52 protein-coding genes (1 of these 52 running past the window's edge) are annotated in these 57,671 nt (G+C 72.6%); 13 read left to right on the top strand and 39 right to left on the bottom strand.

The genetic code is table 11. The features are described 5' to 3' along the window. The 3 genes from ABD979_RS05365 to ABD979_RS05355 form a co-directional block, all read left to right on the top strand. Positions 1-901, top strand: partial view of a sensor histidine kinase gene (locus tag ABD979_RS05365; protein WP_345506418.1) — the 3' portion only. The gene continues 614 nt to the left of window position 1, outside the view; 901 of the gene's 1,515 nt are visible here — the last part of the coding sequence; the start codon falls outside the window, past its left edge; it ends in the stop codon at positions 899-901. Between the two features lie 69 nt (positions 902-970). Then, entirely contained in the window at positions 971-2,281 is a 1,311-nt protein-coding gene (locus ABD979_RS05360) for a S1C family serine protease (protein WP_345506417.1), read from the top strand. Positions 2,282-2,405: 124 nt separating this feature from the next. After that, entirely contained in the window at positions 2,406-3,926 is a 1,521-nt protein-coding gene (locus ABD979_RS05355; protein ID WP_345506416.1) for an SDR family NAD(P)-dependent oxidoreductase, read from the top strand. A gap of 70 nt (positions 3,927-3,996) precedes the next feature. Here ABD979_RS05355 and ABD979_RS05350 read toward each other — a convergent pair whose 3' ends face one another. From ABD979_RS05350 to ABD979_RS05285, 14 genes are all read right to left on the bottom strand, one after another. Then, positions 3,997-4,530 carry a GNAT family N-acetyltransferase gene (locus tag ABD979_RS05350; RefSeq protein ID WP_345506415.1) on the bottom strand — a complete coding sequence of 178 codons (534 nt, stop codon included), beginning with the start codon at positions 4,528-4,530 and terminating at the stop codon, positions 3,997-3,999. Beyond that, positions 4,527-5,384, bottom strand: coding sequence for a hypothetical protein (locus tag ABD979_RS05345; protein WP_345506414.1), 858 nt, complete (start codon positions 5,382-5,384; stop codon positions 4,527-4,529). The genes ABD979_RS05350 and ABD979_RS05345 overlap by 4 nt, the downstream gene beginning before the upstream one ends. 3 nt (positions 5,385-5,387) lie before the next feature. Beyond that, positions 5,388-7,886, bottom strand: coding sequence for an aminopeptidase N (gene pepN, locus ABD979_RS05340; protein ID WP_345506413.1), 2,499 nt, complete (start codon positions 7,884-7,886; stop codon positions 5,388-5,390). A gap of 105 nt (positions 7,887-7,991) precedes the next feature. Next, positions 7,992-8,864, bottom strand: coding sequence for a zinc metalloprotease HtpX (gene htpX, locus ABD979_RS05335; protein ID WP_345506412.1), 873 nt, complete (start codon positions 8,862-8,864; stop codon positions 7,992-7,994). Between the two features lie 195 nt (positions 8,865-9,059). Continuing rightward, a complete protein-coding gene (locus ABD979_RS05330) occupies positions 9,060-10,652 on the bottom strand; it encodes an NADH-quinone oxidoreductase subunit N (protein ID WP_345506411.1) in 1,593 nt (530 codons plus the stop codon). Beyond that, positions 10,649-12,154 carry a complex I subunit 4 family protein gene (locus tag ABD979_RS05325; RefSeq protein WP_345506410.1) on the bottom strand — a complete coding sequence of 502 codons (1,506 nt, stop codon included), beginning with the start codon at positions 12,152-12,154 and terminating at the stop codon, positions 10,649-10,651. Before ABD979_RS05325 ends, ABD979_RS05330 begins: the two co-directional genes overlap by 4 nt. Then, a complete protein-coding gene (locus ABD979_RS05320; RefSeq protein ID WP_345506409.1) occupies positions 12,145-14,070 on the bottom strand; it encodes an NADH-quinone oxidoreductase subunit 5 family protein in 1,926 nt (641 codons plus the stop codon). Before ABD979_RS05320 ends, ABD979_RS05325 begins: the two co-directional genes overlap by 10 nt. After that, the gene (gene nuoK, locus ABD979_RS05315; RefSeq protein WP_345506408.1) at positions 14,067-14,426 is read right to left on the bottom strand and encodes an NADH-quinone oxidoreductase subunit NuoK; all 360 of its coding nucleotides are present in this window, start codon (positions 14,424-14,426) and stop codon (positions 14,067-14,069) included. Before nuoK (ABD979_RS05315) ends, ABD979_RS05320 begins: the two co-directional genes overlap by 4 nt. Further along, positions 14,423-15,067 carry an NADH-quinone oxidoreductase subunit J family protein gene (locus tag ABD979_RS05310; RefSeq protein ID WP_345506407.1) on the bottom strand — a complete coding sequence of 215 codons (645 nt, stop codon included), beginning with the start codon at positions 15,065-15,067 and terminating at the stop codon, positions 14,423-14,425. The genes nuoK (ABD979_RS05315) and ABD979_RS05310 overlap by 4 nt, the downstream gene beginning before the upstream one ends. After that, entirely contained in the window at positions 15,064-15,687 is a 624-nt protein-coding gene (locus tag ABD979_RS05305) for a NuoI/complex I 23 kDa subunit family protein (protein ID WP_345506406.1), read from the bottom strand. The genes ABD979_RS05310 and ABD979_RS05305 overlap by 4 nt, the downstream gene beginning before the upstream one ends. A gap of 272 nt (positions 15,688-15,959) precedes the next feature. Then, the gene (gene nuoH / locus ABD979_RS05300; protein WP_345506405.1) at positions 15,960-16,931 is read right to left on the bottom strand and encodes an NADH-quinone oxidoreductase subunit NuoH; all 972 of its coding nucleotides are present in this window, start codon (positions 16,929-16,931) and stop codon (positions 15,960-15,962) included. Beyond that, positions 16,928-17,464: an NADH-quinone oxidoreductase subunit C gene (locus tag ABD979_RS05295; RefSeq protein ID WP_425583915.1), complete on the bottom strand. Its 537-nt coding sequence runs from the start codon at positions 17,462-17,464 to the stop codon at positions 16,928-16,930. The genes nuoH (ABD979_RS05300) and ABD979_RS05295 overlap by 4 nt, the downstream gene beginning before the upstream one ends. Continuing rightward, positions 17,461-18,078, bottom strand: a complete 618-nt coding sequence (locus tag ABD979_RS05290) for an NADH-quinone oxidoreductase subunit B (RefSeq protein ID WP_345506403.1) — start codon at positions 18,076-18,078, stop codon at positions 17,461-17,463. The genes ABD979_RS05295 and ABD979_RS05290 overlap by 4 nt, the downstream gene beginning before the upstream one ends. Then, positions 18,078-18,437 carry an NADH-quinone oxidoreductase subunit A gene (locus ABD979_RS05285; protein ID WP_345506402.1) on the bottom strand — a complete coding sequence of 120 codons (360 nt, stop codon included), beginning with the start codon at positions 18,435-18,437 and terminating at the stop codon, positions 18,078-18,080. The genes ABD979_RS05290 and ABD979_RS05285 overlap by 1 nt, the downstream gene beginning before the upstream one ends. A gap of 165 nt (positions 18,438-18,602) precedes the next feature. Here ABD979_RS05285 and ABD979_RS05280 point away from each other — a divergent pair, with 165 nt between their 5' ends. The 6 genes from ABD979_RS05280 (at position 18,603) to ABD979_RS05255 (ending at position 26,076) form a co-directional block, all read left to right on the top strand. Next, complete coding sequence (locus ABD979_RS05280) at positions 18,603-20,495, top strand: 2-oxoacid:acceptor oxidoreductase subunit alpha (protein ID WP_345506401.1); 1,893 nt, start codon at positions 18,603-18,605, stop codon at positions 20,493-20,495. An 8-nt stretch (positions 20,496-20,503) separates the two neighbouring features. Then, positions 20,504-21,583 (top strand): 2-oxoacid:ferredoxin oxidoreductase subunit beta, encoded by a 1,080-nt coding sequence (locus tag ABD979_RS05275; protein ID WP_345506726.1) that lies wholly within the window; start codon positions 20,504-20,506, stop codon positions 21,581-21,583. Then, positions 21,580-22,563, top strand: coding sequence for an EamA family transporter RarD (gene rarD / locus ABD979_RS05270; RefSeq protein WP_345506400.1), 984 nt, complete (start codon positions 21,580-21,582; stop codon positions 22,561-22,563). The genes ABD979_RS05275 and rarD overlap by 4 nt, the downstream gene beginning before the upstream one ends. A 38-nt stretch (positions 22,564-22,601) precedes the next feature. Further along, positions 22,602-24,155 carry an MFS transporter gene (locus tag ABD979_RS05265; protein WP_345506399.1) on the top strand — a complete coding sequence of 518 codons (1,554 nt, stop codon included), beginning with the start codon at positions 22,602-22,604 and terminating at the stop codon, positions 24,153-24,155. A gap of 14 nt (positions 24,156-24,169) precedes the next feature. Beyond that, positions 24,170-25,582, top strand: coding sequence for a class II fumarate hydratase (locus tag ABD979_RS05260; protein ID WP_345506398.1), 1,413 nt, complete (start codon positions 24,170-24,172; stop codon positions 25,580-25,582). Between the two features lie 179 nt (positions 25,583-25,761). Beyond that, positions 25,762-26,076 carry a hypothetical protein gene (locus ABD979_RS05255; RefSeq protein WP_345506397.1) on the top strand — a complete coding sequence of 105 codons (315 nt, stop codon included), beginning with the start codon at positions 25,762-25,764 and terminating at the stop codon, positions 26,074-26,076. Positions 26,077-26,101: 25 nt separating this feature from the next. Here ABD979_RS05255 and ABD979_RS05250 read toward each other — a convergent pair whose 3' ends face one another. From ABD979_RS05250 to ABD979_RS05160, 19 genes are all read right to left on the bottom strand, one after another. Beyond that, positions 26,102-27,409 (bottom strand): D-arabinono-1,4-lactone oxidase, encoded by a 1,308-nt coding sequence (locus ABD979_RS05250; RefSeq protein ID WP_425583925.1) that lies wholly within the window; start codon positions 27,407-27,409, stop codon positions 26,102-26,104. 76 nt (positions 27,410-27,485) lie between these two features. Further along, positions 27,486-28,682, bottom strand: coding sequence for an alanine racemase (locus ABD979_RS05245; protein WP_345506395.1), 1,197 nt, complete (start codon positions 28,680-28,682; stop codon positions 27,486-27,488). Positions 28,683-28,760: 78 nt separating this feature from the next. Beyond that, positions 28,761-29,777 (bottom strand): polyprenyl synthetase family protein, encoded by a 1,017-nt coding sequence (locus tag ABD979_RS05240; protein ID WP_345506394.1) that lies wholly within the window; start codon positions 29,775-29,777, stop codon positions 28,761-28,763. A gap of 34 nt (positions 29,778-29,811) precedes the next feature. Continuing rightward, on the bottom strand, positions 29,812-31,425 hold the full coding sequence (gene nuoN, locus ABD979_RS05235; protein WP_345506393.1) for an NADH-quinone oxidoreductase subunit NuoN: 1,614 nt from the start codon (positions 31,423-31,425) through the stop codon (positions 29,812-29,814). Beyond that, complete coding sequence (locus ABD979_RS05230) at positions 31,422-33,023, bottom strand: NADH-quinone oxidoreductase subunit M (protein ID WP_345506725.1); 1,602 nt, start codon at positions 33,021-33,023, stop codon at positions 31,422-31,424. Before ABD979_RS05230 ends, nuoN begins: the two co-directional genes overlap by 4 nt. Before the next feature lie 8 nt (positions 33,024-33,031). Continuing rightward, positions 33,032-35,014 (bottom strand): NADH-quinone oxidoreductase subunit L, encoded by a 1,983-nt coding sequence (nuoL, locus tag ABD979_RS05225; protein ID WP_345506392.1) that lies wholly within the window; start codon positions 35,012-35,014, stop codon positions 33,032-33,034. 16 nt (positions 35,015-35,030) lie between these two features. Next, a complete protein-coding gene (gene nuoK / locus ABD979_RS05220) occupies positions 35,031-35,321 on the bottom strand; it encodes an NADH-quinone oxidoreductase subunit NuoK (protein ID WP_371860843.1) in 291 nt (96 codons plus the stop codon). Positions 35,322-35,326: 5 nt separating this feature from the next. Next, positions 35,327-36,115: an NADH-quinone oxidoreductase subunit J gene (locus ABD979_RS05215; protein ID WP_345506391.1), complete on the bottom strand. Its 789-nt coding sequence runs from the start codon at positions 36,113-36,115 to the stop codon at positions 35,327-35,329. Next, the gene (nuoI, locus tag ABD979_RS05210) at positions 36,112-36,924 is read right to left on the bottom strand and encodes an NADH-quinone oxidoreductase subunit NuoI (protein ID WP_345506390.1); all 813 of its coding nucleotides are present in this window, start codon (positions 36,922-36,924) and stop codon (positions 36,112-36,114) included. The genes ABD979_RS05215 and nuoI overlap by 4 nt, the downstream gene beginning before the upstream one ends. Beyond that, on the bottom strand, positions 36,917-38,329 hold the full coding sequence (gene nuoH / locus ABD979_RS05205) for an NADH-quinone oxidoreductase subunit NuoH (RefSeq protein WP_345506389.1): 1,413 nt from the start codon (positions 38,327-38,329) through the stop codon (positions 36,917-36,919). The genes nuoI and nuoH (ABD979_RS05205) overlap by 8 nt, the downstream gene beginning before the upstream one ends. After that, on the bottom strand, positions 38,326-40,800 hold the full coding sequence (locus ABD979_RS05200) for an NADH-quinone oxidoreductase subunit G (RefSeq protein ID WP_345506388.1): 2,475 nt from the start codon (positions 40,798-40,800) through the stop codon (positions 38,326-38,328). Before ABD979_RS05200 ends, nuoH (ABD979_RS05205) begins: the two co-directional genes overlap by 4 nt. Continuing rightward, the gene (gene nuoF / locus ABD979_RS05195; RefSeq protein ID WP_345506387.1) at positions 40,797-42,140 is read right to left on the bottom strand and encodes an NADH-quinone oxidoreductase subunit NuoF; all 1,344 of its coding nucleotides are present in this window, start codon (positions 42,138-42,140) and stop codon (positions 40,797-40,799) included. Before nuoF ends, ABD979_RS05200 begins: the two co-directional genes overlap by 4 nt. Next, positions 42,137-42,889, bottom strand: a complete 753-nt coding sequence (nuoE, locus tag ABD979_RS05190; RefSeq protein WP_345506386.1) for an NADH-quinone oxidoreductase subunit NuoE — start codon at positions 42,887-42,889, stop codon at positions 42,137-42,139. Before nuoE ends, nuoF begins: the two co-directional genes overlap by 4 nt. Then, a complete protein-coding gene (locus tag ABD979_RS05185; protein ID WP_345506385.1) occupies positions 42,886-44,274 on the bottom strand; it encodes an NADH-quinone oxidoreductase subunit D in 1,389 nt (462 codons plus the stop codon). The genes nuoE and ABD979_RS05185 overlap by 4 nt, the downstream gene beginning before the upstream one ends. Continuing rightward, positions 44,274-45,062, bottom strand: a complete 789-nt coding sequence (locus tag ABD979_RS05180; protein WP_425583914.1) for an NADH-quinone oxidoreductase subunit C — start codon at positions 45,060-45,062, stop codon at positions 44,274-44,276. The genes ABD979_RS05185 and ABD979_RS05180 overlap by 1 nt, the downstream gene beginning before the upstream one ends. Further along, positions 45,059-45,613, bottom strand: coding sequence for a NuoB/complex I 20 kDa subunit family protein (locus tag ABD979_RS05175; protein WP_345506384.1), 555 nt, complete (start codon positions 45,611-45,613; stop codon positions 45,059-45,061). Before ABD979_RS05175 ends, ABD979_RS05180 begins: the two co-directional genes overlap by 4 nt. 62 nt (positions 45,614-45,675) lie before the next feature. Next, positions 45,676-46,035, bottom strand: coding sequence for an NADH-quinone oxidoreductase subunit A (locus ABD979_RS05170; RefSeq protein ID WP_020145018.1), 360 nt, complete (start codon positions 46,033-46,035; stop codon positions 45,676-45,678). A gap of 145 nt (positions 46,036-46,180) precedes the next feature. After that, positions 46,181-47,500, bottom strand: a complete 1,320-nt coding sequence (locus ABD979_RS05165; protein ID WP_345506383.1) for a geranylgeranyl reductase family protein — start codon at positions 47,498-47,500, stop codon at positions 46,181-46,183. A 208-nt stretch (positions 47,501-47,708) separates the two neighbouring features. Continuing rightward, on the bottom strand, positions 47,709-48,401 hold the full coding sequence (locus tag ABD979_RS05160) for a demethylmenaquinone methyltransferase (RefSeq protein ID WP_345506382.1): 693 nt from the start codon (positions 48,399-48,401) through the stop codon (positions 47,709-47,711). 85 nt (positions 48,402-48,486) lie between these two features. Between ABD979_RS05160 and ABD979_RS05155 the strand changes: the two genes are divergently transcribed. Continuing rightward, positions 48,487-49,782, top strand: coding sequence for an isochorismate synthase (locus ABD979_RS05155; protein ID WP_345506381.1), 1,296 nt, complete (start codon positions 48,487-48,489; stop codon positions 49,780-49,782). A gap of 13 nt (positions 49,783-49,795) precedes the next feature. After that, positions 49,796-51,622, top strand: coding sequence for a 2-succinyl-5-enolpyruvyl-6-hydroxy-3-cyclohexene-1-carboxylate synthase (gene menD, locus ABD979_RS05150; RefSeq protein WP_345506380.1), 1,827 nt, complete (start codon positions 49,796-49,798; stop codon positions 51,620-51,622). A gap of 92 nt (positions 51,623-51,714) precedes the next feature. On the opposite strand, the gene ABD979_RS05145 is transcribed toward menD, so the two are convergent. The 4 genes from ABD979_RS05145 to ABD979_RS05130 form a co-directional block, all read right to left on the bottom strand. Further along, complete coding sequence (locus tag ABD979_RS05145) at positions 51,715-52,434, bottom strand: 3-keto-5-aminohexanoate cleavage protein (protein ID WP_345506379.1); 720 nt, start codon at positions 52,432-52,434, stop codon at positions 51,715-51,717. Further along, complete coding sequence (locus tag ABD979_RS05140) at positions 52,434-53,438, bottom strand: o-succinylbenzoate synthase (RefSeq protein ID WP_345506378.1); 1,005 nt, start codon at positions 53,436-53,438, stop codon at positions 52,434-52,436. The genes ABD979_RS05145 and ABD979_RS05140 overlap by 1 nt, the downstream gene beginning before the upstream one ends. Before the next feature lie 36 nt (positions 53,439-53,474). Then, the gene (locus tag ABD979_RS05135) at positions 53,475-53,717 is read right to left on the bottom strand and encodes a hypothetical protein (protein WP_345506376.1); all 243 of its coding nucleotides are present in this window, start codon (positions 53,715-53,717) and stop codon (positions 53,475-53,477) included. A 134-nt stretch (positions 53,718-53,851) separates the two neighbouring features. Then, the gene (locus ABD979_RS05130; protein WP_345506375.1) at positions 53,852-54,370 is read right to left on the bottom strand and encodes an NUDIX hydrolase; all 519 of its coding nucleotides are present in this window, start codon (positions 54,368-54,370) and stop codon (positions 53,852-53,854) included. 35 nt (positions 54,371-54,405) lie between these two features. On the opposite strand from ABD979_RS05130, the gene ABD979_RS05125 reads away from it, so the two are divergent. Continuing rightward, positions 54,406-55,365: a 1,4-dihydroxy-2-naphthoyl-CoA synthase gene (locus tag ABD979_RS05125; protein ID WP_345506374.1), complete on the top strand. Its 960-nt coding sequence runs from the start codon at positions 54,406-54,408 to the stop codon at positions 55,363-55,365. 27 nt (positions 55,366-55,392) lie between these two features. Here ABD979_RS05125 and ABD979_RS05120 read toward each other — a convergent pair whose 3' ends face one another. Next, on the bottom strand, positions 55,393-56,487 hold the full coding sequence (locus ABD979_RS05120) for a tyrosine-type recombinase/integrase (RefSeq protein ID WP_345506373.1): 1,095 nt from the start codon (positions 56,485-56,487) through the stop codon (positions 55,393-55,395). Between the two features lie 4 nt (positions 56,488-56,491). After that, the gene (locus ABD979_RS05115) at positions 56,492-57,130 is read right to left on the bottom strand and encodes a hypothetical protein (protein ID WP_345506372.1); all 639 of its coding nucleotides are present in this window, start codon (positions 57,128-57,130) and stop codon (positions 56,492-56,494) included. 123 nt (positions 57,131-57,253) lie between these two features. Between ABD979_RS05115 and ABD979_RS05110 the strand changes: the two genes are divergently transcribed. After that, the gene (locus ABD979_RS05110; RefSeq protein ID WP_345506371.1) at positions 57,254-57,496 is read left to right on the top strand and encodes a helix-turn-helix transcriptional regulator; all 243 of its coding nucleotides are present in this window, start codon (positions 57,254-57,256) and stop codon (positions 57,494-57,496) included. Positions 57,497-57,671: the final 175 nt, after the last annotated feature.

The raw sequence follows: 57,671 nt of genomic DNA, 5'->3' as shown, positions 1-57,671 counted from the left end.
GATCGAGGACACGGCGGCCCAGATCGCCGTCGGCGACCTCACCCAGCGCGTCGAGGTGCCCGACACCGACGACGAGGTGGCGTCGCTGTCGCGCTCGCTCAACTCGATGCTGGCCCGCATCGAGCAGAGCTTCGCCGTGCGCGAGGCCAACGAGGAGAAGATGCGGCGCTTTATCGCCGACGCCTCGCACGAGCTGCGCACCCCGCTCGCGGCCGTCGGCGGCTACGCCGAGCTCTACCGCCAGGGGGCGCTGACCAACCCGGACGCCGTCACCGGCGCTATGGGCCGCATCGAGTCCGAGGCGCACCGGATGAGCGGGCTCGTCGAGGACCTGCTGACGCTCGCGCGCCTCGACGGGGAGCGGCCGCTCGAGCTGCAGACCGTCGACCTCGCCGTGCTCGCCGCCGACGCGGCGCAGGACGCGCGGACCATCGCGCCGGATCGGCACATCGTCGCGACCGGCATCCACGGGCCCATCGAACCGACCGAGCTCGAGGCCGACGAGCAGCAGCTGCGCCAGGTCGTGACGAACCTCGTGACGAACGCGCGGGTGCACACGCCCGAGGGCACGCCGATCGAGATCCTCGTCGGCCCGCTCGACCACGGCCACGTCGCCCTGCACGTGCGCGACCACGGCCCGGGCGTGCCGGAGAAGGACCGCGACGAGGTCTTCGAGCGCTTCTACCGGGCCGACTGGTCGCGCAGCCGGGGCAAGGGCGGGGGCAACGGGCTCGGCCTCGCCATCGTGCACGCCATCGTCGGCGCGCACCGGGGGCGCGTGCGGGTGGCGGAGACCCCCGGCGGCGGGGCGACCTTCGCCGTCGAGCTGCCGAGGCGCTCGCCGGGCGGCGGCGGGCGGCCCGCGTCGGCCACCCGGCACCAAGCCACAGCCGATTCCTAGGAACGGCACAACCGCGACCAAAGCTGCCTCGGTGGAATGGGGACCAAGAGACCACATCGAGGAGGAGCCATGACCTTGGCACCCGAGGACCGCACGCAGCAGATCCCGCAGCAGATCCCGACGCAGGGCGACTACTACAGCCAGTCCGCCCCGGCCGGTCCCCCCACGCCGCCCGCGCCGCCGACGCCGCCGCTCGGCGAGGGCTCGCGCCCGACGCCGAAGCGCGACCGGCGCGTCGGCCAGACCGCCGTCACGGCCCTGCTCGCGGCCGTCCTCGCGAGCGGCGGCACGTATGCCGTCACCTCGCTCAACGGCTCCGGCACCTCCACGACGACGACGCCGGCCTCCACGTCGACGACGCAGCAGAACCAGACCACGTCGCCGACCGTCGTGCAGGGCAACGCCTCCAGCCCCGACTGGAGGGCCGTCGCGGCCGCCGTGGCGCCCAGCGTCGTCAGCATCGACGTCACGACCCAGCAGGGGTCGGGCGCCGGGTCCGGCGTGGTCTTCGACCGGAGCGGACACATCCTGACGAACAACCACGTCGTCGGTGACGCCACCGGCAACGGCGCGATCACCGTCACGCTGAGCGACGGGCGCACCTACGGCGCGACGATCGTCGGCACCGACCCGTCGACCGACCTCGCCGTCATCAAGCTGACGGACGGCCCCTCCGACCTGACGCCGATCAGCCTCGGCGACTCCGACGCGCTCAAGGTCGGCGACCCCGCCATGGCCGTCGGCAACCCGCTCGGGCTCTCGGGCACCGTGACGACGGGCATCGTCTCGGCCCTCGACCGCCCGGTCAGCACCGGCACGTCGAGCGAGTCGCCCTTCGGCCAGCAGCAGTCCTCGGGCGACGAGGTCGTGACGAACGCGATCCAGACGTCCGCGGCGATCAACCCCGGCAACTCCGGCGGGGCGCTCGTCAACGGCAAGGGCGAGCTCATCGGCATCAACAGCTCGATCGCCTCGCTGGGCCAGAGCTCGAGCAGCCAGAGCGGCAACATCGGCATCGGCTTCGCCATCCCGGTCAAGGAGGCCAAGTCGATCGCCGACCAGCTCATCAAGAGCGGCAAGGCCGAGCACGCCTTCCTCGGGGTCAGCACCCGCGACACCGTCGTCACCGACGGGGCGGCCAAGCGCGCAGGCGCCCAGGTCGTCTCGGTGAGCAGCGGCACCCCCGCCGCGAACGCCGGTATCAGGAACGGCGACGTCGTCATCGCGGTCGACGGCCAGCGCGTCGACTCCGCCACCGCCCTCGTCGCGCAGATCCGCGAGATGACGGCCGGCGACAAGACGACGCTCACGGTGATCCGGGGCGGCAGCCGCCAGGACGTCCAGGTCACCCTCGCGGTCAAGCCCGCCACGTCGAACTGACGTCCCAGAACTTCGCGCCGGGTCACGGACGGGGACGACACCCCGGACGTGACCCGGGCGAGGCCAACCCCGCGCGGGGCGCGCGGATTGGGGGCGGTGGGGACCGCACGCGTACCCTTGCGCGGTGAGTGAGACCGAGAACGAGCTGGACCCCGCCGCCGTCGTGCGCCTGCCCCCCGAGGACGTCGCGACCGCCGTGCGGGTGCTGGCCCTGGCCCCCTCGCTCGAGATCGACGACCCGGACTTCGAGACCCTCAAGCGGGCCGCGTCGCTGATGTACAAGCGGCTCAAGAAGGACCGCCGCAACGCCAAGACGTGGGCCGAGCGCAAGGCCGACCGGCAGGTCATCGAGTCGACGGCCACCGGCTCACCGATGCGGATCGACGACGAGACCAAGGGAATCCCCTTGGTGTCCAACGCGACCGGCGCCTACGCGGGCGAGCTCGTCAACCCGCGTGGCTGCTACATCTGCAAGCGCGACTACACCCTCGTCGACGCGTTCTACCACTGGCTCTGCCCCGACTGCGCGCGGACGAGCCACGCCAAGCGCGACCAGCGCACCGACCTCAGCGGCAAGCGGGCCCTCCTCACCGGCGGCCGCGCCAAGATCGGCATGTACATCGCGCTGCGGCTGCTGCGCGACGGCGCCCACACGACGATCACGACGCGCTTCCCCAAGGACGCGATGCGCCGGTTCGCGTCGATGGAGGACAGCGCCGACTGGATCGACCGGCTCAAGATCGTCGGCATCGACCTGCGCGACCCGACCCAGGTCGTCGCGCTCGCCGACGAGGTCACCGCGGCCGGGCCGCTGGACATCCTCGTCAACAACGCCGCGCAGACGGTGCGCCGCTCCCCCGGCGCCTACAGCAACCTCGTCGAGCTCGAGTCGGCGCCGCTGCCCGACGGCGTGCGGCTGCCCGAGATGGTGACCTTCGACCGCATCAGCGAGGCGCACCCCGCCTCGATCGCCGGTGCGCTCGGCTCGCACGCGGTCGCCCACCACGACGGGGAGTCGGTCGAGCACGCCATCGCCGCCCAGACCGCCGCCTCGATGACGGCCCTCGCGCTGTCGGCCGGCAATGCGAGCCTCGAGGCGCACCGCGCCGGCACGGCCGTCGACGCCGGGGGCCTGCTGCCCGACCTCCAGCGCACCAACTCGTGGACCCAGAAGGTCGAGGAGGTCGACCCGCTCGAGCTGCTCGAGGTGCAGCTGTGCAACTCGACGGCGCCCTTCATCCTCGTCTCGCGGCTGCGCCCGGCCATGCGGGCCGCCGTCGCCGCCGGTGCGCGACGGGCCTACGTCGTCAACGTCTCGGCGATGGAGGGCCAGTTCTCCCGCCGCTACAAGGGCCCCGGCCACCCGCACACGAACATGGCCAAGGCGGCGCTCAACATGATGACGCGCACCAGCGCGGGCGAGATGTTCGAGACCGACCGCATCCTCATGACCGCCGTCGACACCGGCTGGATCACCGACGAGCGGCCGCACGACGAGAAGCTGCGCATCGCGGCCGAGGGGTGGCACGCCCCGCTCGACCTCGTCGACGGCGCCGCCCGCGTCTACGACCCCATCGTGCGCGGCGAGGCCGGCGAGGACCTCTACGGCTGCTTCGTCAAGGACTACGAGCCCAGTCCCTGGTGACCGCGGTGCCGACGGTGGAGCTCTGTCGGCGCCAGGTGCCGGAGAACCTCCAGCGATGCGCACGGAGCGGTCAGTCGAGGCTCTTGGCGTACCAGACCTCGGCGTAGAAGGCGTCCGAGAAGGCCGGCACCTCCGACCACCCGTGGCTCGCGTAGAGCGCCCGCGCCTCGGTCAGGTCGCGGCGCGTGTCGAGGCGGACCGTGCCGACGCCCCATACCCGGGCGACCTCCTCCGCCGTCGCGAGCAGGCTGCCCCCGAGCCCGGCCTCGCGCAGGCCCGGTCGCACGAAGAGCCGCCGGACCTCCGCGACCCGGGCGCCGTCGGCGTCGCGGAGCCGGCGCACCCCGACGCAGCCGCCGAGCACCTCCGGGTCGTCGAGGTCACGGGCGACGACGAAGGCGCCCGTCGGCGGGGCGAGGTCGTCGCTGCGCATCTGCGGGAAGCCCGTCGCGATCTCCTCGGGCGTCGAGTCCCGGCCCTCGCGCAGTCGGTACCACCGGTCGCTCACCTCGACGTAGTAGTCGCGCAGCAGCGCCTCGCAGGCCGGGCTGCGCACGTCGGCGAGCTCGACGACCCAGCCGCTCGCACCGATGGCGCGGCTCACGTGCCCGACCCGTGCTCGGGCTCGGGCTCGGGCTCGGGCTCGGGCTCGGGCGACGCGAGCCCGTCGGCGACGACCTGCGTCATGAACGCGATGAGGTCACGTCGACGACGGGCCGGGTCACCGGCATACGTCGTCGGGTCGTCGGGGCGCTCGCGCACCCGCAGCGCCTCCTCGACGATCTCGCGGTGCGCGGGGTAGGCGGTGAGGGCCCAGCGGCCGGCGCCCGACTTCGACGTCTGCGTGCCGGTGACGAGGAGGTGGACGAGCCGTGGTGCGCCGAGGGCGCCCCACTCGGCAGCCTGCGGCAGCGACGCCTCGCGCGGGTGGTGCTCCACCGCCTCGAGCTGCGCGCGCCAGTAGGTGCGCAGGTTGTGGCGGGTCGCCTCACGCAGCGCCCCGTCGTCGCTCCAGACCTGCAGGTCACGAAGCTCCGTGCCGCACACCGTGACCCCGTGGTCACGCAGCTCGCGCCAGGTGATGTGCACGACGTCGGCGTGGTGGCCGACGTCGAACCAGCCGTGCAGCACGCCCGGCACGTCGGGCACGACGTCCGGCGGGCCCGCGAGGTCGTCGGCCACGACGTAGAAGCCGTCGTATGCCGGCTCGGGCCACCGCCGCTCGAGCTCGGTGTGGACGCGGCGCAGCACCTCGACCTCGGCCGCCGTCGGCCGGTGCTGCACGACGGCGACGAAGTCGATGTCGCTGCGCCCCCAGAACTCGCCGTCGAAGCCGATCGAGCCGTGCAGGTGCAGCCCCTCGAGCAGGCCGGGGCACCGCGCGCCGAGCAGCGCGACGTGCGCGTCCGTCACCTCACGGACGACCGACGGCAGCTCGGCGCGGGTCGGGGTCGCCACGGCTCAGACGGCGGCGCCGAAGGCTGCCCGGGACGCGAGCGCCTCGCGCAGCTCCGCATCGGCGTCGACGAGCGAGCGGTGGACCGCCGGCGTCAGGTCGTCGCGCGCGATCGTCTCGGCGCTGAGGCGGGCCGTCTCGTCGGTGAAGACGCGCGGGTAGGCCACGAGGACGACGCGCGAGAGCGCGTCCTCCCCCACCCAGCCCGACATGGCCGGCACGTCGGTGAAGTAGCGGGACACGTAGTCGGCGACGAGCGCGTCGTCGGGGGCGGCCCAGAAGCCGCGCGCGAGGTGGACCATCTCGTAGTTCGACCGGCCCTCCTGCCCCGTCAGCTGCTGCCACGCCCACGCCTTGGCCTCGGGGTCCGGCAGGCTGGCCCGGCACATCAGGGCGTTGAGGCCGCCCTGGAGCGTGTCGTCCTTGGCCCGGAAGGCGTCGATGTCACCGGCGTCGACGAGCCCGCGGGAGGCGAGGTTGCGCACGACGATCCAGCGGAAGTCGCCGTCGTCCTCGAGGCCTGCGGGCAGGCCCTGGCCGTCGGCCCAGGACTGCAGCAGCGCCTCGTCGTCGCTCGTGCCCGCGACGAGGCGGGCGGCCGCGAGCGACTCGGTGGTGCCCGGCGTGGCGCGCTCGAGCAGCGCCGTGCCGGCGCGGTTGAGCCGGGCGAGCGCGTCGGCCTGCTCCGCGCGCGGCACGAAGAAGGGCACGACGCGGTGCTCGGCGTAGGAGGCGACGCGGGTGAGGATCGAGGAGTTCGTCTCCAGCGGCCAAGCCGCGTCGAACACGTCGAGGAAGTCGCGGGGGTCGACCGTCGCGCCGTGCACGCCGTCGACGAGCGCGGACCACACGACGGCCCGGGCCTGCTCGTCCGGCACCTGCGCCAGCTGCTCGCGCAGCCCCGCGACGGTGGCGTCGTCGAGGCGCACCCGGGCCCACGTCAGGTCGCTCGCGTTGGGCAGCAGCAGCGCCGGCACGGGCCCGCCCTCGAGCTCGGCGAGCACCGTCTCGTCGGCGCTGACCGTCGTGCGCACGCGAGCGACCTCGCGGCCGTCGGTCCAGCCCGCCACGTCGAAGGCGTGCGGCCGGTCGGCCGGGCGGTCGGCCGGCGACTCGCGGTGCACGACCGCGGACCCGACGACGCCGCCCTGCTCCTGCACCTCGACCGAGAGCGTGTCGCGGTCGGCCGTCAGCAGCCACGCGCGCGACCAGGACGTCAGGTCCTTGCCGCTCGCGGTCTCGATGGCCGCGAGGAAGTCGGCGAGCGTGCCGTTGCCGTAGGACTTGTCGGTCAGGTAGGCCCGCACCCCCGCGATGAACTGGTCGTCACCGACGTACGCGATGAGCTGGCGCAGCGTGGCCGCGCCCTTGGCGTACGAGATGCCGTCGAAGTTCTGCAGGGCGCTCTGGGCGTCGAGCGCCTCGACGCCGGCGACGGGGTGGGTCGACGGTGAGCGCTCGGCGCCGTAGCCCCACACCTTGCGCACGATCGAGGAGTCGACCCACGCGTCGGTGAACTCGGTGGCGTCGACGAGGCACCGGTGGCTCATGTACTCGGCGAAGCTCTCGTTGAGCCAGAGGTCGTCCCACCACTTCATCGTGACGATGTCGCCGAACCACATGTGCGACATCTCGTGGCTGACCGTGTTGGCGCGCGTCAGCAGCTCGTCGCGCGTCGCGGCGCCGCGGTAGAGGTACTGGTCGCGGAAGGTGACGCAGCCCGGGTTCTCCATGGCGCCGGCGTTGAACTCCGGCACGAAGACCTGGTGGTACTCCCCGAACGGGTAGCGGATGCCGAAGAGGCCGTGGAAGTAGTCGAACGAGCGCTTCGTCACGTCGAACAGCTCGGCGGCGTGCCGCTCCAGCGGCTCGCGGAGGGAGGCACGGGCGTGCACCCCGAGCGGGATGCCGTCGTGCTCGTCGCGCACGGAGACGTAGGGACCCGCGCAGACGGTCATGAAGTAGGTCGCGAGGGGCTTGGTCGTCTCGAGGTGCCACGTGCCGGCCCCGGACTGCGTGGCGGCTCCGTTGCCGAGCACGATCCAGTCGAGGGGCGCCCGCACCGTCACGTCGTAGGGCGCCTTGAGGTCGGGCTGGTCGAAGCACGCGTAGACGCTCGGTGCGGCGTCGAGGAAGAGGTGCCCGTAGACGTAGTCGCGGTCGTCGGCGGGGTCGGTCGCGCGGTGCAGGCCCTGCCCGTCGTGGCTGTAGGCCATGGTCGCGGCGACGACGAGCTCGTTGTCGGCGGCGAGGTCACGCAGCGGCAGCCGCCCGTCGACGACGTCGGCGGGGTCGAGCGAGCGGCCGTTGAGCGAGATGGTCTCGACCGAGCGCGCCTTGAGGTCCACCCACGAGTCGGCGCCCGGCTGCGCGCACGTGAAGCGGACGCTCGTGCGCGAGCCGAAGACCTCCGCACCCTGGTCGAGATCGAGGTCGACGGCATACGAGGTGACGGTGAGCAGCGAGGATCGCTCGCGGGCTTCGGCCAGTGTGAGACTGCGCATGGGCCCGAGCCTGCCAGATGGAGCGCCCCGCCGTCGCTCGGGTGGCCTGCCGGCCTGCGCGCCGCCACGTGGGCGTCGCGCGGCTCGGGCCGTGGGGTGCCGGCCTCAGCCGCGGTGCGGGCCGCCGGCCATCGTCTCGAGGCGGGCGATGCGCTGCTCCATCGGCGGGTGCGTGGAGAGGAACCGGGTCACGTCCTGGGCGCGGAACGGGCTCGCGATCATCATGTGGCTCGCGTTGACGATGTCCTGCTGCGGCGCGAGCGGGGCGCGCGCGACGCCCTGCTCGAGCTTGCGCAGCGCCGAGGCGAGGGCGAGCGGGTCACCGGTCAGCCTGGCGCCGTCCTCGTCGGCGTCGTACTCGCGGGTGCGGCTGATGGCCATCTGGATCATCATCGCGGCCATCGGCGCGAGCAGGCTCATGGCGAGCAGCGCGAGGGGGTTGGGGCGGTCCTCGTCGGAGCTACCGCCGAACATGCTCGTGAACATCAGCATCTGGCCGATCGAGGTGATGACACCGGCGATGGCCGCGGCCACGGAGCTCGTGAGGATGTCGCGGTTGTAGACGTGCATCAGCTCGTGGCCGAGCACGCCGCGCAGCTCGCGCTCGTCGAGCAGCCCGAGGATGCCCTCGGTGCAGCAGACGGCGGCGTTCTGCGGGTTGCGGCCGGTGGCGAAGGCGTTCGGCGCCTGGGTGGGGCTGATGTAGAGCCGGGGCATGGGCTTGCCTGCGGCCGTGGAGAGCTCGCGGACGATGCGATACATCGCCGGCGCCTGCGCCTCGGAGACCGGGTAGGCGTGCATGGCCTTGATGGCCAGCTTGTCGCTGTTCCAGTAGCCGTAGAACGTCGTGGCCACGCCGATGAGCGCGAAGAGCCAGATGAAGCGTCCGTTGCCGATGAGGGCGCCGAGCCCGAGCAACAGGGCCCAGATGCCGCCGAAGAGCGCGGCCGTCTTGAGCCCGTTGAAGTGGTTGTGCATGCCGGGAGAACGAGCAGCCCGCACCGCGTGTTCCCGCTGGGAGCCTCCTGTGAGTCCGCTGGACGCGCGGTGGCTCCACCGGGACCGATGACGCAGCTTCCGCGCCGGGCGGGACGCATCGAGCACCGGCCGGGACCGGGCGTGCGCGACGGTGCGTCATCCGTCCCCGACCCGGCGCCCGAGGTCGGGGGCCGGTCAGCCGAGGAGGCGCAGGAGCAGGTCGGGCTGCACGCTGACGACGACGAGCACCGCCGCGCTCAGCACGAGGGCCAGCACGACCGCCGGCCGGGTGACGGCTCGGGCCGTGCCCGGTGCCGTGCTGGAAGCCGCGTCGGGCACTGCGCCGGCTGCGGGCTCGGGCGCCGTGATGATCCCGCGGACCCAGCGGAGGTAGACGGCGACGCCGAGCACCGCGTTGACCGCGGCGATGACGGCGAGCCAGACCCACCCCTGCGCGACCACGGGGCGCAGGGCCGTCACCTTGCCGACGAGGCCGATGACGCCGGGCGGCAGGCCGGCGAGGGAGGTGAGCGCGAGCACGAGCGCCCCGGCGCGCCACGGCGCGCGCTGCCACAGCCCGTCGTAGGCGGTGAGCCGGCGGCCGTCGCGCGGGCGCTCGCCCACCGTCACGGCCACGGCCCCGAACGCCACGAGCGTGGCGACGACGTAGGTGAGCAGGTAGGTCGCGCTCGCCGTGACGCCGAGCGTCGAGATGCTGACGAGCGGCAGCACGACCCAGCCGGCCTGTGCGACCGTCGACCAGGCCAGCAGGCGCACGACGTCGTGCTGGCGCAGGGCCATGACGTTGCCGAGCGTCATGCTGAGGGCGGCCAGCACCGCCATCGCGACGAGGGCCGGGGTGCCGAGCGCTGCCACGGCCCGGAGCACGACGAGCAGCGCGGCGAGCGCGGCCACCTTCGAGACCGTGGCGAGGAACGTCGCGACGGCGATCGACGAGCCGGAGTAGGCCGTCGGCGTCCAGGCGTGGAACGGCACGAGGGAGAGCTTGAAGCCGACCCCGGCCACGACGAGCACCGTGGCGAGCGAGAGCACCCCGCCGGAGACCGACGCCCAGGCCACGCTCGTGCCACCGGCGCCCCCCGGCCCCGCGGAACCGACCGACCCGACCGAGCCGAGCACGGCGTCGGGGGTGAGGAACGGGCTGCCCGTCGCGGCGAACCACAGGGCGATGCCGAGCACGAGCAGGGCGAAGGAGACGAGCGAGGTGACGAGCAGCTGCGTGGCCCCGGCCACCGCGGACCGCCGTCCGGAGAGGGCGACGAGCACGATGACGGGCAGGGTGGCGAGCTCGAGCGCGACGAGCCAGGTGCCGACGTCGCGGCTCGCGGCCACGACGACGGTGCCCGCCAGGGCCGCGAGCAGCAGCACCGCCTCGACCGGCTCGCTCGTCGTGCCGGCCGGGCGGCGCCGGCTGCGGCGGGGCCAGGCGAGCGCCACGCACACGGCGGCCGACAGGGCCGCGGCGAGCTGGAGGGTGGCCCCGAGGGCGTCGGCCTGCCAGAAGCACGGCCCGACCAGCCCGTCGACGGCCGGGACGCCGGACGGGTCGCCCGCCGGGGCCAGGCACACCGTCGACCGCGTCGAGCCGCTCCCGAGACCGAGCCCCGGCACCGTCGCGGAAGCCGACCCGAGGGCGGCGAGCCCGGCGACGGCATACGGCAGCCGCCGCAGGCGGGGCGCGACGAGGTCGGCGACGAGCACGGCGACGATGCCCACGAGCGGCACGAGCGCGGGCAGGAGGACGGCGTAGTCGATCGCGAGGCTCACGGCACGACCCCCGCTCCCGAGAGCAGCCCCGCGGAGGCGGCGTCGGAGAGGCGCAGCAGCAGGTGCGGCAGCAGCCCGAGCGCCACGACCGCGACGACGAGCGCGAGGGCGACGGCCCACCGGGCCCCGCGGGCGTCGGCGACCGGCTCGGCGGCAGGTCCCGTGGCCTCCTCGCTGCCCTCACCCGCCCAGACGATGCGGGCGACCCGCAGCGCGTAGGCCGCGGCGAGCGCGAGGCCCACCGCACCGAGCGCGACGCAGACCCGGAAGAGCGCGACCGGCCGGCCCGGGGCCGGCGACCACGCGGCGTAGAGCGCCAGGAACTCGCCCCAGAAGCTGACGAGGCCCGGCAGTCCGAGCGCCGCAGCCAGCCCCACGACGAGCGCGAGCCCGAAGCGGGGTGCCTTGTCGCGCAAGGCGGCCCGCGCGACCCTGAGGTCGGCCGAGCCCCACTGCTCCTTGAGGTCGCCGACGACGAAGAAGAGCAGGGCCGCGACGACCCCGTGGGCGATGTTGCCGAAGAGCGCGGCCTGCAGGCCCGTCTCGTTGCCGGCGGCGAGCGCGAGCGCGACGAAGCCCATGTGGGCGACGGAGCTGTAGGCGATGAGCCGCTTGAGGTCGCGCTCGACGAGGCAGGCGAGGCCTCCCCAGAGGATGCCCGTGACGCCGAGCAGGGCGAGCACGGGGCTGAGCGCGGCCACGCCCTGCGGCACGGTGGCGACGGCGAGGCGCACGATGCCGTAGGTGCCCATCTTGAGCAGCACCGCCGCGAGCAGCACCGAGCCGGCCGTGGGCGCGACGGTGTGCGCCGAGGGCAGCCAGGTGTGCACGGGCCACAACGGCACCTTGATGCCGAGGCCGAGCAGCAGCAGGGCGGCGATGGCGACCTGCAACGAGTGCGAGAGCCCCTCGCCGTGCCGCTCGGCGAGCAGGGTGAGGTCGCTCGTGCCCTGGTGGTGCACGAGCAGCAGGATGCCGACGAGCATGAGCGTCGAGCCGAGCACCGTGAAGAGCACGAACCGTCCGGCCGCGTCGGCCCGCGTCTCGTCGGGCACGTGGTCGTCGCCGAAGCGCCGAACGAGCACCCACATCGGCACGAGCACCACCTCGAAGGCGATGAAGAAGAGCACGGCGTCGCGTGCCATGAAGGTCGCGAGCGCGCCCGTCTCGACGAGCAGGATGCAGCCGAGGAAGGTCGACCCGGTGCCGCCGCGCGGGATCGGGCCGGCGAGGGCGTGAGCGACGACGGCGACGGTGAGCAGCGCGGTGAGCAGCACGAGGGCCGCCGAGATGCCGTCGATGCCGAAGTGCCAGCGCACGCCGAGCGCGCGGATCCACGGCGCGTCCACCTCCGAGCGGCTCCACACCGTGACGACGGCGAGCACGGCCGTGACGACCGTCGACCCGAGCGCGATGCCGCGTTCCACCCGGGACTCGCCGGGGATCGCGACGAGGGCGATGGCCGCGAGCAGCGGCACGAGGAGGGTGAGCGTCAGCGCCACGCCGTCACCCCCAGCACCGCGACGAGCCCGACGCCCACGAGCAGCGCGAGCACCGACAGCGACGGGACGGCCCGGTGCGCGCGCTCGCCGCCGCGACCCGCGGCCCGCGCGAGCACGGCGGTCGCGCGCGGGTAGGCGTCGACGACGTCGCGGTCGAGGCTGACGACGAGGCGGGCGAGCGCCGTGACCCCGCGCCCCACGCGCACGTATGCCATGTCGGCGCCGAAGCCGCGCAGCGCGCGGTCGCGCACGTCGTCGGGAAGGCGGTCGGCGACGTCGACGGCGCCGCGCCCGGACAGGGACCACACGGCATACGCCCCCCCGGCGACGAGGAGCACCGAGGACGCCGCACCGAGGACGCCGACGTGCACCCCGCCGCGCAGGCTCGTGAGGAAGAGGGTGCCGACGACGGTGAGCGCGGCGAGGACGGAGACGACGAGCGCGGCCGACACGGTGATCTCGCGGTGGCCGTGGGCGTGCACCCGCTCGACCTCGGCGTCGTCGGCGCTGTCGGCGACCGTCACGACGGGCACCTCCGACGCGGGCACGACGGCCGGCTCGGCGTCGGGCTCCGGGGACCCCACGGCGAGGGGCCTGTCGAGCAGCAGCCAGGCGCGCGTGCAGTAGGCGGCGGTGAGCACGACGGTGACGAGGAGGGCCACGACGACGAGCCAGGCCCGCAGGCCGGCTCCCCCGGTCGCGCCCTCGAAGGCGGCGTCGATGACGGTGTCCTTGGTGAAGAAGCCGATGAGGGGCGGCACGCCCGCGAGGGCGGCCAGGCCGATGCCCATCGACCAGCGCAGGGCCCCGGTCGGGCGCAGCCGTCCGCGCAGCGCGGCGAGCGCGGTGGCACCGGCGAGCACCGAGAGCCAGCCCGCCCCGAGGAAGAGCAGTGCCTTGAAGAAGGCGTGGCCGATGAGGTGCGAGATGGCCGGGGCGGGCCCCAGCTCGGGCGGTGCGGCGGCGAGCGCCGACAGCATGATCGCCACCTGGCTCAGCGTGGAGTAGGCGAGCAGGCGCTTGAGGTCGGTCTGGACGAGGGCGAGGAGGGCGGCGTGGACCATCGTCACCGCGGCGAGGACCGCGAGCAGCGTGCGGGCGGCGTCGTCCTGGACGTAGAGGGTGAAGAGGCGGGCCACGACGTAGCTGCCGGCGGCCACCATCGTCGCCGCGTGGATGAGCGCGGACGCCGGCGTCGGGCCCTCCATCGCGTCGGGCAGCCAGTCGTGGAACGGGACGAGGCCCGACTTGCCGGCGACCCCGAGGGCGACGCCCACGAGGCCGACGGTGAGCGCCGCGTCGGCGCCGCCACCCGTGGGCGCGGCCGTGAGCACGGCGATGAGGTCGGTGCTGCGGGCCCGCACCGCGAGGGCGACGAGACCGACGACCATGCCGATGTCGGCGACCCGGGTCACGAGGAAGGCCTTGTAGGCGGCACGCCGCGCGGCCGGGCGCTCGCTGTCGTGGCCGATGAGCAGCCACGAGCACCAGCCCATGACCTCCCAGCCGACGAGGAGCAGCACGAGGTCGCCGGCCTGGACGACGAGCAGCATGCCCGCGGCGAAGAGCGAGACCGTCGCGGCGAAGCGGCCGTAGCGGGGGTCGTCACGCAGGTACCACGCGGTGAAGACCTGGATGCCGAGCACGACGAGCGCGACGACGAAGGAGACGAGGCCCGACACGCGGTCGGAGAGCAGGTGCAGCGGCACCGCGAGCTCGCCGACCGGCAGGGCCCCGAGCGAGTCGATGTCGGCGGCGCCTGCGGGGGCGACCCACTGGATCAGGGCGAGCACGACGACGTAGGCCGACACGGAGACGGCGATGGCGGCGGACGCCACCCGCCGGCGGTGGGCGAGCAGGCCGAGCAGGCCCGCGAGGGCGGGCAGCAGGACGACCATGCGGACGATCCAGCTCACGGGGCGGCCTCCCGCACCGGGGTGCTCTCCGGGTCGTCCGCGTCGTCCAGGTCGTCGGTGTCGGGCACCCGGGTGAGGTCGATGTGCCCGGCCCGGCGGAACATCACGAGGATGATCGCGAGCGCGACGGTGATCTCCGCGGCCGCGATCGTAATGACGAAGAGCGTGAGCACCGGCCCTGCGGAGAACGGCGAGCCCGGTCGCGAGCCCGCCGTCACGAGAAGGAGGTTCGCGGCGTTGAGCACGAGCTCGACGCCGATGAGGACGAGCACGGCGTTGCGGCGGGCCAGGATGCCGTAGACGCCGATGCCGGCGAGGAGCGCGGCCAGGGCCGCCGGCAGCTCGAGGTGGATCACGGGCGCTCCCCCGCCGTCGCGGGGTCGGACGCCGGGTCGGACGCCGGGTCGGTCGCCGGGTCGGTCGCCGGGTCGGTCGCCGGGTCGGTTGCCGGGTCGGTTGCCGGGTCGGAGACGGTCCCGGCCGGGCCGAGCACGAGCCGCGAGACGGCGAAGGCGCCGATGAGCGCCACGAGGAGCAGCACCGAGAGCAGCTCGAACGGCCAGACCCACGTGCCGAAGATCGCCGTGGCCAGCCGGGTCGTCGTGCTGCTCGTGGCCGCCGCGGGGTCGAGGTCGGCGGTGGCACCGGAGAAGAGCGGCAGGAGCAGCGCGGCGAGCAGGGCGGTCGTCGCGGCCCCGAGCACGGCGCCGACCGCCCGCTGCCAGCCGGGGGTGTCGATCTCGGCGTGCGGGCCGATCGGGGCGCGCGTCAGCATGAGCGCGAAGAGGACGAGCACGACGATGGCGCTGACGTAGACGAGCAGCTGCACGAGGCCGACGAGCTCCTGGCCCAGCACGACGTAGGCGCCGGCGAGCGAGCCGAGCGACACGAGCAGCCACAGCGCGGCGTGCACGACGTGCCGGGTCGTGACCGAGAGCAGCGCCGTGAGCGCGGTGACGACGCCCACGGCCGTGAAGACGATGTCGCGCGTGGTCACTCGGGCTCCCCGGCCTCGGGCGGCGTGACGGTCGGCATCACCCGGGTCGCCCGCGCCGGGCGTGCCCCGGCGGCGCCCGTGGCCCCGGCGGCCGTGCCCCGAGCGCCGGCCGCCCGCGGCGGCTTCGCGGCGGCGGCGACCTCGGCCAGCTCGGCGCTGGCGGGGTCGAGGGCGGGCGGCGGCGGCACCGTGGCCATCCAGGCGCCGAGGCGGTCCTTCTCGTGGAGCAGGTCGCGGATGTCGAGCTCGGCGTACTCGAACTCGGGGCTCCAGTGCAGCGCGTCGAACGGGCAGACCTCGATGCAGATGCCGCAGTACATGCAGAGCGAGAAGTCGATGGCGAAGCGGTCGAGGACGTTGCGCTGGCGCGCGCGGCCACCCGGCGTCGCCGGGGGGACCTCCTCCTTGTGCGAGTCGATGTAGATGCACCAGTCGGGGCACTCGCGCGCGCAGAGCATGCACGAGGTGCAGTTCTCCTCGGTGAGCGCGATGACGCCCCGCGACCGTGGCGGCAGCGCCGGCGAGACGTCGGGGTACTCCGCCGTGTGCGTGTGCCGGGTCAGCGAGCGCGCCGTCGTCGCGAGCCCCTTGACGAGCCCGGGGATCACTCCGTCACCCATCGCACCTCACCTCCACTCCCCACCGTCGAAAGGCCACACTTTGCGAGTCCCGAACCGTCGAGAGGCCACGTCTCGTGGGTCCCGAACCGTCGAGAGGCCATGTATCGCGCGCCCGCCAGCGCGAATGGCCACGCCCAAACGATGGCCACTCGACGGCATACGACCCACCGACGGTGGCCTTTCGACGGGTGACGACCCGCGAAAGGTGGCCTTTCGACGGGTGACGACCCGCGAAAGGTGGCCTTTCGACGGGTGAGGGGGTGGGGTTCCGGTCATCCGAGGACCACCACCCCGACGGCGGTGAGGGCGAGCTGGAGCAGGGCCATCGGCACGAGCCAGACCCAGGCGAGGCGCTGGAGCTGGTCCTCTCGCATGCGCGGCCACGACACCCGCAGCCAGATGACGACGACCGCGACGAGGAAGCCCTTGAGCAGGGTCCAGAGCCAGCCGAGCCACGGCTCGAGCGGGCCCGCCCAGCCGCCGAGGTAGAGCACGGCGAAGAGGAGCGACATGACGACGATGCCGGCGTACTCGGCGAGCAGGAAGAAGGCGAAGCGCAGCCCGGTGTACTCCGTGAAGGCGCCGAAGACGATCTCGGAGTCGGCGAGCGGCATGTCGAACGGCGGCCGCTGCAGCTCGGCGAGGGCGGCCACGAGGAAGACGACGGCGCCCGGCAGCTGCCAGAGCAGCCACCACGGGTTCCACGCCTCGGCGATGGCGACGAGCGAGAGGCTGCCGGCCGCGAGCGCGACCGAGGCGACCGCGAGCACCATCGGCAGCTCGTAGGAGACGAGCTGCGCCGCGGCGCGCATCGCGCCGAGCAGGGAGTACTTGTTCGCCGAGGCCCAGCCCGCCATCAGGGTGCCGATGATCCCGACGCCGATGACGGCCAGGACGAGCAGCACGCTGGCGTCGACCTCGGCGCCGACCACGGTCGGCGAGAGCGGGATGACGGCGAGCGCCACGAGGTAGGGGATGAGCGCGACGAAGGGCGCGAGCCGGAAGGCCCAGCGGTCGGCGCGGGCCGGCGTGATGTCCTCCTTCTGCACGAACTTCACGCCGTCGGCGACGAGCTGGGCCCACCCGTGGAAGCCGCCGGCATACATCGGCCCGAGGCGCCCCTGCATGTGCGCCATGACCTTGTGCTCGGTCTGGCCGACGAGGAGCGGCAGCACGAGGAACGCTGCGAGCACCGCCACCGCGCGCAGCACCACCTCGGCCCACGGGGCCAGCTCGAGGCTCACCGCGGCCCCCACTCGGGCCCGGGCACGCCGGGCGCCTGCACCCGGCGCCGCCCCGGAGCGCGCGCGGAGTCGTGCCCCTCCCCCGGCTCCTTGGCGCCCGGCCACGCCTTGGACGCGCGGGCCGCGAGGACGAAGGACTTGCGCAGCGGCGTTCCCTCGAAGCCGTCGGGCAGCAGGAGCGGCCGAAGGCCGAGGCCGGTGCCGTCGTCGAACCCGTCGAAGTCGATGCCGAACATCTCGTGCGTCTCGCGCTCGTGCCACGCGGCGCCCCGGAAGATCGGGGTGAGCGAGGGCACCGCGAGGCCGTCGGGCACCCGCGTGCGCAGCAGCACCGAGGGCAGTCCGCCCGCCTCCCGCGGCGCGCGCGGGTCGATGAGGTGGACGACGACGTCGAAGCCTGCCGCGTCGCCCTCGCGGTCGGTCTCGTCGACGGCGGTCAACCAGTCGAAGTAGGTGTAGCCCTCCTCGCGGACGGCGAGCACGGTGCCCGACCACTCCCCGAACGGGACGTCGCGCACGTCGGTGACCCTCACTGCTCGGCCTCGGCGCGCCTCGGTGCCCGACGGAGCAGCGGGCGGCGCACGTCACCGGCGCTCGCGACGCGTGTGCCGGCATACCTCCCGCGCAGCTTCTGGGCCGTCAGGCGCTCGCTCGCGATCTGCTCCTGCAGCCGGATGATGCCGTGCAGTAAGGCCTCCGGGCGCGGCGGGCAGCCGGGCACGTAGACGTCGACCGGCACGATCTGGTCGACGCCCTTCGTGACGGAGTAGGAGTCCCAGTAGGGGCCGCCGGAGTTCGAGCACGCGCCGAAGGAGATGACGTACTTCGGCTCGGGCATCTGGTCGTAGAGGCGCCGGATCGCGGGGCCCATCTTGTCGGTGACGGTGCCGGAGACGACCATGAGGTCGGCCTGGCGCGGACCCGGCGCGAAGGGGATGACGCCGAGGCGGATGAAGTCGTGGCGACCCATCGACGCGGCGATGAACTCGATGGCGCAGCAGGCGAGCCCGAAGTTGAAGACCCAGAGCGAGTAGCGCCGGCCCCAGTTGAGCACGACCTTGACGGGCTTGGGGGCGTGCTCCCCGACGACCCCCATCGTCGCGGGCCGCAGGGTGGGCAGCGGGAGGTCCACGGGGTCGCTCGCCATCACACCCACCTCAGCAGGCCGCGCCGACCGGCGTGCGCGAGCCCGAGCACGATGACGGCGATGAAGATGCCCATCTCGACGAGGCTGGCACGGCCGAGGTCGGCGTCGCGGATGACCGTCGCCCACGGGAAGAGGTAGACGGCGTCGACGGCGAAGACGACGTAGAGGAAGGAGAAGACGAAGTAGCGGACCTTCGTCTGCGCCCACCCCTCGCCGACCGGGTCGACGCCCGACTCGTACGTCGTGAGCTTCGCGGGGTGGGGCGCGCGGGGCGCGAGCAGGCGGCGCACCGCCATCGCCGCCGTGACGAGCAGGACGCCCGCCCCCAGCACCGCTGCGACGGCCACGTACCCGGACATGGCCGTCAGCCTATCCATGCCGCCCGCCGCAGGGGACGTGACGCCACCTCGTCCACGTTGTGGCAGGTGCACGAACTGCGCAGCAGCGAGACATAGCATGGAAGTTGCCCGCCGCACAGGGCTCCGGGCCGTGAATCGTATGGAAGATCGAGGACGTCGCAGAGCATGAGCGCCAAACTGGTCCAGAAGCTCGATCGCGTGGTCATCCGATTCGCCGGGGACTCGGGCGACGGCATGCAGCTGACGGGAGACCGCTTCACGTCGCAGACCGCGCTGCTCGGCAACGACCTGTCGACGCTGCCGAACTTCCCCGCCGAGATCCGGGCGCCCCAGGGCACGCTGCCCGGCGTCTCGAGCTTCCAGCTGCACTTCGCCGACCACAACGTGCTGACGCCCGGTGACGCCCCCGACGTGCTCGTCGCGATGAACCCGGCCGCACTCAAGGCCAACCTGCGCGACCTGCCGCGCGGCGCGACCGTCATCGTCAACACCGACGAGTTCAGCAAGCGCAACCTCGCCAAGGTCGGCTACGCCGAGAGCCCGCTCGACGACGGCTCGCTCGACTCCTACGACGTGCACCCGGTCGCGCTCACCTCGATCGCCGTCGAGGCGCTCGCGGCCTTCACCGACCTGACCCGCAAGGAGAAGGAGCGCGCGAAGAACATGTTCGCGCTCGGCCTGCTCTCCTGGCTCTACACCCGGCCGATGGACGGCACCGAGGCCTTCCTCAAGGCGAAGTTCGCCGACAAGCCCGAGATCCTCGAGGCCAACCTCACCGCGTTGCGGGCCGGCTTCAACTACGGCGAGACGACCGAGGACTTCGCCGTCTCCTACGAGGTCGCCCCGGCGACGATGCCGGCCGGCACCTACCGCAACGTCACCGGCAACGTCGCGCTCTCGCTCGGGCTCGTGGCCGCCGCGCACCGCGCGCACCTGCCGCTGTTCCTCGGCAGCTACCCCATCACGCCGGCCTCCGACATCCTCCACACGCTCGCGGGTCTCAAGCGCTACGGCGTCGCGACGATGCAGGCCGAGGACGAGATCGCCGGCGTCGGCGCCGCTCTCGGAGCCTCGTTCGGCGGCGCCCTGGGGGTCACGACGACGTCGGGTCCCGGGCTCGCGCTCAAGGCCGAGACGATCGGCCTGGCCGTGTCGCTCGAGCTGCCGCTCATCGTCTGCGACATCCAGCGCGGTGGCCCGTCGACCGGCCTGCCGACGAAGACCGAGCAGGCCGACCTCCTCCAGGCGCTCTTCGGCCGCAACGGCGAGTCGCCCGTCGCCGTCGTCGCACCGGCCACCCCGGCCGACTGCTTCGACGTCGCCGTCGAGGCCGTGCGCATCGCGACGACCTACCGCACCCCGGTCATCGTGCTGTCGGACGGCTACCTCGCGAACGGCTCCGAGCCGTGGCGGCTGCCGCAGACCGCCGACCTGCCCGACATCGCCGTGGAGTACGCGACCGAGCCGAACGCCGTCGACGACAAGGGCCAGCCGGTCTTCCACCCCTACCTGCGCGACCCGGAGACCCTCGCGCGCCCGTGGGCCATCCCGGGCACACCGGGTCTCGAGCATCGCGTCGGCGGCATCGAGAAGGCCGACGTGACGGGCAACATCTCCTACGACCCCGACAACCACGACCACATGACGCGGCTGCGCCAGGCCAAGATCGACGGGATCGCCGACACCGTCGAGCCGCTCGCCGTCGACGACCCGACGGGCGACGCCGAGGTGCTCGTGCTGGGTTGGGGGTCGACGTTCGGCCCGATCGCCGCAGCCGTACGCCTGGCGCGGGCCACCGGCGCCCGCGTGGCCCAGGCGCACCTGCGCCACCTCAACCCGTTCCCTGCCAACACCGGTGAGGTGCTGCGCTCCTACGAGCGCGTCATCGTGCCGGAGATGAACCTCGGCCAGCTCGCGCTGCTGCTCCGCGCGAAGTACCTCGTCGACATCGAGTCGCACACCTCGGTGCGCGGCCTGCCGTTCCAGGCGGGCGAGCTCGCCGACGTCATCGCCACCGCCGTCGCGTCCGACGCGCCCCTCAAGGAGGCCGCCCAGTGACCACCGACCTGCCCGTCGACCTCGGTATGCCGACCGCCGGCCCGGGTGCCCTCGGCACCGCAGCCGTGCCCCGGCTCACCGACGGCACCGCCCTGACCAAGAAGGACTTCACGTCCGACCAGGAGGTGCGCTGGTGCCCCGGCTGCGGCGACTACGCGATCCTCGCCGCCGTGCAGGGCTTCCTGCCCGAGCTCGGGCTCAAGCGCGAGAACATCGTCTTCGTCTCGGGCATCGGGTGCAGCTCGCGCTTCCCGTACTACCTCGACACGTACGGCATGCACTCGATCCACGGGCGCGCCCCGGCCATCGCGACCGGTCTCGCCGCGACGCGTGAGGACCTCTCGGTCTGGGTCGTCACCGGAGACGGCGACGCCCTCTCCATCGGCGGCAACCACCTCATCCACGCCCTGCGCCGCAACGTCAACCTCACGATCCTGCTCTTCAACAACGAGATCTACGGCCTGACCAAGGGGCAGTACTCCCCCACCTCGCACGTCGGCCAGGTGACGAAGTCGACGCCGCTCGGCTCGCTCGACACGCCCTTCAACCCGGTCTCGCTCGCCCTCGGTGCGGAGGCGAGCTTCGTGGCCCGGACGATGGACTCCGACCGGCAGCACCTGACCTCGGTGCTGCGCGCTGCCGCGGCCCACCGCGGCTCGGCGCTCGTCGAGATCTACCAGAACTGCCCGATCTTCAACGACGGCGTCTTCGACGTCCTCAAGGACCGCACCGAGGCGGCCGCGCGGATCCTGCACCTCGCCGACGGTGAGGAGGTCGGCACCGCGGAGACGGTCGCCGTGCGTGACGAGCAGGGCTCGCTCGCGGTCGTGCCGCGGGACGGAGCCGACCCGGCCCGGATCGTGCGCCACGACGTCTCGGCCACGGACCCCTCGGCGGCGTTCGCCCTCTCGCGGCTCGACAGCCCCGACCTGGGCCACGTGCCGATGGGGATCTTCCGCGACGTGTCGCGGCCGACGTACGACGACTCGCTCCGCGAGCAGATCGCCTCGGCCCGCACCGGCGAGGTCACCGACGCCGACATCGACGCCCTGCTCGCCGGCCGGGACACCTGGACCGTGGGGGCGTGACCACCCGCGAGACCAGCACGGCCGTCGACGCCCCGGCGTCGGCCGGCTCCCCGCAGAACGAGGTCGGGCGAGGCACCCTGCTCGGCTTCGCGGCCTACGGGCTCTGGGGGCTCTTCCCGCTCTACTTCGACGCGCTCAAGCCCGCCGGGCCGTGGGAGATCCTCGCGCACCGCATCCTCTGGACGCTGCTGCTCTGCCTGCTCGTGCTGCTCGTCTCGCGCGACCTCGGCTGGGTGCGGCCCCTGCTCCGGCGGCCCCGGTTGCTCGCCGGAACCGCCGCGGCCGCCGTCCTCATCGCCGTCAACTGGGTCGTCTACGTCGCCGCGGTCACCTCGGGCAACACGTCCGAGGCGGCGCTCGGCTACTTCCTCAACCCGCTCGTCACCGTGGCCCTCGGCGTCGTCGTGCTCGGCGAGCGCCTCCGGGTGCTGCAGTGGGTCGCGGTCGGCATCGGGGTCGGTGCCGGCGTCTACCTCGGCGTCTCGGGCGGCCGCGTGCCGTGGGTCGCCCTGGCGCTGGCGTTCTCGTTCGCGCTCTACGGCCTGACGAAGAAGAAGGTCGGGGTCAGCCTCGAGGCGATCCACGGCCTCACGGTCGAGACCGTCGTGCTCGCCCCGGTGGCTGTCGTGCTGCTGCTCGTCGTGGGCTCGCAGGGTGGCCTCGAGTTCGGCCGGCACGGTGGCGTGCACACCTCGCTGCTCGTGCTCTCGGGCCTCGTGACGGCCGTGCCGCTCCTCTGCTTCGCGGCCGCGGCCCGGCGCATCCCGCTCGTCTCGATCGGCCTCATCCAGTTCATCACCCCCGTCATGCAGCTGCTCTGCGCGGTGCTCCTCCTCGGCGAGCACATGCCGCGGGAACGCTGGATCGGCTTCGCCGTCGTGTGGGTCGCGCTCGTCGTGCTCACCGTCGACTCGCTCGTCGGGATGCGCAGCGCCCGCGCGGCCCGTCGGCAGCTCCCCGTCGACGACTGCCCGCGCTGAGCCGCCCGCGGCAGCCCGGCTGGTGCCAGACTGCCAAGGTGAGCGACCTCGCCCTCGGCACCCGCACCGGTCGGTTCGTCATCGGCGCCGCCGTGCTCGGCTCCGGCATGGCCCTGCTCGACGGCACGGTCGTCAACGTCGCCCTCGTGCGGATCGGGGAGGACCTCGGCGCGAGCCTCGCGGACCTGCAGTGGATCACCAACGGCTACCTGCTCGCCCTCGCCTCGCTCATCCTCCTCGGCGGCTCGCTCGGCGATCGCTTCGGCCGCCGCCGGGTCTTCGTCGTGGGTGTCGTCTGGTTCACGCTGGCGTCGGCAGCCTGCGGCCTCGCCCAGTCGCCCGGTCAGCTCGTCGTGGCCCGCGTCCTCCAGGGGGTCGGCGGGGCGCTGCTCACCCCGGGCAGCCTGTCGATGATCCAGGCCTCGTTCCGGCCGGCCGACCGCGGCCGCGCCATCGGCACGTGGTCGGGGCTCGGCGGGATCGCCGCGGCGCTCGGGCCGTTCGTCGGAGGCTGGCTCGTGCAGTACGCGAGCTGGCGGTGGGCCTTTCTCATCAACGTGCCGCTCGGCGTCGCGACCGTGTGGATCGCCCAGCTCCACGTGCCCGAGACCCGCGACGAGACCGCCGACCACCGGTTCGACGTGCTCGGAGCCCTGCTCGCGACGCTGGCGCTCGGCGTCACGACGTTCGCGCTCATCGAGCACGAGTCGCTCGGGACGGCGACGGCACTGGGCGTCGGCGCGCTGGGGCTCGTCATCGGCGTGCTCTTCGTCGTCGTCGAGCGGCGGTCGGCCCACCCGATGGTGACGCCGGAGCTCTTCACCTCCCGGCAGTTCAGCGCCGCCAACGCGATGACGCTGCTCGTGTATGCCGCACTGGGCGCGGTCTTCTTCTTCCTCACCCTCCAGGTGCAGACGGTGCTCGGCTACGGGCCGCTGCTCGCCGGGATGGCGTCGCTGCCGGTCACCGTGCTCATGCTGCTGCTCGCCGCTCGCGGTGGGGCCCTCGCTTCGCGCATCGGCCCCCGGCTGCCCATGACGGTGGGTCCGCTCGTCTGCGCGACCGGAACCCTCCTGCTCTCACGGGTCGGCCCCGGGTCGACGTACTGGACCGGGGTGCTGCCCGGCATCGGCGTCTTCGGTCTCGGCCTGACGCTCCTCGTCGCCCCGCTCACGGCGACCGTCCTCGCCGCCGCACCCGACCGCCATGCCGGCGTGGCGAGCGGGGTCAACAACGCGGTGGCGCGCGCCGGCAGCCTGCTCGCCGTCGCCGCGCTGCCCGCCGCCGTGGGCCTGAGCGGCTCGGACTATGCCGTGCCGGAGGCGTTCTCGTCGGCCTACCGGATGGCCATGCTCGTCTGCGCGGGACTGCTGACCGCGGGAGGCGTCGTCTCGTGGCTGCTCATCCGCAACCCGGAGCGCCCGCCGGCCGACCCCGCGGACGACTCCAGCGCTGGCTCCGGGGCTGGCTCCGGGGCCGATGCAGTCTCGGTCGGGCCCGCGCACCGGGTGCCCGCCGGCTGGTCCTGCGCCGGGTCGGAGGGGTGCCCCGGCACGAGCCACCCCCACGACGCCGCGAGCGCACCCGCCTGACGCAGAATGGGGGGATGAGTGACGTCGCACCGCAGGGCTTCCGGACCGAGCACGACTCGATGGGCGAGGTCCACGTGCCTGCGGACGCGTTGTGGGGCGCGCAGACGGCGCGCGCCGTCGAGAACTTCCCGATCAGCGGGCAGCCGGTGCCGGCCGGTGTCGTGCACGCCCTCGCCCGGCTCAAGGCTGCGGCAGCCGGGGTCAACGCCGAGCTGGGGGTGATCGACACCGAGCGGGCCGAGGCGATCGCCCGCGCCGCGACCGCGGTGGCCGAGGGCGAGCACGACGACCAGTTCCCCGTCGACGTGTTCCAGACCGGCTCCGGCACCTCGACGAACATGAACGTCAACGAGGTCGTCGCGCGCCTCGCGCACCTCTCCTCCGGGCTCGACGTCCACCCCAACGACCACGTCAACGCCGGCCAGTCGAGCAACGACACCTTCCCCAGCGCGCTGCGCATCGCGGCCACCGTGGCGGCCGTCACCGAGCTCGTGCCGGCGCTCGAGCACCTCGCCGTCGCCCTCGGTCGGAAGCAGTCCGAGTTCGCCGACGTCGTCAAGGCCGGGCGCACGCACCTGATGGACGCGGTCCCGGTGACGCTCGGCCAGGAGTTCGGCGGCTACCGCCGGCAGGTCGAGCTCGGGGCGAGCCGGGTCCGCGCGGCAGCCGAGGCGACGAGCGAGCTGCCCCTCGGCGGCACGGCCGCCGGCACCGGCCTCAACGCGGCCCCGGGCTTCGCCCGCGCGGTCATCGAGCGGGTCTCGGGCGTCACCGGGATCCCGTTCCGCGAGGCGAGCGACCACTTCGAGGCGCAGTCGGCCCAGGACGCCGTCGTCGAGCTGTCGGGCGCCCTCAAGGTCGTGGCGGTCAGCCTCACAAAGATCTGCAACGACCTGCGCTGGATGAGCTCCGGGCCGCGCACCGGTCTCGGCGAGATCCACCTGCCCGACCTGCAGCCCGGGTCGAGCATCATGCCGGGCAAGGTCAACCCGGTGGTGCCGGAGGCGACGCTCATGGTGTGCGCCCAGGTGATCGGGAACGACGCCACCATCACGATGGCCGGCGCAGCCGGCAACTTCGAGCTCAACGTCATGCTGCCCGTTCTCGCCAAGAACGTCCTCGAGTCGATCGGCCTGCTCGCGGCCACGAGCCGGCTGCTCGCCGATCGGTGCATCGACGGCATCACCGCCGAGGTGGAGCACGCCCGCGCGCTCGCAGAGGGTTCGCCGTCGATCGTGACCCCCCTCAACCGCTACATCGGCTACGAGGCCGCCGCCGCCGTGGTCAAGCAGGCGATCCGCGAGCGCCGTTCGATCCGCGAGGTCGTCATCGACGCGGGTCACGTCGCCGAGGGGCGCCTCAGCGAGCAGCAGCTCGACGAGGCCCTCGACGTCCTGTCGATGACCCGCCCGCCGGCCGCCGGCTGAGCACCCGCCAGCGCTGGACGGCCAAGGCCACTGCCGGGAAGCCGGACACCCCCGGGCGGCGATCCCCCCGCCCCACTGCCTTGCGTCACCACCCGATGCACCGCAGCGGGCCGCGACCGACCCCGACGAGCCCCTTCCCGAGCCCGCCGCGCGCCCACGACCTCGCCTAGGCTCGGACGATGACCCTCGACGACGTCGACACCTGTCTCGGGACGCTCGAGGGCATCCGCGCGAGGCGCAGCGACGCGCGCCGCGCCTGGTACGTCGACGGCCTGCTCGTCGCCCGGGCCGACGCTGCCGGCACCGTGCTCGTGCGGCTGGGCGGGCGCGACCGGGAGCAGCTCGTCGCGGCCCACCCCGACACCTTCGGCGTGCCACCCCGGTGGGAGGCCCACGACAAGCTGCAGGCCGACCTCAGTGGCGATGCCGACGCGATCCAGGGAGCGCTGCGCCTGGCCTGGGAACGCCGACGCTCGGCGCGCGCCCGCGGCTGAGCGAGCTGACCGCCCCCGGGCCCGGTCAGACCCCGAGCACCCGGTCGAGGTAGGGGTTGGCGAACCGGCGCTGCGGGTCGACGCGGTCGCGCACGGCCACGAAGTCGTCGAACCGGGGGTAGACGCCGCGGAGGTCGCCCGCGTCACGCGTGTGGATCTTGCCCCAGTGCGGTCGGCCGCCGTGGTTGACCGCGATCGCCTCGAAGGCGTCGAAGTACGCGCCGGGGCGCTGCCGGTGGTAGCGGTGGACCGCGACGTAGGCGCTCTCCCGCTCGTAGGCCGTCGAGAGCCAGACGTCGTCGGCGGCTGCCACCCGGCACTCCACCGGGAACGAGATCTGCTCGTCGTGCGCGTCGACCCACGCGCGCAGCTCGAGGAGCACGTCACCGAGGGCCGCGCGGGGGAAGGCCCACTCCGACTCCGCGAACCGCACCTCGCGGTCGGTGACGAACACGCGGTGCGAGCGGTCGGTGTACTGCCGCTCCGTCAGGGCGCGCGACGCCACCGCGTTGATGAGACGTGTCGAGCGCGGCAGCCGGGTCGCCACCCGGTTCGTCAGCTCGAAGAAGCGGTTGCTCAGCAGGTCGTCGTCGAGGCGCTCGCGCCAGCGCGGGAGCGGGCTCGCGTCGGTGCCCGGCTCGACGCGGTTGTTGCGCTTGGTCAGCGTGCGGTCGGTGTGCGGGAACCAGTAGAACTCGAAGTGGTCGTTGGTCTCGACGGCCTCGTCGAGGTGGTCGAGCAGGTCGAGCAGCGGCTCGGGCTTCTCGACGGCGTGCAGCAGGAAGGCGGGCACGACGGCGACCGTGAGCTCGGTGACGATCCCGAGCGCCCCCAGGCCCAGACGGGCCGCGGCGAAGAGCTCCGGCTCGCGGGTCGGTGAGCAGTCGACGACCGAGCCGTCGGCGAGCACGATGCGCAGCGCCCGGATGCCGGCGGACAGCCCGGTGAGGCGCAGGCCCGTGCCGTGCGTGCCGGTACCGGTCGCCCCGGCCAGGCTCTGGCGGTCGATGTCGCCGAGGTTGGGCAGCGCCCAGCCGAAGGTCTCGAGCTCCTCGTTGAGCACCCGCAGCGCGGTGCCCGCGCGCACGGTCGCCTCGCCGCGCGTGGCGTCGATCGAGGTGACACCGGCCATGGCACCGAGCCGCAGCTGCACCCCGTCGGTCACGGCGACCCCAGTGAACGAGTGCCCGGCACCGATCGCCTTGACCCGCAAGCCTCTCGCTGCGGCCCGACGCACCTCCTCGACGACCTCGGCCTCGCTGCGCGGCGTGGCGACCCGGGCCAGACGGCTGCTCTCGGTGCCCGCCCAGTTCGACCACGCGACGGGACGCACGACCTCGCCCGCCGCCTCCGGTTGGACGACGGGCTCGACCGCGTCCCCGACCGCGTGCTCGGTCGCCGGCTCGATGTCAGCCAAAGCTCCGTCCCTCTCCTCGGTAGGTCGCGGCGCGGCCCACCACCTCGATGTCCCGGTCCCCCGCGACGAGCACGAGCTCGTCGAACCGCTCGGCCAGCTCCCCGGCCTTGGCGTGCCGGAACCAGACGCGCTCACCGAGCCGCAGCCGGTCGGCGCCGCGGCCGACGAGCGGGGTCTGCACCTCGCCCGCTCCCTCCCGCGGCAGCAGCGCGAGGTCCTGCTCCGGCAGCGGGCTCGGCACCCGCGACGGGCCCGCAGGCCCCGAGGCGATGTAGCCCCCGCCGTAGGCCGTCACCATCCCCGGGCCCGGACGCCGCACGACGGGCAGGGCGAAGAACGCGGCCGGGGTGAGGTCGAGGGCGTCGTAGCCGTCGAAGAGCGTCGGGGCGAACAGGCCCGAGCCGGACGCCAGCTCGGTCAGCGACGGGTCGAGGTGCGTGATGTGCAGGCTGCCCGTGCCGCCGCCGTTGACGAGCTCGAGGTCGGCGAGGGCGCGCACGGCGGCCACGACCTCGGCCCGTCGGGTCCGCAGGTCGGCGTCCGAGGCGGTCTTCATCCGGCGCACCACCGGCGAGGAGTCCGGCAGACCGGCGATCTGGGCGTCGTAGAACATCAGCCCGCTGACGACGAGCCCACGCTCCTGCGCGCGGCGCACGACGGCCTCGACGTCGGCCGGCGTGCGCACCGGCGAGCGGCGGACACCGACGTGCGCGGGCCCGACGCGCAGCGAGGCGTCGACGTCGACGGCCACCCGCAGACCCTCGTGCCGCGGCACCTCGCGGGCCAGCAGGTCGGCGTGCTCGACGCTGTCGATCATGACGACGACGGCGTCCCGCAGCGCGCGGTCGGCGGCGAGCTCGGCCAGTGCGGGCACGTCGACGCTCGGGTAGGCGACGAGCAGGTCGCTCCGGCCGCCCCTGGCCCACCAGAGCGCCTCGCGCACCGAGTAGCACATGAGCCCGGCGAAGCCCTCGTGCTCGAGCGCGCGCTCGATGAGCGGCCGGGATCGCAGCGACTTCGTGGCCACCCGGATCGGCACCCCACCGGCCAGCTCGACCAGCCGGGCGGCGTTGGTGTCGAAGGCATCGAGGTCGACGACCGCGAGCGGGGCCGGCAGGTGCGCGGTGGCCGCGGTCAGCCGGTCTGCCGACCGGCGCCCTGCTGGAGGGGGCGACGGTCGGCGGGGCATGGCTTGCACCCTACCCAGCGGCCCTGCGTGCGACCACCGGTTCACACGGCCCGGGGGGCGCTCCTCCGGCGGGGCGGTTCAGCCGACGCGGTCGACGACGCTGAGGGCGAGTGCCTGCAGGGCCGCCTTGGCGTCGCTGTCGGGCAGCGGGTCGAGCAGGGCCTGCGCGTCGCGGGCGACGGCATACGTCTCCTCGCGGGCGAGCGTGAGCGCCGGGTGGGCGCGGAGCAGCCCCAGCGTCTCGGCCAGGGCCGCGTCGTCGGTGAGGTCGCTGCCCAGCAGCTCGAGCAGGCGGGCGTCGGCGGTCGACGCCGGGTCGGCCATGGCGCGGAAGCGCAGCACGGCGAGCGTGTCGACCCCCTCGCGCAGGTCGGTGCCCGGGGTCTTGCCGCTCGCGTCGGCGTCGGACGCGATGTCGATGAGGTCGTCGGCGAGCTGGAAGGCGACGCCGACCTTCTCGCCGTAGGACCGCATGATCTCGATGCTCTCGGGCGTGCCGCCGCTGAACATCGCGCCGTAGCGCCCGGCCGTGGCGATGAGGACACCGGTCTTGTCGGCGAGCACGCCGAGGTAGTAGTCGACGGGGTCGACGCCGTCGGGGCACGCGCGGTCGTCGCGGATCTGGCCGGAGCACAGCCGCACGAACGTCTGCGCCTGGATGAGGACCGCCTCGGCCCCGAGCCCGGCGACGAGCTCGGACGCCTTGCCGAAGAGCAGGTCGCCGACAAGGATCGCCGTCGAGTTGTCGTAGGCGGCGTTGACCGAGGCCACCCCGCGGCGCACGTCGGCCTCGTCCATGACGTCGTCGTGGTAGAGCGAGGCGAGGTGGGTCAGCTCGACCCCGGCCGCGGCCCGCACGACGTCGTCGTTGATGCCGTCGCCGAGCTCGGCCGCGAGCAGGGTGAGCAGCGGGCGGAACCGCTTGCCCCCCGCCTCCACCAGGTGGGCCGAGGCCCCGGCGATGAACGGGTCGTCGTGGTCGACGACCTCGGTGAGGAGGGCGTCGACCCGGGCGAGCCCGTCGGACAGGCGGCCGGAGAGGTCGTCGCTGGCACCGGGGAGCCCGAGGACCGGCGGGGTGGCGTGCATCGTCATCGCGGCCCGGGACCGCCCCACGTCGCAGCCACCGTCATCGGACGAACTGCGACGCGCGGTCGGCGAGGTCGAGCAGGGCCGACGGCAGGACGCCGAGCGCGAGCGTGATGAGCGTGCCGATGGCGATCGAGAACGTCGTCGACACCGACGGCGTCACGACCTCGACGCTGTCGTCCGGGGCGTCGCTGAAGAACATCAGCACGATGATCCGGGCGTAGACGAACACCGTGATCGCGCTGCACACGACACCGACGACGGCCAGGACGGTGCCCGTGGCGCCACCCGTGCCGACGGCCGCCGAGAAGACGCCGAACTTCGAGACGAAGCCCGAGGTCAGCGGGATGCCGGCGAAGGCGAGCATGAGGAAGGCGAACGCGCCGGCCACGAGCGGGTAGCGCTTGCCGAGCCCGGCCCACTGCGACAGGTGCGTGGCCTCGGCCCCGTTCTGGCGCACGAGGGAGACGATGGCGAAGGCCGCGATCGTCGAGAAGCCGTAGGCGACGAGGTAGAAGAGCACCGCGCCGACACCCTTGCGGTCGAACGCCAGGACGCCGACGAGGATGAAGCCCGCGTGGGCGATCGAGGAGTAGGCGAGCAGGCGCTTGATGTCGGTCTGCGTCACCGACAGCACCGCACCGACGACCATCGTCAGCAGCGCGACGATGACGACGGCATTCGTCCACTCCCAGCGGCCCGTGTCGAGACCGACGTAGGCGAGGCGCAGGATCGCGCCGAACGCGGCCGCCTTGGTGCAGGCCGCCATGAAGCCGGTGACCGGCGTCGGGGCGCCCTGGTAGACGTCCGGGGTCCAGGCGTGGAACGGCACCGCACCGACCTTGAAGAGCAGGCCGACGAAGACGAGGAAGGCGCCGGGCAGGAGCAGCCCGTTCATCGCGAGCGGACCGGCCGCGATCGCCTTGCTCAGGTCGCCGAAGTAGACGGATCCGGCGTAGCCGTAGAGCAGCGCCGTGCCGAAGAGGAAGAACGCCGAGCTGAACGCGCCGAGGAGGAAGTACTTGAGCGAGGCCTCCTGCGAGAGGAGACGACGACGGCGCGCGAGGCCGGAGAGGATGTAGAGCGGCAGCGAGAGCACCTCGAGCGCGACGAACATGCCGAGCAGGTCGTTCGTCGTCGGGAAGAGCATCATGCCGAAGATCGCGAACATCGTCAGCGGGAAGACCTCGGAGGTCAGCGCGCCGGCGCGGGCGGCCGCGGTCTCGCTCTGCGATCCCGGGGTCGAGGCACCGCTCGGGGTGAAGGCGTCGGGGCCGACCCCGCCGAAGCGCTCGGACATCGTCAGGACGCCGAGCACCCCCATGAGCACGATCGTGCCCTGCATGAACAGGGCGGGACCGTCGATGGCGAGCGCGAAGAGCTGGCGGTTCGTCGCCCCGTCGGTGAGGCCCATCGTGACGCCCTGGTGCTTGGCCGCGAGCACGATCGAGGCCGCGGCGGCGAGGAGGCCGACGACGGCGAGCGTCACCTGGATGGTGTGGCGGCGCGAACGCGGCGCGAACGCCTCGACGAGGACCCCGATGAGCGCCACGCCGAAGACGATGAGCAACGGCAGGATCGCGAGGTAGTCGACGTTGGACTGCTGGAACGCTGCGGGCAGCGTGGGCAGTGCCAGCGGTGCGACGGCGGTCACTTCGAGCTCCCTTCGGCCACGGTGCCGGCCGGGTTGAGGGTCGGGTCGGCCTGCTGGACGAACGACAGGGTCTTGTCCACGGCCGGGTTGATGACGTTGAGGGCGAGGTTCGGCAGGAAGCCGAGCACGACGAACGCGGCGATGAGCGGCGCGGCGACGATCTTCTCGCGCGTCGTCAGGTCACGCACGACGCTCAGGCCGCCGCGGCTCTTGGCGTCGAGCCGGGCGTGCTCCCGCTCGCCGACGAGACCCTCGGGCTTCGGGCCGGTCATGACCTTCTTGTACATCAGCAGGATGTAGAGGGCCGCGAGGATGATGCCGGCCGTCGCGATGACCGCGGCCACCGGCTGCGTCGAGAAGCTGCCGACGAGCACGAGGAACTCCGAGACGAAGCTCGACAGGCCCGGCAGCGCGAGGCCCGACAGGCCCGCGACCAGGAAGATGCCCGCGAGGCCGGGCGTGATCCGCTGCCAGCCGCCGAAGTCGGGGATGCGCTTGCTCCCCCGCCGGCGCACGAGCATGGCGGCGAAGAGGAACAGCGCCGCCGTCGAGAACCCGTGGTTGACCATGTAGAGCGTGGAGCCCGCGTGGCCGACGTTGGTGAAGGCGAAGATGCCCAGCACGATGAAGCCGAAGTGGCTGACCGACGTGTAGGAGACGAGCCGCATCATGTCGGTCTGGCCGATGGCGAGCAGCGCGCCGTAGATCACCGAGATGACGGCGAGCGCGACGACGACCGGGGTCGCCCACCGGCTCGCGTCCGGGAAGAGCTGCAGGCAGAAGCGGATCATCCCGAAGGTGCCGACCTTGTCGAGCACGCCGACGAGGAGGGTCGCCGTCGCCGGCGAGGACTCCGTGGCGGCATCCGGCAGCCAGGTGTGGAACGGCACCATCGGCGCCTTCACCGCGAAGGCGAAGAAGAAGCCGAAGAAGAGCAGCCGCTCGGTCGTCGGGTCGAGCGTGAGACCGGTGAGGCGCTCGATGAGGAAGCCGTCGGTGCCGCCCGGCCCCTGCAGGTAGAGGGCGATGACGGCGACCAGCATGATGAGCCCGCCGGCCAGCGAGAAGAGGAGGAACTTCATCGCGGCGTACTGCCTGCGCGGCCCGCCGAAGCGGCCGATCAGGAAGTAGACGGGGATGAGCATGGCCTCGAAGAAGACGTAGAAGAGGAACACGTCGGTGGCCGCGAAGACGCCGACGATGAACGTCTCGAGCACGAGCAGCAGCGCGAAGTACGTCTTGACGCGCTGGGCGCCCTTGTCGCCGGCTTCCTCGGGCACGTCGTGCCACGCCGCGAGCAGGCAGACGGGCGTCAGCACGAGCGCCATGAGGATGAGCACGAGGGCGATGCCGTCGACGCCGAGCGCGTAGCTGACACCGAACTGCGGGATCCACGAGTGCTGCTCACCGAGCTGGAACTGGGCGTTGGAGCCACGGTCGAACTGGGTGGCCGCGACGATCCCCACGACGAGGGTGACGAGGGAGAACCCGAGCGCCATCCGCTTCGCGTTCTCCGCGCTGCCCGGCACGAAGGCGACGAGGAGCGCGCCGACGAGCGGGATCAGCCCGAGGATCGTCAGCCACGGGACGCTGGACATGGTCGTCATCAGGAGATCACCCACAGTGCACCGAGAATGGCGACGACACCGGCAAGCATCGTCAGGGCATACGAACGCGCAAAGCCGTTCTGCAGCTTGCGCAGGCGGGCGCTGGTCCCGCCGACGAGGGCGGCCAGGCCACCGGCCGCACCGTCGACGCCCTTGCCGTCCGCGAAGACGAGCGAGCGCGTGAGGTGGATCCCGGGCCGCATGAGCAGGCCCTCGTTGACCTGGTCCTGGTAGAGGTCCTTGCGGGCGGCCTGCGTCAGCAGGTTGCCGGCGGGGGCCGTGACGGGCACGTCCTCGCGCCAGTAGCGCACCCAGGCGAGGGCGATGCCGCCTGCGACGAGGATCAGCGTCAGGGCCATGAGGACCGGCACGGCGATGACCGGGTGGGCCCCCTCGGGCTCCGCGCCGGTGACCGGCTCGAGCCACGAGGTGAACAGTCCGGTCGGGCCGACGACGAGACCGAGGAAGGCCGAGCCCACCGCGAGCACCATCATCGGGATCGTCATGAGCTTGGGCGACTCGTGCGGGTGCACGTCGTCGGTCCAGCGCTTCTTGCCGTGGAAGGTCATGAAGAACAGACGCGACATGTAGAACGCGGTGACGCCGGCGCCGAGCAGCGCGGCGAGCCCGAAGACCCACGGGCGCCAGCCCTCGCCGATGAAGGCCGCCTCGATGATCTTGTCCTTGGACCAGAAGCCCGAGAACGGGGGCACGCCGAGGATGGCGAGCCAGCCGAGGCCGAAGGTGGCCCACGTGATCTTCATGGCGCCCGACAGCCCGCCGAAGCGGCGCATGTCGACCTGGTCGTTCATGCCGTGCATGACCGAGCCGGCGCCGAGGAACATCCCGGCCTTGAAGAAGCCGTGCGTCAGCAGGTGGAAGATCGCGAAGGCGTAGCCGACCGGGCCGAGGCCCGCCGCGAGCATCATGTAGCCGATCTGGCTCATCGTCGAGGCCGCGAGGGCCTTCTTGATGTCGTCCTTCGCGCAGCCGACGACCGCACCGAAGAGGAGCGTGATCGCGCCGACGATGACGACGACGAGCTGCGCGGTCGGGGCGGCCTCGAAGATCGCCGACGAGCGCACGACGAGGTAGACGCCGGCCGTGACCATCGTCGCGGCGTGGATGAGCGCCGACACCGGCGTCGGGCCCGCCATGGCGTCACCGAGCCAGCTCTGCAGCGGGAACTGCGCCGACTTGCCGCAGGCACCGAGCAGCAGCATCAGGCCGATGGCCGTCATGAAGCCCTGGTTCGCGTTGTCGCCGGCCGCGCCGAGCACCGTCTCGAAGTCGACGGCGCCGAAGTGGAAGAACATCACCATGATGGCGACGGACAGCCCGAAGTCACCGACGCGGTTGGCGACGAACGCCTTGTTGGCCGCGGTGGCGTAGGCCGGGTTGTAGTTCCAGAAGCCGATGAGCAGGTAGCTCGCGAGGCCGACGCCCTCCCAGCCGACGTAGAGCAGCAGGTAGGAGTTGGCGAGGACGAGCAGCAGCATCGCCGCGACGAAGAGGTTGAGGTAGGCGAAGAAGCGCCGCTTGTCGGGGTCGTGCTCCATGTAGCCGAGCGAGTAGACGTGGATGAGCGACCCGACGAAGGTGATGAGCAGCACGAAGACCATCGAGAGCTGGTCGACGAGCAGGCCCGCGCTCACCTTGAAGGAGCCGGCCGCCACCCAGTCGAACAGGTCGATGCCGACGGCGCGGTCCTCGGCGCCACGGCCGAGCATGGCGAGGAAGACGAGGGCGCCGACGAGGAAGGCACCCCACGAGAGGGCGGTCGCGAGGAGCGGGCCGAACTTGTCGGTGCGCCGCCCGCCGAGGAGCAGGACGGCGGCGCCGAGCAGCGGCAGCGCGACGAGCAGCCACGCGTATGCCGTCACGCCGGTGGCGGCGTGCGCCTCACCTTCGTGCGTGGCGAGGCCCGCGGCGTACGAGCCGAGGGTCGGCGTGCTCGCGAGGGTCTGGACGAGAGTTCCCATGGTGTGCCGGCGCTCCTTACAGCTTCAGCAGGTTGGCGTCGTCGACCGAGGCCGACCGGCGGGCACGGAAGATCGCCATGATGATGGCGAGCCCCACGACGACCTCGGCCGCGGCCACGACCATGACGAAGAGCGCCATGACCTGCCCGTCGAGGGCGCCGTGCATGCGCGAGAAGGTGACGAGGGCGAGGTTCGTCGCGTTGAGCATCAGCTCGACGCCCATGAAGACGATGATCGCGTTGCGTCGCGTCAGCACGGCGGCCGCGCCGATCGCGAAGAGCAGCACCGCGAGGTAGACGTAGTGCATCGGGCTCACTTGGACCGACCCTCCTCGATCTCGCGCTCCATGTGGCGCTCGACGTCCTTGAACCCGTCGGCGGTCGCGACCTGGTCACGGGCGACGAGGACGCGCGAGACGGACAGGTCGCTCGGCGTGCCGTCGGGCAGCAGCGCCGGGGTGTCGACCGCGTTGTGGCGGGCGTAGACGCCGGGGGCCGGCAGGCCCGCGACGTTCTGGTTCTCGCGGACGCGGCGCGCGGCCCACTCGGCCTGCGTGACGCGCGGCGTCAGGCGCTCGCGGTGCGCGAGCACCATGGCGCCGAGCGCGGCGGTGATGAGCAGCGCGGAGGTGACCTCGAAGATCCAGACGTACTGGCCGAAGATCAGCTCGGCGACGCCGGTCACGTTGCCGGTCTCGGTGTTCGTCGTGACCACCTTGTCCATGCCGGCCTGCACCGACTGCTCGTCGACGACGACCGTGCCGAGCGAGAAGAAGAGCACGCCGGCGAGGCCGACGACGAGCAGGTAGGAGGCCCAGCGCTGGCCCTTGATCGTCTCGACGATCGAGTCGGACGAGTCGACGCCGACGAGCATGAGGACGAAGAGGAAGAGCATCATCACGGCGCCGGTGTAGACGAACACCTGGACGATCCCGAGGAAGTCGGCCTTCTGCATGATGTAGAAGATCCCGAGGATCACCATGACGAGCGCCATCCCCATGGCGGCGTGCACGGCCTTCTTGGCGAAGAGCAGGCCCAGCGCCGCGACGACCGCGAGCGGGGCGAGCAGCCAGAAGCCGACGGCTTCGGCGGTGGAGGTCACGGGTTCGCACCTTCCCTGGTCTGAGCGGCGGTCGGGTGGGCTGCGTGGGCGAGGTCGTGGGCCCCGGGCACCGAGGCGCCGGGGTTGCCCGGCGCGTCGACGATGCCGTCGCGGTCACCGTCGGCGCCGCTCGCGTCACGGGCCTCGACGAAGGCCTTCTGGTCGTCGGTCGCGCTCGTGACCTTGCCCTGGTAGTAGTCGCGCTCCTCCATGCCGTCGACCATCGGGAACGGCGGGGGCAGCATGCCGCCCTGGAGCGGCGCGAGCAGCTGGTCCTTGGTGAAGATCAGCTTGCCGCGGTCGTTGTCGGCCAGCTCGTAGAAGTTCGTCATCGTCAGGGCGCGCGTCGGGCAGGCCTCGATGCACAGGCCGCAGAAGATGCAGCGCAGGTAGTTGATCTGGTAGACGCGGCCGTAGCGCTCCCCCGGGCTGAAGCGGCCCTTGCCGCCCTGCTCGAGCGGCGTGTCGTCGTTGTCGGCACCCTCGACGAGGATCGCGTCGGCCGGGCAGGCCCACGCGCACAGCTCGCAGCCCACGCACTTCTCGAGACCGTCGGGGTGACGGTTCAGCTGGTGCCGGCCGTGGAAGCGCGGCGCCGTGGGGCGCGGCTTCTCGGGGTACTCCTCGGTCGCGACCTTGCGGAACATCGTGGAGAACGACACCCCGAAGCCGGCGACGGGCGCGAAGAGCTCCGAGAGGAAGCCCTTCTGCGGCTCGTCGGCGGCGCGCTGCTCGCGCGGCGCACCCACCTCCGACGACCCGTGCGGGCCCTTCGGTGCGACGTCCTTGCCGACGGTGTCGTCAGCCATGGTCCTCCTCCTTGGCGGGGGCTCCGGTGGGCGAGCTGCTGGCGGTCGTGAGCACCGGCTCGCGGGTCGCGGCGAGCCGCTGGCGCGGCTCGACGAGGCGCTGGCCCGGCAGCGGCGGCACGGGGTAGCCGTCCTCGAACGGGTCGATCTCCTCGGGCGGAAGGACGTCCTCGGCGGCGGCACGGGCCGCGCGCTTGTCGTCCCACACCCACGCGGCGGCGAGCGCGACGACGGCGATGACGCTGACGATGACGACCGTCGCGACGGAGAGCTCGCGGCCGGCGATCGTCAGGCGGCTGTCACCCAGGAAGCCGAGCTGGGCTCCGCGGATGAAGGCCACCGCGACGACCCAGGCGAGGGTGATCGGGATGAGGAACTTCCAGCCGAAGCGCATGAACTGGTCGTAGCGCACGCGCGGCAGGGAGCCACGCAGCCAGACGAACAGGAACATGAACATCCACAGCTTGGCGGTGAACCAGAGCAGGCCCCACCAGCCGCCGCCGAACATGTTGTCGTTGATGCCCGAGATGAGCGGCGGCGCCTGCCAGCCCCCGAGGAAGAGGGTGGTGGCGAGCGCGGCGACGGTGAACATGTTGACGTACTCGCCGAGGAAGAACATCGCGAAGCGCATCGAGGAGTACTCGGTGTGGAAGCCACCGGTCAGCTCCCCCTCGCCCTCCGCGAGGTCGAACGGGAGACGGTTCGTCTCGCCGACCATCGTGATGACGTAGACGGCGAAGCTGAAGAACGCCGGCAGGATGTACCAGAGCGAGCTCTGCGCGGAGACGATCTGCGAGGTCGACATCGAGCCGCTGTAGAGGAAGATCGCGACGAGCGAGAGGCCCATGGCGATCTCGTAGCTGATGACCTGGGCGGTCGAGCGCAGGCCGCCGAGCAGCGGGTAGGTCGAGCCGGAGCTCCAGCCCGCGAGCACGATGCCGTAGACGCCGACCGACGCGACGGCGAGCACGAGCAGCACCGAGACGGGCACGTCGGTCACCTGCAGCGGCGTCTCGTGGCCGAAGATCGACACGGTGCCGCCGACCGGGATGATGGCGAACGAGACGAACGCCATCGTCGCGGCGATGAGCGGCGCGAGGGTGTAGATGAACTTCTCGGCGCGGGCCGGCGTGATGTCTTCCTTGAGCATCGACTTCATGCCGTCGGCCAGGGTCTGCAGCAGGCCGAACGGGCCGTTGCGGTTCGGGCCCGGGCGCTGCTGCATGCGGCCGATGACGCGGCGCTCGAACCAGATGACGAGCAGCGTCGAGACGAGCAGGTAGACGAAGATGCCGACGGCCTTGATCAGGGCCACCCACCACGGGGTGTCGCTGAAGTCGGCCGAGGGGTTCTCGGTCAGCGGCAGCGTGGCCGCCATTCCGTATGCGGTCAGGCCGAGGCTCATGCCGCACCACCCTTCGTGACGTGGACGCGGCCACCGGCATCGGTGCCGAGTCCCGAGCGGATCGAGCAGTCGGGGGCGTTGGTCGGCAGCCAGACGACGCCGTCGACCATGTCGTCGGCCACGGCCACCGGCAGGGTGACCGAGCCGGCGGGACCGGTGACGGTGACGGTGTCGCCCTCGTCGACGCCGAGCCCGGCGGCCGAGGCCGCGGACAGGCGGGCGACGGCCTGGGGGGCCGTGCCGGCGAGGAACGGCTCGCCGTCCTGCATCCGGCCGGCGTCGAGCAGCGTGGCCCACGTCGACAGGACGAAGTCGCCGCTGCCCTCGGGCGACGCGGCGGCGCGCGACCCGTCGGCGAGCGCCGTGGAGCCGGTGCCGCGGGCGCCGGACCAGGGGCCGAGCGCCTCGAACTGGGCGTGGATCTCGCGCTGCGTGCGGGTCTCGAGGAAGACGCCCATCTCGCTGGCGAGCATGTCGAGCGCACGGTGGTCGCTCACGGCGTTGCTCTCGAGGGCCTCCTCGAACGAGCGGACGCGGCCCTCCCAGTTGACGTAGCTGCCGGACTTCTCCGACTGCGACGCGACGGGCAGCACGACGTCGGCGACGGCCGTCACCGGCGACTCGCGCAGCTCGAGCGAGACGACGAACGCCTGCTCGAGCGCCGCTGCGGCCCGGGGGTCACCGAGGTCGGCGGGGTCGAGGCCACCGACGAGCAGCGCCCCGATCTCGCCGGCAGCGGCGGCCGCGACGATGCCGGCCGTGTCGCGGGCGGGCGTGGCCGGCACGTGGTCGACGTCCCAGGCCCGGGCCACCTCGGCGCGGGCCGCGGCGTCGGAGAGCGGGCGGCCACCGGGCAGGAGCGCACCGAGCGCACCCGCCTCGAGCGCGCCGCGCTCCCCCGCCCGACGCGGCACCCACGCGAGGCGGGCACCCGTGGCGGCGGCGAGGTCGGCCGCGGCGGCGAGGGCACCCGGCACCGTGGCCAGGCGCTCGCCGACGAGCACGACGCCGCCCGAGAGGGCCTCGCGCACCGGGGCCTCGAGGGCACCGAGCGCCGCGGTCTCCTGGCCGGGGACGGTCGGCACGAGGGTGCCGCCCATCTTGGTCAGGCCGCGCGTCGCGTGGGAGGCGACGGCATACACCGTGGTCCGGTTCTTGCGGAACGCCTTGCGCAGGCGCAGGAAGACGATCGGGCTCTCGTCCTCGGGCTCGAAGCCGACGAGGAGCACGGCGGGCGCCGTCTCGAGGTCGGCGTACGTCACCGAGCCGGCGTCGGGCCCGGTCGCCGCGACGTGCTCGGCGAGGAAGGCGACCTCCTCGGCCGAGTGCGGGCGGGCGCGGAAGTCGACGTCGTTGGTGCCGAGCACGACGCGCGCGAACTTGCCGTAGGCGTAGGCGTCCTCGGCCGACACGCGACCGCCGACGAGCACGCCGGCCGCGCGGGCCCGGGAGAGGCCCGCGGCAGCGGCCTCGAGCGCCTCGGGCCAGCCGACGACCTTGAGCTCGCCGTCGGCGTCACGCACCATCGGCAGCTGCACGCGGTCGGGCAGCGTGGCGTACGTGAACGCCCAGCGGCCCTTGTCGCAGTTCCACTCCTCGTTGACCGCCTGGTCCTCGGCGGCGAGGCGACGCAGCACGACGCCGCGGCGGTGGTCGGTGCGCGTCGCGCAGCCGCTCGCGCAGTGCTCGCAGACCGACGGGGTGGAGACGAGGTCGAAGGGGCGCGAGCGGAAGCGGTAGGCCGCACCGGTCAGGGCGCCGACCGGGCAGATCTGCACGGTGTTGCCGGAGAAGTAGCTCTCGAAGGGCTTCTCCTCGTAGATGCCGATCTGCTGCAGCGCGCCGCGCTCGACGAGGGCGATGAACGGGTCACCGGCGACCTGGTCGGAGAAGCGGGTGCAGCGGGCGCAGAGCACGCAGCGCTCCCGGTCGAGCAGCACCTGCGAGGAGATGTTGACCGGCTTGGGGTAGGTGCGCTTGACGTCCTCGAAGCGCGACACCGGGCGGCCGGCGCTCATCGCCTGGTTCTGCAGGGGGCACTCGCCACCCTTGTCGCAGACCGGGCAGTCGAGCGGGTGGTTGATGAGGAGCAGCTCCATGACGCCCTGCTGCGCCTTGTCGGCGACCTTGGACGTGGCCTGCGTGTTGACGACCATGCCCTCGGACACCGTCATCGTGCACGACGCCTGCGGCTTCGGCATGGGGCGGACGTTGCCCTCGCGGTCGGGCATCGCGACGTCGACGAGGCACTGGCGGCAGGCCCCGACGGGGTCGAGCAGCGGGTGGTCGCAGAAGCGCGGGATCTCGATGCCGACGGTCTCGGCGGCACGGATGACGAGCGTGCCCTTCGGCACGCTCACCGGGACGCCGTCGATGGTCAGCCCGACGTGGTCGGGGTTCGCCGGCGCCGAGGCGTTGCCGCCCTTGTCGACGGCGTTGCCGCCCGCGGACGGGGACGTCGTGACGGTCATGCGGACACCATCCCGCTGGACTCCTTGGTCGTCGTGGGGGCCGGCAGCTCGAACAGCACCGACCGCTCCGGCGGGAAGAGCTCGTGCGCCGGCGTGTGCATGCCGGCCTCGAACTCCTCCCGGAAGTACTGGACCGCCGAGGTGATCGGGCTCGTCGCCGCGTCACCGAGCGCGCAGAAGCTGCGGCCGAGGATGTTGTCGCAGATGTCGACGAGCTTGTCGATGTCGTCCTGCGTGCCCTGGCCCGCCTCGATGCGGTTCATGATCTGGCGCAGCCACCACGTGCCCTCGCGGCACGGCGTGCACTTGCCGCAGGACTCGTGGGCGTAGAAGTCGGTCCAGCGCGCGACGGCGCGGACCACCGAGACCGTCTCGTCGAAGACCTGCAGGGCGCGGGTGCCGAGCATCGAGCCCGCCGCGGCCACCGAGTCGAAGTCGAGGGGCACGTCGAGGTGCTCCTCGGTGAAGATCGGGGTCGAGGAGCCACCGGGCGTCCAGAACTTCAGCTTCTTGCCGCCGCGCATGCCGCCCGCGAGCTCGATGAGCTCGCGCATCGTGATGCCGAGGGGGGCCTCGAACTGGCCCGGGTTCGTCACGTGGCCCGAGAGGCTGAAGATGCCGAAGCCCGTGGACTTCTCGGTGCCCATGCCCTTGAACCAGTCGGAGCCCTCGAGGATGATCCCGGGAACCGAGGCGATGGACTCGACGTTGTTCACCGATGTGGGGCGGGCGTAGAGGCCCGCGGCACCGGGGAACGGGGGCTTGAGGCGCGGCTGGCCGCGGCGGCCCTCGAGCGAGTCGAGCAGGGCCGTCTCCTCGCCGCAGATGTAGGCGCCGGCACCGGCGTGGACGGTGATGTCCATCGAGATGCCCTTGCCGCCGACGTCGGTGCCGAGGTAGCCGGCCGCGCGGGCCTCCTCGACGGCACGCAGCAGGCGGCGGTAGACGTGCACGACCTCGCCACGGAGGTAGATGAATGCGTGCTCGCAGCCGATGGCGTACGAGCTGATGATGACGCCCTCGATGAGCGCGTGCGGGTTGGCCATCATGAGCGGCACGTCCTTGCACGTGCCCGGCTCGGACTCGTCGGCGTTGACGACGAGGTAGCGCGGGCCGCCGTCGGGCGGGCTCATGAACGACCACTTCATGCCGGTCGGGAAGCCGGCGCCGCCGCGACCGCGGATGCTGGAGTCCTTGACGGCGTCGATGATCGCCTGCGGCTCCATGTCGAGCGCCTTGGTGAGGGCCTTGTAGCCGTCGTGGCGCTCGTAGGTCGCGAGGGTCCAGGACTGCGGGTCGTCCCAGAACTTCGTGAGGATCGGGGTCAGGGTGTCGGTCACTGCGATCCGTCCTTCCCGTCGGCGGCGGAGCCGGCGGGAGCCGAGGCCCCCGGGGCGACCCAGCCGCGCTCGTTGGCGATCTTGAGTCCGAGCAGCGAGGCCGGGCCGGCGCCCACGCCCTCGTCGGCACGGCCGTCCTCGAAGCCCGCGAGCACGCGCGAGACCTGCTTGAACGTGCACACCTTGGCGGCGCCGCGCGTCGGCGCGACGTCCTTGCCGGCGCGCAGGTCGTCGACGAGCGCGATGGTGCTCTCGGGCGTCTGGTTGTCGAAGAACTCCCAGTTCGCCATGACGACGGGCGCGTAGTCGCACGCGGCATTGCACTCGACGCGCTCGAGGGTGATCGCGCCGTCCTCGGTCGTCTCGTCGTGGCCGATGCCGAGGTGCTCCGAGACGCGGTCGAAGATGAGGTCGCCGCCCATGACGGCGCACAGCGTGTTGGTGCAGACGCCGACGGTGAACTCACCGTTGGGGTGGCGCTTGTACTGCGTGTAGAAGGTGGCGACGCCGCTCACCTCGGCCTCGGTGAGGTCGAGCACCTCCGCGCAGAAGGAGACGCCGCGGCCCGCCACGTAGCCGTCGACCGACTGCACGAGGTGCAGCAGCGGCAGCAGGGCCGAGCGCTTCTGGGGGTAGCGCGCGACGACCTCGGCCGCGTCGGCGTGCAGGCGCTCGAGCGTCTCGTCGTCGTAGGGCGCCTTGGACTCGGCGCTGACGTGCAGGTGTCCGGATGCGTCGTGGCCGCTCAACGGTCCACACCTCCCATGACGGGGTCGATCGAGGCCACGGCGACGATGACGTCGGCGATCTGGCTGCCTTCGCACATGGCGGCCACGGCCTGCAGGTTGTTGAAGCTCGGGTCGCGGAAGTGCGCGCGGTAGGGGCGCGTGCCGCCGTCGGAGACGAGGTGGCAGCCGAGCTCGCCCTTGGCCGACTCGACGGCCTGGTAGACCTGCCCGGGCGGGACGCGGAAGCCCTCGGTGACGAGCTTGAAGTGGTGGATGAGCGACTCCATCGAGCTGCCCATGATCTCGCGGATGTGGTCGAGGCTGTTGCCGAGGCCGTCGCTGCCCAGCGCGAGCTGCGCGGGCCAGGCGATCTTCTTGTCCTCGACCATGACCGGGCCCTCGTTCGCCTGGAGGCGGTCGGTGGCCTGCTCGATGATCTTCAGCGACTCGTACATCTCGTCGATGCGGATGCGCAGGCGGCCGTAGGCGTCCTGGCTCGTGCGGGTCTTGACCTCGAAGTCGTAGGTCTCGTAGCCGCAGTAGGGGTCGAGCTTGCGCAGGTCGTGCGGCAGGCCGGTCGAGCGCAGCACCGGGCCGGTGATGCCGAGGGCCATGCAGCCCGCGAGGTTCAGCACGCCGACGTCGACGGTGCGCCCCTTGAGGATCGGGCTCTCGTTGAGCAGCGCCTCGAGCTCGCCGAGACCGCGCCGCACCTCGGGCACCATCTCGCGCAGCGCGTCGATGGCGCCGGGCGGGAGGTCCTGGGACACGCCGCCGGGGCGGATGTAGGCGTTGTTCATCCGCAACCCGGTGATCATCTCGATGACCCGGAGCAGCCGCTCGCGCTCGCGGAAGCCGACCGTCATGACGGTCGTCGCGCCCATCTCCATGCCACCGGTGCCGAGGCAGATGAGGTGGCTGCTGATCCGCGTCATCTCCATCATGAGCACGCGGATGACGCTCGCGCGCTCGGGGATCTGGTCGGTGATGCCGAGCAGCTTCTCGATGGCGAGGCAGTACGCCGTCTCCTGGAACATGGGCGTGAGGTAGTCCATGCGCGTGCAGAACGTGACGCCCTGCACCCAGGTGCGGTACTCCATGTTCTTCTCGATGCCGGTGTGCAGGTAGCCGATGCCCGCGCGGGCCTCGGTCACCGTCTCGCCGTCGATCTCGAGGATGAGGCGGAGCACGCCGTGCGTCGACGGGTGCTGCGGCCCCATGTTGACGACGATGCGCTCCTCGCCGAGCGAGGTGGCCTCGTCGACGAGGTCGTTCCAGTCGCCTCCGGCGGCGTTGAAGACGTGGGCGCCCTCGCTGGCCTGCTCGTCGGCCACGGACGTGGCGTAGACGTCGTTGGCGCCGGGCTCCGGCACCTCGGTCTGGGTGAACTCGGTGTGCGTGCTCATCAGTTGTACGACCTCCGCTGGTCCGGCGGCGGGACGGTGGCGCCCTTGTACTCGACGGGGATGCCGCCGAGGGGGTAGTCCTTCCGCTGCGGGTGGCCCGGCCAGTCGTCGGGCATGAGGATTCGGGTGAGGGCCGGGTGGCCGTCGAACTCGATGCCGAACATGTCCCACGTCTCGCGCTCGTGCCAGTCGTTGGCCGGGTAGACGGAGACGATCGACGGGATGTGCCGGTCGTCGTCGGGGCAGCTGACCTCGACGCGGACCCGGCGTCCGCCGTGGGTGATCGACAGGAAGTGGTAGACCGCGCGCAGCTCGGCGCCGGTCTGGTTCGGGTAGTGCACGCCCGAGACGCCGGTGACCATCTCGAAGCGCAGCGACGGGTCGTCGCGCAGCACGCGGGCCACGGCGAGCAGGTGCTCGCGGTGCACGTGCAGCGTCATCTCGCCGCGGTCGACGACGACGGTGTCGACGGCCTCGGCGTAGGACGCCGTGCCGCCGACGAGGCCGCGCTCGAGGTTGTCGGCGATCTCGTCGAAGTAGCTGCCGTAGGGGCGCTCGGCGGCACCGGCCACGAGGATCGGGCGCTGGAGCTTGGAGTAGCCGGAGGTGTCGCCGCCCTGCGTGGCCCCGAACATGCCGTGGCGCATGCCGACGACCTGGGGCTCGGAGCCCTGCGCGGCGCGCTGCTCGATGTCGACCTCGTGCGGCATCAGGCCCGAGTTCTGGGTCTTCGTCGTGTCGGCGCGCACGTCGGGCGTGCCGTCGGCCTTCCGGTCGGCGTCACTCATGCGAGCAGGCCCTTCATCTGGTGCGTCGGCGTCGCGGCGAGCGCGGCGGCCTCGGCGGCCTTGGCGGCGGCGTCGCGGTTGACGCCGAGCGGCGAGGTCTCGATCTGGTGGTGCAGCTCGATGATGGCGTTGAGCAGCATCTGCGGACGCGGCGGACAGCCGGGCAGGTAGATGTCGACCGGGATGATGTGGTCGACGCCCTGCACGATGGCGTAGTTGTTGAACATGCCGCCCGAGCTGGCGCAGACACCCATGGCGATGACCCACTTGGGGTTGGGCATCTGGTCGTAGACCTGGCGCACGACCGGGGCCATCTTCTGGCTGACGCGGCCGGCGACGATCATCAGGTCGGCCTGGCGCGGCGTCGCCGAGAAGCGCTCCATGCCGAAGCGGGCGATGTCGTAGTCCGGCGTGCCGACGGCCATCATCTCGATGGCGCAGCACGCGAGGCCGAAGGTGGCCGGCCAGATCGAGGCCTTGCGCATGTAGCCGGCGAGACCCTCGACGGTCGAGAGCAGGAACCCGGCGGGGAGCTTCTCTTCGAGACCCATTGCTTACTCCTTAACTTGCCTGACGAACCCGGACGCGTGCCCCTCGCGGGGTGCGGACGGGGTCAGTCCCACTCGAGTCCGCCGCGACGCCACACGTAGGCGTAGGCGACGAAGACCGTGAGGATGAACAGGACCATCTCGACCAGCGCGAAGAGGCCCAGCTTGTTGAAGGCCACCGCGAACGGATAGAGGAAGACGGACTCGATGTCGAAGATGATGAAGAGCATCGCCGTCAGGTAGTACTTGATCGGCACGCGGCCACCGCCCGCGGCCTGCGGGGTGGGCTGGATGCCGCACTCGTACGCCTCGAGCTTGGCGCGGTTGTAGCGCTTCGGCCCGACGACGAGCGAGGTGAAGACCGACAGCGCGGCGAACGCGAAGCCGAGCCCCAGCATGAAGAGGATCGGGACGTAGGAGTTCATCCGAGCTCACGTGCCTTTCGGTCGTGCGGTGCGTGCGGGGTGGGGGCGGCAGACGGAACGGGGTCGCAGGTGCGCGGCGCCCCCATCCTAGGGGCGGGGGCAGACGTTGTGCTCGACGTCACAACGGCGCCGGCCGGGAGGGGGCTCATGCGCTCGGCGCCATCCGCGAGAGGGCGGTGACGAGCCGGTCGCTCGCCCCCTTGCTCGTCGGGTCGGCCAGATTGGCCATGATCTTGAGCAGCAGCGGCATGAGCTTCGTGCGGGGCAGGCCGTACTTCGTCGCGAGGCGCATGACCTCGGGGTTGCCGATCGCGTGGGCGAACCAGCGGCCGAGGGTGAAGTAGCCGCCGAGCTCGTGCTTCATCACCTTGGGGTAGGTCGCGAGGACCCGCTCGCGGGCCGCGTCGCCCGGGCGTGCCATCGCCTGGGCGACGAGCTCTGCACCGAGGCGCGCGGCCTCGAGCGCGTAGTCGATGCCCTCACCGTTGAAGGGGTTGACCATGCCGCCCGAGTCGCCGACGAGCAGCAGGCCGTCGGCGTAGAGGGGCGTGCGGTTGAAGCCCATCGGCAGGGCGGCGCCGCGGATCGGACCGGCCGACTCGTCGTGCTCGAGCTGCCACTCCGGGGAGATGTCCTCGACCCAGCGCCGCATGACGTCCTTGTAGTCCGTCCTCTGGAAGGCCGACGTCGTGTCGAGCGTGCCGAGGCCGACGTTGGTGCGGCCGTCCTCGAGCGGGAAGAGCCAGCCGTAGCCCGGCATGAGGATGCGGTTGCCGGCGTCGTCGCGGCTCCACAGCTCGAGGTGGCTCTCGAGGTAGTCGTCGCGCTTCGGCGTCGTGTAGTACGCCCGGACGGCCACGCCCATGACGCGGTCCTCGCGCTTGGGGCGGCCGACCGCCGTGGCGAGGCGCGAGGACACGCCGTCGCTCGCGACGACGACGGGCGCGCGGTAGGTCACCGTCTCGCCCGTGGCCCGGCCGCTCTCGTCGAGGCGCTTGGCGCTGACGCCGGTGACCCGGCCGGAGGCGTCGCGCAGCGGCGCGGTGACGCTCGTGCGCTCGTGGAGCAGGGCGCCGCGGCTTTCGGCGTGACGGGCCAGGGACTCGTCGAGCTGGGCGCGCGTGCGGACCATGCCGTAGCCGGGGAAGGCGTCGGACTCGGGCCAGTCGAGCTGCAGGGTGTGCCCGCCGCCCTTGATCCGCAGGCCCTTGGTGCGCTGCCAGCCGGTCGTGTCGACGCCGAGGGAGATCAGCTCCTTCGTCGCGCGCGGGGTCAGGCCGTCGCCGCAGATCTTGTCGCGCGGGAAGGCCGACTTCTCGAGGAGCACGACGTCGAGGCCGTGGTCGGCGAGGTAGGCCGCCGTCGCGCTGCCACCCGGACCGGCGCCGACGACGATGACGTCGGCCCGTTCGACGGGTGCAGCACCAGACCCCGAGGGGCTGGGCGCGACGCTCGAACTGGTCATGTCTCCCTGCACGCTTCCGAACCGCTTGTGAAGATCTTCACGAACTATCGGCCGAGTCTATTCCCGAGATTTCGCGCTTGTCAGATAAGGCATGCCTAACCCTGAACACCCGATCACCGTCGAGGGGCCACCTCGTGCGGGTCGCACCGCATCGAGAGGCCACCGTCTGCGGCGACGACGGCACCCGGCACACGGGCTCGGGGTGGGCTCAGCGCTTCGTCGCGTGGTGCAGCGCGACGACGCCGCCCGTGAGGTTGGTCCAGCCGACCTGCTGCCAGCCCGCGGACTCGATGACGCGCGCGAGCTCGCCCTGCGGCGGCCACGCGCGGATCGACTCGGCGAGGTAGACGTAGGACTCGGGGTTGCTCGACGTGCGGCGGGCCACCGGCGGCAGCGCGCGCATGAGGTAGTTCGTGTAGACGGTGCGGAAGAGCGCGTTGACCGGCTGGCTGAACTCGCACACGAGGAGGCGACCGCCCGGCCTGGTCACGCGGAGGAACTCGCGCAGGGCCAGGTCGGTGTCGGCGACGTTGCGCAGGCCGAAGCTCATCGTCACGACGTCGAAGCTCTCGTCGGCGAAGGGCAGGCGCATGGCGTCGGCGGCCGTGAAGGCCATGTCGGGCCGCCGGCGACGGCCGACGCGCAGCATGCCGAGCGAGAAGTCGGCCGGCACGACCTCGATCTCACGGTCGGCCCACGGCTCGCTCGAGGTGCCGGTGCCGGCCGCGATGTCGAGGATCCGCTCCCCCGGCTTCGCGTCGACGGCCTTGACGACGGCGCGGCGCCACAGCCGGTCCTGCCCGAGCGAGAGCACGTCGTTGGTGACGTCGTACTTCTCGGCGACGGTGTCGAACATCGACGCGACGTCGACCGGCTTCTTGTCCAGCTGCGCACGGCTCATGCGCTCATCCTCGCACCCGCGCACGGTGGGCGCCCCGGACGGTCGCGGCGGGGCGGCGCGGGCCCGCGCCGTAGAGTTGCAACCGATGTCCACGCTTCCCGCCACCGAAGCGCCGTCCCCCGCGCCGGGGCCGACGGTCGTCGTCCGCACCGTGCCGCTCGACACGACGGACCCCCTGCTCTCGCACCTGCCCGCCGACCACCGGCCCGACGACCTGCTCTCGTGGGTGCGTCGGGGCGAGGGCATCGTCGGCTGGGGCACCGCGCTGTCGTTCGAGTCGCGCGGCCCGGACCGGTTCGCGGCCGCCGAGACGTGGTGGCGCGAGGTCGCCCGGCACGCAGTGGTGCGCGACGACGTGGGCCGACCCGGCACGGGCCTCGTCTGCTTCGGCTCCTTCCCCTTCGCGGCCGACTCGGCCGAGCCCGCGCGGCTCGTCGTGCCCTCCACGATCGTCGGGCGCCGCGACGGCCAGACCTGGCTCACCACGGTCTCGCTCGACCCGCAGCTGACGTTGCTCGAGACGCCCTCCGTGGCAAGCGATCCCGAGCCTCCCGGCGACGTGGCCTTCTCGGACGGCGACGTCTCGCCGGCCGACTACGCGCACGCCGTCGCCGAGGCCGTCGGGCGGATCGCGGCCGGGGAGGTCGACAAGGTCGTGCTCGCCCGCGACCTCGTCGCGACGGCATCCGGCCCCATCGACCCCCGCTGGCTGCTGCGCCGGCTCGCGGAGCGCTACGAGAACACCTGGGTCTTCGCCGTCGCCGGGCTCGTGGGCGCGACGCCCGAGCTGCTCGTGCGCCGCGACCAGGGGCTCATCACCTCGCGCGTGCTCGCCGGCACGATCCGGCGCACCGGCGACGACGCCAAGGACCTCGCCCTCGCCGCGTCGCTGGCCCGGTCGTCGAAGGACCTCGAGGAGCACGAGTACGCGGTGCGCTCCGTCGCGGAGGCCCTCGCCCCGCACTGCTCGTCGATGAACGTGCCCGAGGCACCCTTCGTGCTGCACCTGCCCAACGTCATGCACCTCGCGACCGACGTCGCCGCCGTGAGCGCCGACGACGCGTCGTCGCTCACCCTCGCGGCGTCGCTGCACCCGTCCGCCGCCGTGGGCGGCACCCCCACCGCCCGCGCCGTCGAGCTCATCGGCGAGCTCGAGCACATGGACCGGGGCCGCTACGCCGGTCCCGTCGGCTGGATGGACGCCCAGGGCGACGGCGCCTGGGGCATCGCCCTGCGCAGCGGCGCCCTCGACCCCGCCGACCCCTCGCAGATCACCCTGTATGCCGGCTGCGGCATCGTCGCGGGCTCGGACCCCGAGTCGGAGGTCGCCGAGTCGATCGCCAAGCTCATCCCGATGCGCGACGCGCTGGCGAGCGAGTGACGGGTCGGCTGCCATGACCTCCCGCCGCAGCGCTCCCGAGCTCGCGATGCGCGTGCTGCAGCAGCTGTGGATCGGCGGGGTGCGCGACGTCGTGCTCTCCCCCGGCTCGCGCTCCGCCCCGCTCGCGCTGGCCCTCGACGCGGCCGACCGCGCCGGTGACCTGCGCCTGCACGTGCGCGTCGACGAGCGCTCCGCCGGCTTCCTCGCGCTCGGCCTCACGACCGGCTCGCGCCGACCCGTCGCGGTCGTGACGACCTCGGGCACCGCCGTCGGCAACCTCCTGCCCGCCGTCATGGAGGCGCACCACACGGGACGACGCCTCCTCGTGGTGAGCGCCGACCGTCCGGACCGGCTCCGCGGCACCGGCGCGAACCAGACCACGTGGCAGGCGGGCCTGTTCGGCACCTTCGCCCCCTGCCTCGACGTCAGTGCGAGCACGCGCGACGAGGACCTGGCCGAGCTCGTCGCGCGGGCGTGCGCGGGTCCGGGCCCGACCCAGCTCAACGTCCAGCTCGACGGCGACCTCCTGCCGCCCGACCCCGACCCCGACACGTGGTGGCAGCGCCCACCGAACCCCGCCGTGGCGCAGTTCCAGCCGGGATCGAGCGCGGAACCCGGCGGAAACCGCGCCGTGGCGCAGTTCCAGCCGGGATCGAGCGCGCAACCCGGCGGAAACCGCGCCGTGGCGCAGTTCCAGCCGGGCGCGGCGGCCGGGCGCGGCGAGGCCGGGGTGGAGCCGTCGGTGCGCGTGGCGTCGGACGGTGAGGTGCTGCCGCTCGGTCCGCGCACGGTCGTCGTGGCCGGCGACGACGCGGGGCCGGCCGCCCGGTTGCTCGCCGAGGCCGCCGACTGGCCGCTGCTCGCGGAGCCGACGTCGGGCGCACGGATCGGCCGCCAGGCGCTGCGCACCGGGCGCCTCCTGCTCACGACGTCGCTGCGCGCCGGGATCGAGCGCGTGGTCGTCGTCGGCCACCCGACCCTCTCCCGCCCGGTGACGAGCCTCATCGGCGACGCCGACCTCGAGGTGCTCGCCGTGCGCGGCCGCGACGGCGTGGCCACCGACCCCGGGCGCGTGGCGCGTGTGCTCGACGCCGTGCCCCGGGTCGAGGGCCCCGACGCGCCGGGGTGGTTCGAGTCCTGGCGCTCCGCCGACGAACGGCTCTCGGGGCTCGTCGACGCGGACGTCGCCGGCACGGGAGTGGCCACGGCCGGGGGCGGCGGCGCCGGGTCGGGCCTGTCGCCGCTCGCTGTCGCCGCCGTCGTGGGTCGGGCCGTCGCCGCCGACACGACGCTCGTCGTCGGGTCGTCGAACCCGGTGCGCGACCTCGACGTCATGGCCGCTCCGTGGCCCCCGCACGAGCACCGGTTCGTCGTCGGCAACCGCGGGCTGGCCGGGATCGACGGCATGGTCTCGACCGCGATCGGGATCGCGCTCGGCCGACCGCGCGCCGCCCGCACCATCGCCTACCTCGGCGACCTCACCTTCCTCCACGACACCAACGGCCTGCTCGTCGGCACCGGCCAGCGCCGGCCGGACCTCACCTTCGTCGTGCTGAGCGACGACGGTGGCGCCATCTTCAGCACCCTCGAGCAGGGCGACCGCCGCTACGCGAGCGCCTTCGAGCGCGTCTTCGCCACCCCGCACGGCACCGACCTCGCGGCCCTCTGCGCGGCGCACCACACCGCCTACGAGCGTGTCGACGGCCTCGCGCGCCTCGCGGAGGCGCTCGACGAGCAGCCCTCGGGCATCAGGGTGCTCGAGGTGCCGGTGTCGCGCACCGACCGGCGCGACGAGGCCGCCCGGCTGCGCCGCCTGGCCCACGAGGCCACCCACGCCTGACCGCAACACACCGAGGAGGAGCCAACACCCCGGTATCGGATGCCGGTGGGTTGCGACCTTCTCGGTGTGTTGCCGAGGCGCTGGGGCCCGGGTCAGCCACGGAGGGCGGCCGTGACGAGCTCGGCGTTGTCGGCGGCGGGCCGGCCGTCCGGTGTCAGCAGGGTGTCCTCGAGCCCGATGCGCAGGTCGTGACCGCGCTCGGCCGCCCAGCGCAGGACGGGCCAGGCCCAGGCGTCCTCGCCGTGCACGACAAACGGCCCCCGCACCCCTTCGAGCGCGTCGAGCACCGCTGCGGCAGCGGACGGCCCGTCGGCCCCGGGCGACGCACCGGGCAGCAGCTCGACGAGCACGCGCTCGACGTGCGCCAGCCAGCCGGATGCCGCGACGTCACGCGCGGCGTCCGGCGTCCACACTCCGGCCTCGACGCCGATCCCGTTGTGACGCAGGGCTTCCGCGACGATCACGGCGCCGTCCTCGTGCCAGTTGACGCTCGCGCAGTCCGGCCCGCCGTCGTCGGGCCCGGGCCACTCGGCGACGAGACGCGCCTTCGTCGCTGCGCCGTCGACGATGCCGTCACGGGTCGACACACTGACCCGCAGGCCCGGCGCGGCCGCGCGGATCGCAGCGACGGTGTCCAGCACGTGCTGCACCGCCAGCGACTCGCGACCCGTCTCGTCACGCGGGTGCACGTGGACCATCCACGCCCCGGCTGCTCGGGCCGCCGCGGCCGCGGCGCCGACCTCCTCGGGCGTCACGGGCACCGCGGCGTGCTCGTCACGGGACCGCGACCCGTTGAGGCACGCCTTGAGCATCAACGGAGACCGCCCGTCGCCAGCACGGCGTGGCACCGGCTCAGCCGGTCGCGCCACCAGGCCTGTCGGTCCGCGGTCGCCGCCAGCTCCAGCAGCGAGGTCGGATCGGGCGCAACGCGTCCCGGCGCCAGCACACCTCCCGCCGGACGCAGAGGTGGGACGGCGACGTCACGCTCGAAGAGCCCGACCGTGCCGAGGCCGCAGGCGTGCTCGAGCTCGGGGAGGGCCGCCGCCAGGGCCACCCCGGCCGCGATCCCCACGCTCGTGTCCAGCGCCGACGACACGACGGCGGGCAGCCCGCAGGCGTCGACGACCTCCAGCGCGCGACGCACCCCACCGAGCGGGGCCACCTTGACGACGACGAGGTCTGCCGCGCCCAGCCGGGCCACGCGGACGGGGTCCTCGGCCTTGCGGATCGACTCGTCGGCCGCGATCGGGACGTCGATCCCCTTGCGGGCCAGCGCCATCCGGAGCCCGACGAGTTCTTCGACCGTGGCACAGGGCTGCTCGGCGTACTCGAGATCGTATGCGTGGAGCCGGCCGAGCGCGGTGGTGGCGGTCTCGACGTCCCAGCCGCCGTTGGCGTCGACCCGGATGCGACCGGCCGGGCCGAGCGCGGCGCGGACGGCAGCCACGCGGTCGACGTCGTCGTCGACGACCTGCCCCGACTCCGCGACCTTCACCTTCGCCGTCGTGCACCCGTCGAACCGGGCCAGCACCTCGGGCACCCGCTCGGGGCCGACGGCCGGCACCGTCGCGTTGACGGGGACCGCGCCGCGCACGGGATCGGGCCACCCGGCATACGCCCCCTCGACGGCGGCGGCCAGCCAGCGGGCCGACTCCTCGTCGCCGTACTCGGGGAAGGCGCCGAACTCACCCCAGCCGCAAGGACCCTCGATGAGGACGGCCTCGCGCACGTCGACCCCGCGGAAGCGCACGCGCATCGGCTGGGCGACGACGTGGGTGCGCTCGAGCAGCTCACCGAGCGGTGGGAGGGTCGTCATGCGGCCATTGTCCACGCCCCGGGCCGGCGCCTCGGGTCAGCGGGTCGGGAAGGCCTCGTGCCGGTCCTGCGTCGGGTCGGGCAGGGTGCTCGCCGGGGACGGGGTGCCCTGCGCGACGTCGCGGTCGCGCCGGCGGGACGTCCAGCCGCAGCCGTGGCGGCCGGCGTGCGGGAGCATCCACAGCAGGCCGAAGAGCCACCAGACGCCGTGGCCGGCCGAGCCGAGGGCCACGGCGAGCAGCACGACGCCGGCGATCAGGAGGTTGCGGGACGAGTTCACGGTGACTCCTCGGTCAAGGTGGGGCAGGTCGCCCCGTTCGTCTCCGACGTTAGGCGTGCGCCGCGCCCTCGACCCCGTCCCTCTGTCAGCACCTACCCCTGACAGATGTCATGGCCCGAGCAGCCCGGGCCGCCTCAGCCGAGGGCCACGGCACTCTCGTCCGAGGGGGCGAGTGGGCCGAGGACGACGTCGGCGGCGTTCGCGACCGCCACGGCGATGCGCTCGAGGAACACCTCGCGCATCGGGGGCAGCGCGTCGAGCGGGAACCAGCGCGCGTCGGTCGACTCGTCGTCGCCCGGCCGCGGCTCCCCCGAGACCCACCGGCAGCGGAACGTGTGGTCGAGGTACTGCGCGACGTCACCGTTGACGTGGTCGACGACGCCACCGGCGCACACCCAGACGAGCCGCTCGACCTCGGCGAGCACGCACGCCTCCTCCTCGACCTCGCGCACCGCGGTGACGTGCGGCTGCTCCCCGGGGTCGACGATGCCGGTGACCGGCGTCCACGTGCCGTTGTCGGAGCGCTCGACGAGCAGCACCTCGTCGGTGCCGCCCTCGACCTCGCGCAGCACGACCGCCGTCACGCCCGGCATCCAGAGCAGCTCGCGCCCGATCATGGTGCGCAGGTGGGCGACGTACGGCGGGATCGGCATACGGCCGACCCTAACCGCGCCGATAGGGTCGGGACGTGAGCAGCGTGCCGAGCCAGAGCGTCGTGTCCGAGACCTTCGACCCCGCCGAGTGGGCCCCCGTCGAGGGCTTCGACCTCACCGACATCACCTACCACCGCCGGCGGCCCGTCGAGGGGCGCCCGCACGCCGAGTCGGGCGTCGTGCGCATCGCGTTCGACCGGCCCGAGGTACTCAACGCGTTCCGGCCGCACACCGTCGACGAGCTCTACCGCGCGCTCGACCACGCGCGGATGACGCCCGACGTCGGCGTCGTGCTGCTCACCGGCAACGGGCCGAGCCCCAAGGACGGCAAGTGGGCGTTCTGCTCCGGCGGCGACCAGCGCATCCGCGGTCGCTCGGGCTACCAGTACGCCGAGGGCGACACGGCCGACACCGTCGACACGGCACGCACGAAGGCCCAGGGCGGGCGCCTGCACATCCTCGAGGTGCAGCGGCTCATCCGCACCATGCCGAAGATCGTCATCGCCGTCGTGGGCGGCTGGGCGGCGGGCGGCGGCCACTCCCTGCACGTCGTCTGCGACCTGACGATCGCGAGCCGCGAGCACGCCCGCTTCAAGCAGACCGACGCCGACGTGGGCAGCTTCGACGCGGGCTACGGCAGCGCCTACCTCGCCAAGATGGTCGGCCAGAAGTTCGCCCGCGAGATCTTCTTCCTCGGCCGCACCTACTCCGCCGAGGACATGCAGCGCATGGGCGCCGTCAACATCGTGGCCGACCACGCCGACCTCGAGCGCGAGGCGCTGCAGGCGGCCACCGAGATCATGGGCAAGAGCCCACAGGCGCAGCGGATGCTGAAGTTCGCCTTCAACCTCACCGACGACGGGCTGATGGGCCAGCAGGTCTTCGCCGGCGAGGCGACGCGGCTCGCCTACATGACCGACGAGGCCGTCGAGGGCCGCGACCAGTTCCTCGAGAAGCGCGAGCCGGACTGGTCGCCCTTCCCCTGGTACTTCTGAACTTCTGAATCTGTGCAGGTCAGCCGCCTACTCAGCAGCGGCGGTCCGCACGTAGTCCGCAAGGGCCGCAGCCGCGAGACCGGAGGCCGCGGACCGGGTCCGGTCCTCAGCGGATGGCCACAGGTGTGCGTAGGTCCCGAGCGTGGTTGTGGCCGTCGCGTGCCCCAGTGCCCGCTGGACCGTGACGACGTCGCAGCCCGCCGCGATCAGTCCCGAGGCGTAGAAGTGCCTGAGGTCGTGCAGGCGGATGCTCGGGCAGCCGGCGGCCTTGCGTGTTTGGCGCCACCGGAACGTCACGGCATTGTCGTGCAGCGGCTTGCCGTAGGCCGTGAAGAGCCACCGGTCCAGTGCACCCTCGGGGGTGTGCTGCCGGACGTGCTCGGCCAACATCGTCACGAGCTCGTCGGGCAGGTAGACCACGCGCTCACTGCCGTACTTGGGGGTCCGGACCGCGGTCTCACGCCCGTCCCGCTGCAGCTGGCGTGAGACCGTGAGCTGACGCCGCAGGAAATCGACGTCGCCTACCTGGACGCCGGACGCCTCTCCCATCCGCAGCCCTGCGAAGGCGCACAGAGCCACGTAGGCCGTGAACCGCTCGTCGGCGGCCCGCAGGAGGCGTCCCACCTCCTCGACGGTGGGCACCCGCATGGCCGCCTCAGCCTTGCGGCGCCGCGGTAGCACGACGCCCTCGCACGGGTCCGCTGCGATGAGCTTGTCAGCGACCGCGGCGCGGAACACCGACCGGACGATGACGAACCGGGTCTTTATGGTCGAGGCCGCCAGGTCGGCGCTGAGTGCCTTCACCCATGCCTCGATGTCTGACCGCCGGATGGCCTTCAGCGGGACGCCCGCGAACGGGACCGTCGCGGCCGCATGGTCGGCGTTGGCTCGCGTGGAGGGCACCCACAGCTGGCGGGATGACCAGGCCTCGTAGAAGGAGCTGAACGTCACCCTGCCTGCCCGCGGGTCCACGTACTGGCCAGTGACAAGCGACGCGGTCACCTCGTCGAGCCAGCGTTGCGCGTCCGTCTTGCGGGCGAAGTGACGCGCATGCTCCTTGCCTACGGCGTCCCGGTACCGGGCCCTCCAACGGCCGTCAGGTCGCCTGGCGATGCTCGCCATCCGCTCAGTCCTCGCCTTGAGGCGAGTTGCTCGTTGGCGACGTCGCGCTGACCGGCGGCAGGTACCCGGCCTCTCGGGCGCGCTTGACGTACAAGGACGCTGTGGATGTCGCCAAGTCGAAATGCTCCTTCACCGCCTTCGTCGGCTGGCCGCTGCTCAGCGCGCCTTCGTAGACCCGAGCAACCTCCCGCAGCCTCCCCTCGGTTACACGTCGCCGGTTCTGTGCGCGAAGCCCGCGGTAGGTCTGGCGGTTCGCACGGTCAGGATCTCCGGCTTCGATGTGAGCGAGAGCGGTCGCAGGGTCAACCGGCTCATCAGGCTGCACCACCCGACCTCGCTGAATGATCTTCATCCACGCAGCCTCGAGGGCCGACTCAAGGCTGATGGAGCGGAGGTCGGAGCTCCGGACCTCCCGGGAGGACTCGCGTTGGATCGCCTGCACTGCGATGACTCTCGGCACCGAGTCCTCCGGGGAGTACTGGCACTCCACCACAAAATAGGGCGCGGAGGGGTCGTTCGGCATCTCTACGTAGGTGAATTCGCTTGGGGCCCAACTGCCGTCGTCGTGCAGCACCCGGTTGCCACCGAACATTTGATACACGACGTGGGCTTGGCCGTTGCCCGTCGGCCAAGAGATCTGCATCGGGTCCGGCCACAACTGATACTGACTCCGCACTTGCCCTCCAATGAACGCGCTCGCTCTATAGAGGTATCTTAGGCACCTATCTCCCCTACAGTCAACGGTAACTACTAGGAAGGAGTTGCCGTGAGCGTCGACAAACTGAGTGCCCCGGTCGAGGGCGCCCTCAAGTTCATGACCACGACGGAGGTCGCGGCCTTGTGCCGGACCTCCCCCGAAAGCGTGAGGTGGTGGCGTCACGTCGGCAGGGGGCCCAAGTCGTTTCGAGTGGGACGCCGAGTGCTCTACGAGACCAACGAGGTGTGGAGCTGGCTCGAGGAGCTGAAGGATCGCGAAGCCCTCGAAGCCGGAATGCCACGGAAGCCGTAGCTACTCAGACTTCGCTCGGCACGTCCAGGCACGACCCGGGCGACCTTCAGGAGTCACCCCGGGCCGTCAGTGTCGACGTCGGGTGAAAACTGACCCCTGATCGACGGGGTGGTTTCTAGCGACGGTCGCAACACTTCCTAGTGTTTGGGGTTGTGAAGATGTCGTCTCGTCGGGT

Source organism: Terrabacter aeriphilus, from assembly GCF_039542985.1.
GTDB classification, from domain to species: Bacteria; Actinomycetota; Actinomycetes; order Actinomycetales; family Dermatophilaceae; genus Terrabacter; species Terrabacter aeriphilus.
The sequence above is the reverse complement of the archived record's forward strand: the minus strand, read 5'-3'. Positions and strand labels throughout refer to the sequence as shown.

Coding starts and splice junctions, on each gene's coding strand:
- ABD979_RS05200 (WP_345506388.1), bottom strand. CDS start 40,800: ATGACCGTCACGACGTCCCCGTCCGCGGGCGGCAACGCCGTCGACAAG.
- htpX (WP_345506412.1), bottom strand. CDS start 8,864: ATGCACAACCACTTCAACGGGCTCAAGACGGCCGCGCTCTTCGGCGGC.
- nuoL (WP_345506392.1), bottom strand. CDS start 35,014: ATGGGAACTCTCGTCCAGACCCTCGCGAGCACGCCGACCCTCGGCTCG.
- ABD979_RS05175 (WP_345506384.1), bottom strand. CDS start 45,613: ATGGGTCTCGAAGAGAAGCTCCCCGCCGGGTTCCTGCTCTCGACCGTC.
- ABD979_RS05255 (WP_345506397.1), top strand. CDS start 25,762: ATGACCCTCGACGACGTCGACACCTGTCTCGGGACGCTCGAGGGCATC.
- nuoH (WP_345506389.1), bottom strand. CDS start 38,329: ATGAGCCTCGGCCTGACCGCATACGGAATGGCGGCCACGCTGCCGCTG.
- ABD979_RS05170 (WP_020145018.1), bottom strand. CDS start 46,035: ATGAACTCCTACGTCCCGATCCTCTTCATGCTGGGGCTCGGCTTCGCG.
- ABD979_RS05185 (WP_345506385.1), bottom strand. CDS start 44,274: ATGAGCACGCACACCGAGTTCACCCAGACCGAGGTGCCGGAGCCCGGC.
- ABD979_RS05155 (WP_345506381.1), top strand. CDS start 48,487: ATGTCCACGCTTCCCGCCACCGAAGCGCCGTCCCCCGCGCCGGGGCCG.
- ABD979_RS05260 (WP_345506398.1), top strand. CDS start 24,170: ATGAGTGACGTCGCACCGCAGGGCTTCCGGACCGAGCACGACTCGATG.
- menD (WP_345506380.1), top strand. CDS start 49,796: ATGACCTCCCGCCGCAGCGCTCCCGAGCTCGCGATGCGCGTGCTGCAG.
- ABD979_RS05120 (WP_345506373.1), bottom strand. CDS start 56,487: ATGGCGAGCATCGCCAGGCGACCTGACGGCCGTTGGAGGGCCCGGTAC.
- ABD979_RS05115 (WP_345506372.1), bottom strand. CDS start 57,130: ATGCAGATCTCTTGGCCGACGGGCAACGGCCAAGCCCACGTCGTGTAT.
- ABD979_RS05230 (WP_345506725.1), bottom strand. CDS start 33,023: ATGTCCAGCGTCCCGTGGCTGACGATCCTCGGGCTGATCCCGCTCGTC.
- ABD979_RS05160 (WP_345506382.1), bottom strand. CDS start 48,401: ATGAGCCGTGCGCAGCTGGACAAGAAGCCGGTCGACGTCGCGTCGATG.
- ABD979_RS05285 (WP_345506402.1), bottom strand. CDS start 18,437: ATGTCCGGGTACGTGGCCGTCGCAGCGGTGCTGGGGGCGGGCGTCCTG.
- pepN (WP_345506413.1), bottom strand. CDS start 7,886: ATGCGCAGTCTCACACTGGCCGAAGCCCGCGAGCGATCCTCGCTGCTC.
- ABD979_RS05240 (WP_345506394.1), bottom strand. CDS start 29,777: ATGACGATGCACGCCACCCCGCCGGTCCTCGGGCTCCCCGGTGCCAGC.
- ABD979_RS05360 (WP_345506417.1), top strand. CDS start 971: ATGACCTTGGCACCCGAGGACCGCACGCAGCAGATCCCGCAGCAGATC.
- ABD979_RS05280 (WP_345506401.1), top strand. CDS start 18,603: ATGAGCGCCAAACTGGTCCAGAAGCTCGATCGCGTGGTCATCCGATTC.
- ABD979_RS05245 (WP_345506395.1), bottom strand. CDS start 28,682: ATGCCCCGCCGACCGTCGCCCCCTCCAGCAGGGCGCCGGTCGGCAGAC.
- ABD979_RS05145 (WP_345506379.1), bottom strand. CDS start 52,434: ATGCTCAAGGCGTGCCTCAACGGGTCGCGGTCCCGTGACGAGCACGCC.
- ABD979_RS05165 (WP_345506383.1), bottom strand. CDS start 47,500: ATGACCAGTTCGAGCGTCGCGCCCAGCCCCTCGGGGTCTGGTGCTGCA.
- nuoI (WP_345506390.1), bottom strand. CDS start 36,924: ATGGCTGACGACACCGTCGGCAAGGACGTCGCACCGAAGGGCCCGCAC.
- ABD979_RS05305 (WP_345506406.1), bottom strand. CDS start 15,687: ATGGGTGACGGAGTGATCCCCGGGCTCGTCAAGGGGCTCGCGACGACG.
- ABD979_RS05140 (WP_345506378.1), bottom strand. CDS start 53,438: ATGACGACCCTCCCACCGCTCGGTGAGCTGCTCGAGCGCACCCACGTC.
- ABD979_RS05130 (WP_345506375.1), bottom strand. CDS start 54,370: ATGCCGATCCCGCCGTACGTCGCCCACCTGCGCACCATGATCGGGCGC.
- nuoK (WP_371860843.1), bottom strand. CDS start 35,321: ATGCACTACGTCTACCTCGCGGTGCTGCTCTTCGCGATCGGCGCGGCC.
- ABD979_RS05290 (WP_345506403.1), bottom strand. CDS start 18,078: ATGGCGAGCGACCCCGTGGACCTCCCGCTGCCCACCCTGCGGCCCGCG.
- ABD979_RS05180 (WP_425583914.1), bottom strand. CDS start 45,062: ATGAGTGACGCCGACCGGAAGGCCGACGGCACGCCCGACGTGCGCGCC.